Below are 46,613 nucleotides of genomic sequence, written 5' to 3' on the forward strand. Positions count from 1 at the left end.
ATTCAACATGCTGGACGATGTCATGTGCGCCAGTATCCATACCCATGTTGCCGTGAAAAAGGGTGACAGCCTGGCAGCCACCCGAGCCATCCCCCTGGTCATTGACCGGGAAAAACTCGACCAGGCCACGGCCTTTGCGAAATCAGCCTATCCCATTTTTTGCGTTTCAGTATTCAACCCGTTAAAAATTCGCCTGGCCATCATCGGCAATGAGGTGTATGACGGCCTGGTTCAGGACCGGTTCCAGGCGATTGTGGAGGAAAAAACCGCCCGGCTTGGGGCCCAGGTGCTTGAGGTGACGATCCTGCCCGATGACCGGGAGCGCATCAGCGCCCAAATCCGGGATTACATGGATAAGGAGACCGATCTGATCATCACCACCGGCGGCATGTCCGTGGACCCCGATGATGTCACCCGGGAATCTATTGAGGCGGCGGGTTTTGATGAAGTCCACTACTCAGCGGCGGTGCTGCCCGGGGCCATGTTCCTTCTGGGGTATAGCGATAGAACCACCATCATGGGGCTGCCGGCCTGCGGATTGTATCACCGCACCACCATATTTGACCTGATACTTCCCCGGGTCATGGCCGGAGAGCGTCCTGGAAAACGGGAACTGGCAAGCCTTTGTCACGGCGGCTTGTGCCGGAACTGCCCCACCTGCCGGTTTCCCCACTGCTCTTTTGGAAAAAGCATCTGATCCTGACCAGGGCTGCCAAAGGTCATACACTTACAAGGACAAGGATTCGTTATTAATCCAGGAATCCGGGCTGTCCAGCCCATGAAGGCTGGCTCCCGGGCGGTTGACAGGATCCAGCCCGGGAGGAGGTTTCATTTTCCGTTGAATGATGAACCAGGCAGAGCAAGGTTCGAATCAATGTTGGGGTAATTTTTTAATGTGCCTAAGGCCTTGCCGTAAATGATACAGTGGCCCCGTAGTAAACGGACTGACACTTTTGGGCCAGCTCTTTGAGTTCATTATTTTTTGTAACCACATTCTTTACAGTGACCGAGGCTGTCCAGGCACCGGGGGTGGGCACCCGGATCTGGGCCTTGCCGCCCATGATATATGCCGTGAGCATGTATTTATCCGGACCGCCAAAGGTATTGGAGGTCATGTGCAGGTAGTTCATGCCCTGCATATCGCAGGTCAAAGGTTTCCCCTTGAGTGTGACCGTAAATTTGACCAGGTCGCCTGCCTTGACATTACTCATGTCGGTGTCAGGCATGATTTCAAGATCATATCCCAGGGGTTTGGGCTGGGTCCATTTCTCAATGCCGAAATAGGACTTGGCCACGGCCTTGTACCGGGTGCTGAAATCAAAGGATTTTGCCCCTTTTATTTCATCCATGGGTTTGGTAGTCATCTTGTGTTTGCCGCTGGCATCCACATATCCTGTAAAATAGGTGGCTTTGGATTCGGCTGCCACCTGGTAGGTGCCGGGCATGGTTTTATCCGTCATTGAAATTTTGCGTAGGCCCAGATCGCCTTGTACAATGCCCATCCCGGTCTTGGATGCAGTGACTGCTTCGTGTTTAATAACAGGAAGGGGAATCGGTGAAATGGAATTATCCGGTCCGATAAGGCTGTATTTCTCAATCTCAATGTTACCGGATTCAGAGGAGAGCAAATCATCCAGGGGAATGGCATGTCCCCATCCAAGAATGGCGATGACATGTCCCGGGGGATGGGTAAAGGATTCGTTGATATTGACCCACAGTGAGTGCGCATAGGTGGTACCTGCGCAAAATGCGGTCAGGGCAAGGGCTAAACCAGTGGTTTTCAATTTTCGTAACATGTGATTTCTCCTTTTTGGGTTATTATTCTTTTTTTTCAGACCCCATGGGTCCGTCTTCACGTACGGTATGTCCCGGGCCGCCATCCAGAAATACGGTATAAGGCTGGTCCGGGATGGTAAATTCGGCTTCCCCGTTTTCATCCAGTTTGATTTTTAAAATCTGTTTTTCATTATTATCCAGCAGATACAGGGGCAGGTTTGCAGCGGTGGCCCCAGTGGAAAACATGCCTTCCACTGCCACGGTGCCGTCCCCGTTGTCTGTCAGATTCATGAAAAGGCTGTGGCCAAAGGACGGGCCTGTGACAAGCAGAAGAGCAATGAATCCTGCAAGCAGGGTGGATATGTGTTTCTTCATTGGGTTGCCTCCTTGTTTAAATGGTGTTGGATCTGTGTGCCATGACTGGGCATTGTTTCCGGACCAAAGGCCTTCAGGGCCCGGAGCAGAACCGGGGTGACAAAATAATCGGACAGCAGGGCTGTCATGAGGCCTGTCCCGGTTAAAATACCCATAAAAAACAACACTTTGGCAGGTGAGCTTAAGTAGACACTGAAGTTGGCAGCCAGTATCAGGGAGGTGAATAAAAGCGGAATACCGATGGAGCTGAACGTATGGCGGATGGCGTAAGCATACTCACGCTTCTGTTCAAAGGCCAGTTTGGCATGGTTGATAAAATGGATGGTGTCGTCCACGGCAAGCCCTAACAGCATGGGCATAATAGTGATGGTCATCATGTCCAGGGGCACCCGCAACCACCCCATGAGTCCGCCTACGGCCAGGGCCGGGGTGATGTTGGGAATCATGGCGATCAAGCCGATTTTAAGGCTGCCGAAAACCAGGACCATCAGTCCTGTAATCACGCAGATGGCAATGAGAAACGAAGTGAGCTGGCCCTTGGATACAATATCCTGCATCACCGTGAATTGAGCTACGGAGCCGGCCAGGGTCACGGTTGCCCCCGGGAAAAGCGCGTGGGCTTTATCGGTGATTTGATGAAGTTCCCGGTATGCCTCAACAGTGTTATAGTCCTTAATATCCACAGTCATGCGCAGGCGCCGGTATTCGTAATCAATCCATTTTTCCGCTTCCCGGCCCCCGGCATTTTCGTAAAGGAGCATGATCTGGGCCACCATTTCCCGGGTGTCGGGAATAGCGAAAAATTGAGGGTCACCATTGTGAAGCACCTGGTTCATATCCTTGATGATTTCGGTGATGGACGAGATCTTTTTAGTCAAAGGAAAGCCCAAGGCCTCCTGTTCCAGCAGATTCAGCTTTTTTAAATTCGAAGGTTCCCGGGCCATGTTTCCGTCGGGAAATTCCACCACCAGGTTGTAAGAATAAAGCCCGCCCAAAGGAGAACTGCCCACCTGATCCAGGCGGTTGACGTAGGGCACCTTAAGCCCCATATTCTTGCGGATATCAAAGTTGACCTCAAAATATCGCATCCCTGCCACAGCCGTCAGGATCGCCAGGAAAAATATAATCATGATGGGAACCGGCCGTGCCAGAACCAGGTTGGCAAGTTTTGCCATCAGGCTCTCCAGCAGGGCATTGGAGTGCAATCGGATCTGTTTTACCTCCTGATCCTTTCCAAAAGAGAGCAGGGCCGGGATCATGATGACCACCATGAGAAAAACGATGGAGACCAATAGAGAGGTTGATGACCCAATCCAACGCACGGGTTTGACATCCACAAAGTGAAAGGAGCAAAGTGCCCCCACCGTGGTCAGGGCCGTGAACAAAATGGGCCACCCCGTCTCTTTGACGGCCATGCAGACCGATTCTTTTCTTTTTCCGGTGTTAAGAAAATATCGTTGGAAAAATGAAAAAATATGGATGGAGTACCCTATGGACACAGCAATGCCAAGATACAGCGGCACCATGATCATGGCAACGTCAATGGGCTTGCCGATCCAGCCCAGGATGCCGAAGGTCAGGATCACGGATCCGGCAGTGACAATAACCGTCATGGTGATGCCCTTGATGGAACGCAGTGCCAGAGACAGAACAACCAGGGAAACGATCAGGGATAACCCCATGGTCCGGGACATCTCTTTTTTAAAGAATGCTGTTTTGTCATGGGCGATGATGGGCATACCCGATGATTTTGGACTTAAGGACCCATACTTGTCCTGGCGGATGATGGTGGCGGCCACTTTTCCCACCACCATCTCAGCGGATTTGTTGTCCTTGCTTCGCCAGCCTTCGGGGTAAGGGGTCAGTCTTAAAACAATCCATGAAAACCGGCTGTCTGCCGAGATCAATTTACCGTTGAGCAGTTGTTTAGCCAGGATCTGGTCCCGGATACCTGCAAGTGTTTCACTATCCCGGGGGATCGGATCGGGCACCGGCGTAATAATTTCAATGCCCCCTTCATGGCCCAATGAAAATTCGCAGTCAGTGATGGACATGATGTCATCGGCAAAGGGTACTTGGGTTTTCAGCTCATTGCCCAGGGCCCGGATCAGGGCCAGGGTGTCCGGATCAAACATATGGTCAGATTCAACTAACACACCCACATAGTCGTTGTTGCCGAAAATTTCCTTAAACTCATCTTCAGCCATTTTCAGCTTTGAGCTGTCCAAGAGCCATTTATCCCAGCCCGCATCGGTTTGAATTCTTTTTAAACCGGCAGCCCCGAACACCAGGGCCAGAATAAACACAGCCACCACCACATAGCGCAGACGGATGATCCAACTGCCGAATTGTTCAAACATCTGATTGATTCTATTTATGTTGATCATGATGTATCCCATTAAAAATGGTATTTTATCTTTGTCCAGACCTGGGTATTGTCTTTATACCGGCCATAGGAACCTGTCCGGTCCCCGGCAAAGATGTCGGTTCCCAGAAAAACTTCCAGGTTGTCGATGAACTGGTATTCCGCTGTCAGCCGGACCAGGCGGTCCTTTACGTCAATATCCATATATCCGAGAGCCGACAGGGTCAGTTTTTCCCTGAACAGATCTTTTGAGATATTGAATGTCACTGTCTTGGCACACCCGCTTTCGATAAGGCCGGAACCGGAATTCAGAATATGGTCCTGGGTATACTGGCAGGACAGGGTCCAGTCGTTTCCGGGATACCAGTCCAGGCCGGTGAGCCATTTGATCCGGTCTTTTTGTGCTGTAAAATAATCGCTGCCATATCCCTGGACCAGGCTGCCCGCAAAATAGGCTGCTTCAGCCCTATAAACAAATTCTCCCAAGGGTTTTGAAAACTCAGCGCCCAGAATATGAACCCGGTCGTACACCGGTTCCAGGGCCGTACCCAATTGCTTGTAACAGGGAAAGTCATTCCAGGTGTAAAAATAGGAAAAGGCCAGGTCCATGCCGGACAGGTACAGGGTATACCGCAATGCCAGTTCACTGTCCTTAAGGGGATCGTCGGGTTCATTGTCCGGCAGCACCGTGTTGTTCCCATAACCGCCCAGGTACCAGGGGCTGTCCTTGGAGGGCTGTTCCCCGGACTTATAAACCGGAATCCACAACAATTGAAGATCCCCCCACCCGGACCCATACTTGAGATTCAGGGCGTCCACGGCCATGCGCATTTCATCAAAATCCCGGGTGATGGTCTCGGCGTAATCCAGGGGCGATACATTGTCCACAATCCGGATGCCGTCTGCCTGGCCCCAAATGATGATCTGGCGGCCGGCCCGGATGGTTACGCTGCCCAGGGCATAATCCAGGTATCCTTCGTGCAGGCTGACCCCGGACTCATCTTCCAGAAGGTGGTTGGCAGACAGATTCACAGCCCCAAAGCCTGTAAAATTCCCCTGGCAGGCTGTCAGTTCCAGCCGGGCCAGGGTTTCGGAGGCAAGAATATCATTTGGCGATTTGACCTGGGCATTGTGCCGGGTTTCCAGAAAACCGGAAAACTCCGTGTCCATGGCCATCAGGGGAGCCGGTAAAACCTGCATAAGCAGCACGGCCAGGCTGAAAATAGCCGTAAAAATTAAGTTCACCGCAGATGTCCCCGGGATATGGTGTTGACGCTGAAAAATCCGTCATCCACACCGGTATTGTACTCAATATTAGACAGGGTCATCAGGGTGATATGTTTTTCCCGGTGATTCTCCATCTTTGTTTTGAACAGGGTCCAAAAGCCCTGGTGCTTTCGCAACTCTTCCACGGTATAGGTCTTGATCAGGCCCTGGGCATCGTAATATTCGCCCTTTACCGTTATATGGGCCTCTTTGGAGACCCAGATGATTTTCTCATCATAAAGGGAATCATCTTCCCTGGGTACGGATTTGATCTTCCAGCAGACACGGCCGTCCACCGTCTCTTCCCCGATAAGGGTGTGTTCATCCTCGTCCACATTCCGGTCCCCCATATCGTCATAGGTGAAATCCGATCCCATGAAGTAGTCATTGGTGGAGGCCCCTGAAATGCGCCTGACTTTTCTGAGTGCCGGCATGTAAAGCCACTTGTCATCATCCTTGGACGGATCATCATACTCCCAGGACAAAAAGGATGTGCCTTTAATATCCATGGGCTTTTTAAAGGCCATCAGCTTTTTGGTATCCTTGCCGTAGTCTTTGCTGAAGGAGGACATTTCCCGGACCCGTTTTTTGTTCCGGTGGTTAATTAACACCATCTCAATGGTGGATTTTTTGTCATCCCCGTCCGGGGTCTCATCCACCATGACCATGATATCCCGGCCTGTCAGTGGGGCAGCGCCAGCCTTGCCTTTAATAAGAGGACTTAAAAAAAGAATAAAAATAGAAAAAAAACAGATTAAAGAAATCAAATCATGTTTTTTTTTCGGGTGGCTTAACATGGCTCCTCCATAAATTGTTATAGTTAAAGTTAAAAAATCATAACATGTCAGGATTTTTAACATGACTTGGCATGAGCTTATACCCGGATCGAAAATCAATGCGAGTGCGTGGGATCGCTCTTTTTAGCAATGGTCATATCTTAAATAATTTTTATTTGCAACTAAATTTCTTTGCTATAGAGATTTAATTAACTTGGCATAACTTAATATAAAATTAAAGATTTTACTTGAGAGAATAAATAGTTTTCCATAGAAGTTTCTATTATTAAAAACAAACTATTACGTCTTAAGAGACTCCCCAAAGCCCCCCAAAGGAGCTTGAGTCGCAGTCATGAAACAGGAAGCATAGGTTCCTGGAAGCGAATAAAACCTTCCGGAAACGTTATTGTTCAAGGCCTTGATCATTAATAACCAACGCAACGAAACAAGAAAAAAAAATAAATTGAAAGAAAAGATTGACATAGCTAACTTTACTTTGTATTTCTAAGTCCCATATTTTGTAAGTTCCATAGAACAGGGCTGCCTAAAGAGCAGCTGATGTTTCAGAATGTTGATCAAGACCCTGGTTCCTGCACGTGTCGGGTCTTATCCCAAAGCTTTGCCCGGTTCAAGTTTTCTTTTTGAACCCGGGCAGCTTGATAATTTCCAATCATCCAAATATCACCATTATAAATTTTGATTATGAAAATAACAGAAAGGGCATGCCCCAGGCAATTTCCTGGAAAAGACGATCCCTCTTTCATTGATTACCAAAACTGGTATGCCATCCAGACCCTGTCCGGGTGTGAACAAAAACTGGTTGTAACCCTCCGGGTTCTTTTAAAAAAAATCCATCTTTATCTTCCGACCCGGAAGGTCATCCATCAACTCAAAGGGGTTCAACAGGTTATAGAATTGCCGCTGTTTCCTGGATATATCTTTGTTTATAGAAATATTTCAGAATCATTGGACGCGCTTGATAAGGCCAATTCCAGGATCGTTTTCAAACCGGTAATGGCCAACGGGAAATACCTGGAAGCCAACGAGAACGAAATGAAATTTCTCTTTGAGGTGACAGGCGGGGACGGTGTGATCGAATTATCCCAAGGGATTGTTATGGAAAATGAAAAAATTATGATCCTACAAGGGCCTTTGAAGCAGCTAAAAGGAAAAATTCTCTTTATTGATAAGCGAAAGAATAAGGCCAAGGTCAGAATTGAATTCATGAACCGGTTGCTCGACGTGTCCCTTGGTCTTGAAATCTTGTCTCGCCATCTTCCCAATATTTAATACAACGAGCGGTTAACCGCCCGTGGGCATACACCATCAACATCAACAGGAGAAGTCTAAACATGAAGCCTGTTCGTCAATACCTTGCTGAAGAGATTGCCTCAACGCTCGGGCGTCGTCCCGAAGAGATCGATACGGAAGTCCCTTTTTCACGCATGGGAATAAAATCAATGGATCTGGTGACCATCACGGCCCGCCTTGCAAACGAAATCCAAAGGAATCTGCCTGCGACGATAGGTTTTGATTATCCCAGTATATCTGCTATGGCGTCATTTCTGGAGAAAGGAACTAAGACAAACCAGGAAGATGACACCCAAATATACCGCAGTCCGGTTCAAACTTTATTCACTGAACATGAGGACGCATCGGCGGATTGGGCTGAAACTGTCGCCGTGGTGGGAATGGGATTGCGGTTTCCCGGAGGAAGTCGCACGCCCGAAGAGTTCTGGCGTTTTCTAAAGGAAGGGGGGGACGCGATCACCCAAGTGCCTGCGGAGAGATGGGATATTGATGATCTGTTGGATCCGGAACCGACGGCTCCCGGAAAGATGACCACTCCCTGGGGGGGGTTTTTAGCAGATATTGATCAATTTGATCCCGGATTTTTCGGTATTTCTCCCCGTGAGGCCCGGGCAATTGATCCGCAACAGCGCTTGATCCTTGAGGTGGGATGGGAAGCACTGGAGAATGCGGGTATTGATCCGTCAATGCTTCGTGGAGGCAATACCGGGGTTTTCGTGGGTATCAGCGGAAGCGATTATGGCCGGTTATTATTTAAAGATACCAAGCAGCTGGATCTGTATAGCGGAACCGGCGTGTCGACCTCCATTGCAGCCAGCCGGCTCTCCTATTTTCTAGGGCTTCGCGGACCTAGCTTAGCTGTGGATACAGCTTGTTCCTCTTCCCTGGTCACAGTGGATCTGGCCTGCAAAAATCTAAAGAGCGGCGCTTGCGATCTGGCATTGGCAGGCGGTGTAAACCTCATCTTGTCGCCGGAAATGACGATCATTTTTTCCAAAGCCGGGTTAATGTCGCCGGACGGTCGCTGTAAGACCTTTGACGCTTCGGCCAATGGCTATGTTCGGTCGGAAGGTTGCGGTTTGATTGTGCTCAAACGCTACGCTGACGCGGTGCGCGACGGCAACCGCGTATTGGCGCTGATACGCGGCAGTCATGTCAACCAGGACGGCCAAAGCAACGGACTGACTGTTCCCAACGGCCAAGCCCAAGTCTCCCTGATTCAAAATGCGCTTTTGCATGCAGGCGTCTCCCCCTCTGACGTCAGCTATATCGAAGCGCACGGAACAGGAACAGCCATTGGCGATCCCATAGAAATGAACGCCCTGGGAGCCCTGCTGGGCCAAGGGCGCTCCAGGAAGCACCCGTTGATCGTCGGTTCGGTGAAAAGCAATATCGGCCACCTGGAACAGGCCGCCGGCATTGCCGGCGTGATCAAAGTCATCCTGAGCCTGGCGCATGAAACGATCCCTCCCAACCTTCATTTTAAGAAGCCAAATCCGTTGATAGACCTTGATGCCATACCTGCGATCGTTCCCACAGAGCCCATACCGTGGCCATCATCCAACGGATCGCCGCGTATTGCCGGGGTAAGTGGGTTTAGTTTCGGAGGCGTCAACGCCCACGTTGTTCTGCAGGAAGCTCCCCGAACAAGAACGTCCCCAAAGATACCAAAACAGGAGCAAGGCCATGGGACGCCAGTACACCTGATGCCCCTTTCGGCGGCCAATGACGCCGCCTTGAAGGAAATAGCGGATATGTATGGGAAGTACCTGGAAAAAAACCCGGGCCTGGATATGGAAAGCGTATGCCGCACCGTCCAAAGCGGACGAGTTCACTTTCCCCATCGTCTTGCGATTACAGGACGTTCTGTACAGGAAATAATCAAACAACTTAAAGATTATGGGGGCAACCCTGTAGGGTCCGATATGATGCCCGTCCCTCGCCGCTCATCCTCCCAGCCGGAAATCGTTTTCCTTTTCACCGGACAGGGAGCCCAATATCCTGGCATGGGACGCGCACTTTACAAAAGCCAGCCGGTTTTCAAAAAAGCCCTGGACCAATGTTCCGACATTCTGGCCGGACACCTGGACCGTCCTTTGCTGCCGATAATTTTCGGGGAAGACGGTTCCTTGCTTAATGAAACCGCCTATACCCAACCCGCGCTATTTTCCCTGGAATACGCGCTGGCGTGCATGTGGCAAGCATGGGGCATTGGTCCGGCAGCTGTAATGGGCCATAGTGTAGGAGAGTATACGGCGGCCTGCTTGGCAGGCATTTTCAGCCTATCGGATGGATTAAAGCTGATCGCAGCCCGGGGGCGCTTGATCCAGGCACTACCCCGAAACGGTAAAATGGCTGCCGTGTTTGCAGGCGTTGAACGAGTTTCAAAAATTTTATCCATGGGTAATAACAGCATGGTTTCCATTGCTGCCGTAAACGGCCCTGAAAACGTTGTGATATCCGGTTTGACCGGCAGCATTGACCGGATAGTGGACAAGCTGGACCAGGAGGGGATTAAAGCGATGCCCCTGACTGTTTCCCACGCCTTTCATTCTCCGTTGATGGAGCCCATGCTCGACTCTTTTGAAAAGATTGCCGCCCAAATTTCCTTCTCAACTCCCGATATTCCCTTTGTATCCAACCTTACCGGAGAAATGGCCAGAGACGAAGTGTGCGACCCCGCTTATTGGCGCAAGCATGTCCGGCACCCCGTACGATTCGAGCAAAGCGTCCGCTTTCTTCATAAAAACAACTATCGTTTAACGCTGGAAATTGGTCCCCAGCCGGTTTTGAGCGGTATGGTGAAGAGTTTTCTATCCGATGATGAGATGACCTGCCTGCCCTCTTTAAGAAAAAATGAGCACGATTGGCGTACCCTGTCCGGCGCATTGGGAAACCTGTATACCAAAGGAGCACAAATTGATTGGCAGGCGTTTAATCATTATAACACAAGTCCTTTTGTCCAGTTGCCCACATATCCCTTTCAACGCCGGCGATACTGGTACAGTGAAATCAAGCATAAGACCACGTCTTCAATAGAGCCCGAGCGTTTGCCAGCAAAAGAACCGTTTCATCCACAATGGGGAAAAAAGATAGAATCACCGCTGGATTACACGATTTACGCCTATGAATGCGAAGCCAGTTCATTCTATGCAAGCGACCACAGGGTTTATGGCCATGCAGTCATGTCCGGTTCAACTCTGCTTAGCATGGTCCTGTCTGCCATGAAGGATATGTCCGACAAAGGATCGATCTGCGTCACAGATATGGTTGTTATGAATCCGCTTTTCATCCCGGAGTCCGGCATCGCCGTTATTCAAGTCATATTTCACCCCGAAGATGGCCAAAACTTTAATTTCAAAATTCATTCCACACTGAAAGAGGACCCGGCAGGGGACCGGGGACCGTGGAAAGAGAATGCATATGGCCGCATCTGCCTATATCCGGTCGGGCATGCCATTGAGGAACCAGCGATCTTAAACATTGATGAAATAAAGGAACAATGCCCGGAACAGATTGATTCGGAGGATTTTTACCAGGGCATATGGAATAGCGGGCTACAGCTTAAAGGCCATTTCAAATGGCTTTGCAAAATCCGCAAAGGTGATGACGGGGCGTTTGCACAGCTTCGGGAACCCGAAGACAATGAAAATTTCACACACGGTCTGGTTGCCCCAGGGCTCATTGATTCATGTGTGCAGCTTGGCTTTGCCTGTTTTGATAAAGATGAAGACAATGCATATATGTTTCTTGGCTATGATCGCTTCCGGTTTTACCAAAACGCTCCTGGCAAGCGCTATTGCCATATGAAAATACGGGAACAAAAATCCGGCGGGGAACTGGTTTTGGTGGATTATCGCCTGTTCACGGATCAGGGGCAGACCATTGCCCGGGCAGAGGGTGTCCACCTGAAACGGGCACCCAAACATGCATTGATCGGCGGAATTACAGAAATTCAAAGGGATCTGATGTATGAGCTCCATTGGCAACCGGCCACTGTGCCGGAAGCGCTTGAAAATTCATCGCTGGAAGGCAGATGGATCGTTCTTGGGAATCGCACAAATATCGCTGATCAGCTGGCAGCGGCCCTTGAAAAAAAAGGAATCCTGGGCGGTGTGGTAGTCCCGGGAGCCTCGTTCGAGCAAACAGGGCACAATGAATTCAGCGTCAACCCCGAACATCCGGAGGATTTTTCCCGGCTTCTTGATCAATTGACCGAAGAGCAGACGTTAACCCTTGGGGGATTCATCAATCTTTGGCCCCAGACAGCAACAGCACAGGACGCCTGGTCCGGGGAATCAATAATGGCGGATCAATGCCTTGGATGTGCAACCACGCTGCATTTAATCCAGGCCATGACCCGGTTGGGTTTTCATCAACTCCCGGCTCTGTGGACGGTTACCCGGGGAACCCAGGCTGTGCTTTCCGGGGATCAGCTCAATCCGGCCCAGTCTCCGGTATGGGGGCTGCACAAGACCATGGAACTTGAGCATCCGGACCTGCACGGAGGTGTCGTGGACCTGGATCCGGATCCAAATCAGGATAATATTTCACAGCTATTGAACCACATCCGGATCCCGGGGCCGGACAGGTATCTGTCCTTTCGCAACGGCAAATCCTATTCGGCACGGCTTTTGCGGATGAAACCCCAGGCCAAAGCCTTTGATCCGGCAACGGCCCTGCAACCCGGGACCTATCTGATCACCGGAGGAACAGGCGGCCTGGGTTTGAAATTGGCGGCCTGGCTGGCCAAGGGACAAAAAGCCCATGTGGTGCTTGTGGGAAAAAGGCCGTTTTCCATGGAAAAATTACCAGACGAATTGGTATCTAAAAGCAACCGCATAAAATTGATGCAGGCCGATGTTACCCGGTTGGATGAACTGGCCGGAATTTTTGATGAAATTAAGGAAAATCTGCCTGGGTTGCGGGGCGTTTTTCACTTGGCCGGCGTGCTTGATGACGGCGCACTGTACCAGCAAAAGTGGGATCGTTTTGAAAATGTCATGGCTGCTAAAATACTGGGCGCATGGCATTTGCATCAACTGACCGCCGGAATGGAGCTGGAATTTTTCGTCCTTTTTTCCTCGGTTGCATCCCTGATGGGATCACCCGGTCAGGGTAATTACTCCGCCGCAAATGCCTTCATGGACAGCCTGTCACACTATCGCAAATCAATGGGATTACCTGCAATAAGCATCAACTGGGGCCCGTTTTCACAGGCAGGCATGGCCCAAAAGCTTTCCAAGGCCGAAAAAGGCAGATGGACTGCAAGGGGGTTTGACATGCTGGATGCTGACATGGGGTTTTCCGTACTGGGAAGACTGTTGATCCACAAACCTGCCCAGGCCGGAGTGGCAAAAATCAACTGGCAGCACTATCTAAGGAACCATCCCCATGGCGAAGGGAACCCGTTTTACAAAAAGCTGCTTTCCCAATCCCAAGACGATATCTCCCAAAGCCAAACCGCCACGGAAGAGCCGGGCAGCATTCCGGCAAAGATCCGGCAGGCCGCTGCCGAAGACCGCCCAAAGATCATTGAAGATCATATCTGCAATCATGTGGCCCAGGTCCTCTGGCTTCATGGCGACGAACAGGTGGATATCCACAGTCCTTTCATATCACTGGGACTTGATTCACTGATGGTCTTGGAGCTAAGGAAGCAGGTCTGCCAGGATTTTGCCGTTGAACTGTCCATGACGCAGTTTTTAGGAGATACCTCTGTTTCCCGCCTGACTGCCATGGTTCTTGATCGTTTGAAATCATCCGAAAATCAAAAAACTGTTCCTGATGTGCCACAATTGCCCCGGATTGATCCGGCTTTTGAGCAACGAAACCTGCCGTTTGCACTAACCGATGTTCAGCACGCATACTGGATCGGCAGAAGCGGCAAGTTTGATTTGGGCGGGGTTTCCTGCCACGTTTATCCGGAGGTTGAGATAGCCGGCCTGGATATTGAAAAACTTGAACATGCGGTGAACCTTTTAGTCAAACGGCACGAAATGCTCAGGGCTGTGATCCTGCCCGATGGGCGCCAGAAAATTCTTCCAGCCGTATCGCCATACAAAATAGAGGTTCAAGATCTGAGGGAAAAGTCATCAGATGAAGTCAAACTCCGGATTGAAGACTATCGGAACCAGATGTCCCAGCAGATTCTTCCTTCTGAAACCGGCCCCCTGTTCGAGATCAGGGCGTCATTGCTCGACGGCGGCATGACGCGCCTTCATATCAGTTTTGATCTTCTCATCGGTGATGGCTGGAGTTTTAACATTTTGATCCGCGATCTTCATGAATATTATTTAAATCCCGAAGTAAAACTTCCTCCCTTGACGCTTTCATTCAGGGATTACGTAATAGCGCAGCAAAAAATAAACGGGACTGATCAATATCAGGCGTCTCTGAACTATTGGCAAAATCGGATCAACGATCTGCCGCCTGCGCCGGCCCTTCCAATTGCCAAGTCACCGAACCGGATCAAAAATCACCGTTTTATCCGACTTAAGTCCCGGCTGGATAAAGAGGTGTGGAACCGTTTAAAGAAACGGGCGGCCAATGCGGGATTGACCCCTTCAGGTGTATTGCTTGCGGCCTTTTCGGAGATCCTGGCGGTATGGAGTAAAGATTCCCGATTTACGATCAATCTGACTATGTTTAATCGCCTTCCTCTGCACCCGCAGGTAATGGATATCGTGGGAGATTTTACCACACTTACACTGTTGGAAGTGGACAATGAAAGGGGAATCAATTTCAGGGAACGTGCAGGATATATACAAAAACAACTTTGGCAGGATTTAGAACACCGATTTGTTTCCGGAATTGAAGTGATACGGCAGATGGCTAAAAAAAATGGAGACGCGGTCGGTTTTCCGGTGGTCTTTACCAGTGTGCTGCCCTACAGCTCGGGAAATGACGATAAAACAGCCATCGGCCTGCCCGCAGACCTTGACGCTGAACTGAAATACTGCATCTCACAGACCCCCCAGGTTTGGCTGGATCACCAGGTTTTCGACCAGGACGGAGCATTGGTATACAACTGGGATGCGGTTGAAGGCCTTTTTCCCGAAGGTGTACTGGAAGATATGTTTAACGCGTATACTTGCTGGTTGGCGCAACTGGCTGAAGACCAGGATGAATGGGAGAAAAAACGCCCGCATATGATGCCGGCTGCCCAGCAGAAAATGCGTGCTCTGTATAACGAAACCCATGTTCCAGTGTCATCGGAAATGCTCCATACCCTTTTCCTGTCAATGGCTGCCGAACAGCCGGATCATCCGGCTGTGATCACCTCCGGCAAGCGCCTCAGCTACAATTCCCTTAAGCGCCGGGCCAGCGGCATTGCCCATCTTCTCCTGGAAAGGGGAGCCAGACCCAATTGTTTAGTTGGCGTGGTCATGGAAAAGGGATGGGAGCAAGTGGTTGCCGTCACCGGAATACTCATGGCAGGCGCTGTCTACATGCCACTGGATTCGGACCTTCCACCGGAACGTCTCCATTACCTGCTCAAAGAGGGAGAGGTCGATCTGGTGCTCACCCAGTCACAAATTGCCGACCAGATTGACTGGCCTGGGGAAACCCAAATTATTACTGCGGATACGGTGCCTGAATGTTCGGATACGCCAGTATCGTCAGGATCTGCTGATGACCTGGCCTATGTGATCTACACCTCCGGCTCCACCGGGAAGCCCAAGGGGGTCATGATCACTCACCGGGGAGCGGTAAACACCCTGCTGGATGTGAACCGGCGTTTTGCTGTCGGTTCCAGGGACCTGGTGCTTGCCTTGTCTTCCCTGAGTTTCGACCTGTCAGTCTATGATGTTTTCGGCACCCTGGCTGCCGGAGGCACCATTGTGATTCCCGATGCCGCAGGTGTCCGGGACCCGCATCACTGGTCCGAACTCATGATGCGTGAAAAAGTAACCATATGGAATTCAGCCCCGGCCTTAATGCAAATGTTATGCGAATACGGCTCTGGTCGAACCGGCAAGGTCATCCCCCCTTCATTGCGTTTGGTGCTGATGAGCGGAGATAGGATACCGCCAGAGTTACCGGATCGAATTCGGAACCTGGCTCCTGATGCTGAAATAATCAGCCTTGGCGGCGCAACTGAGGCTTCAATATGGTCAATCCTGCATCCCATCAATAAGACAGATTCAAAACGATCACGCATTCCATATGGCAAGCCCATGGCCAATCAAAAATTTTATGTGCTGGACCGCTTTTGGAAGGATTGCCCTGACCATGTGGCCGCAGATCTGTATATCGGCGGAGTAGGACTTGCAGAAGGGTATTGGAAGGATAGTGAAAAAACGGCGGCTGCCTTTGTCACCCACCCGGTGACCGGTGAACGCCTCTACCGGACCGGGGACATCGGCTGCTTTCTGCCGGAAGGTAACATCCAGATTATTGGCCGCAATGATTTTCAGGTCAAAATTCGGGGGCACCGCGTTGAACTCGGAGAGATTGAGGTCGCCATGAAACAGCATCCCGGTGTAAACAATGCTGTTGTTTCAGTTAAAGAGCACCCGAACGGCGAACGGAAACTGGCTGGATATATCGTCCCCGAGGGATTGAAAGCGCGTGCTGAAACTTGGGATAGGAATTTGTCCGGAGATTCCGGACTGGTTGGTTCCGGTGGCGCCGTCCTGACGGATCCTGTTGAACGGCTTGAATTTAAAATGAAAAAATATCCCCTGCGCCGGGATATTGGCGGGCAGATTGTAAAATTTGTAAAACCAAACCGGGATACCATGGTAAAGTTGCTGTCCAGTCGGCTAAGTTACAGGAATTTTGAGAAATCAGCCATCTCCATGGATAATTTTTCAGGTTTCCTCAGTTCTCTTTTGGGGGGGGAATTCCCGGAGATTCCGTTTCCCAGATACCAGTTCGGTTCCGCAGGGGGAATATACCCCGTGCAGACCTATGTCTACGTCAAGGATGACCGTATTGATGGGCTTTCTGGGGGGGTGTATTACTATCATCCCCTGGAACACAGCCTGGAGTCGATTTGTAACACACCTGATATTCAAAAGGCAGTTTTTCCGCCGGGAAATGACACGATTTTTGAAGAGGCCGGATTTGCCATATTTTTTATTGCGGATATGGATACGGTTCGTCCCATGTACGGTAGCCGTTCCCGGGAATTCTGCCTGATCGAGTCCGGATTAATGACACAGCTTCTGGAATCGTCCTGCTTTGGTTACCAGATCGGACTATGCCAGATCGGTGAGATTGATTTTGAAAGTGTCAGGCATTTGTTCCGGCTCAAGGAGAGTCATGAATATTTTCATTGCCTGTTGGGCGGTAAAATATGCCAGACCTCCGGCTGGACCTTTCTCTCTGAGTCCGGGCAGGCCATGCCCGCACTTTCCCTGGAACCCGAGGTGACAAGTTCAGGCATCCGCAGGTTTCTAAAACAAAAGCTGCCGGGGTACATGATTCCGTCCAGCATTCTATTGCTTAAAACACTGCCGCTCAGTCCCAACGGCAAGGTGGACCGAAACGCCCTCCCTGCCCCTGGGATTTTGGAAACAGAGGATCAGGCAAAATTCGTCCCACCTGAAACCGCTTTGCAGAAAACCTTGGCCGATCTCTTTGCCCAGGTGCTTAAATCCGAACAGGTGAGCCTCCATGATAGCTTTATAGATTTAGGCGGGGATTCTCTGACAGCGGTGCGCTTGACCACGCGGGTACGCAAAAAACTGGGGGTGGAGTTCCCGCTGTCCGCTCTCTTTGAAGCCGCTGACCTGGAAGAGCTTGCCGACCATATTCAAACCCTCATGGATACCGATGCTGTTGCCGAGCAAGACATACGGCAAAAGGATTCCAGGATTAAGCTTGATCCCGATTGCCGCCATGATCCCTTTCCGCTGACCGATATCCAGCAGGCTTACTGGATTGGCAGGAGCAATGCCTTTGAGCTGGGAAATGTAGCAACTCATTTTTATATTGAACTTGAGAGCCGGAAAATGGATCTGGACAGGCTGAATAGCGCCTGGCGTCAACTCATTGAGCGGCATGATATGTTGCGGGCGGTGATTCTTCCCGATGGAACCCAGCGGGTCATGGAATCTGTTCGGGCATATGATTTTAAGATCCGGGACCTGAAAGAAGAGACAGAACCCGAAAAATACCTGCTGGCAGTTCGCCAAGAGATGTCGCACCAAGTGATCCCGGCCGGATCATGGCCACTGTTCGATATTCGGGCGACCCGTTTAACTAACGGGCACATTCGGCTTCATTTCAGCATGGACGCTTTAATTGCAGACGCCTGGAGCGTGTTTTCCATGTTCAACGAGTGGCATCGGCTTTTGGAAAATCCCGATTTGAAGCCCCGGCCATTGGAGATAACCTTCAGGGATTATGTAATGGCCGAAAAGGATGTTTTCAATTCATCCCAATACCACCGGGATAGGGAATACTGGCTCAAAAAATTGGCAACCCTGCCCCAGGCACCGGATCTGCCCCTGGCAGTCAATCCGGATGCTGTGACAAAACCCTGGTTTAAAAGGAGATCGGCTGATCTTTCCGCCCGGTTGTGGGGAAAACTAAAACAACGGGCGAAAACGAACCGGCTCACTCCTTCCAGCCTGCTTATTTCTGCCTATGCCGAGGTGCTGCGGGTCTGGAGCAAAACGCCCGGAATAACACTCAATGTCACCTTGTTTAACCGGTTACCCCTTCACCCCCAGGTAAATGAAATCGTGGGAGACTTCACCTCTTTGATACCGCTGGCGGTGTCGGATGCCCAGACACAAAGTTTTGTAAAAAGGGCTCGGGCAACACAGCAACAGTTGCTGCATGATCTCGACCACCGCCATTTCGGCGGGCTTGAGGTCATGCGTGAGTTCGCCCGCCAGCAAGGAAAACCGAATAAAGCCGTCTTTCCGGTCGTGTTTACCAGCGCACTGAGCATGGATAATGCCATGGACGCCTCGGCCATAAACCGCTTTGGGGATATCGTCTTTGGCGTCTCCCAAACGCCCCAAGTCTGGCTGGATCACCAGGTTATGGAACAGGATGGCGCACTTGTGTTCAACTGGGACGCTGTGGAAGAACTTTTCCCTGAATATTTATTAGACGATATGTTTTTGGCTTATTGCAGCTTTTTAGAAAAACTGGCCACAGATGATGAGGTCTGGCACAAAAAGATTATTCGCTTTATACCCCCGGCCCAGCTTGAAAAAAGAGCAGCAGCCAATGCCACCGATGCGCATGTCTCCTCTGAGATGCTTCATACCCTGTTTTATCATCAGGCTTCCCGTTCCCCCAACCATCCTGCCGTGCAGTGCTCAAACCGAACCTTAAGCTATGCTGAATTGTCCGGCTATGCCAATTTCATCGGTTCTCTGTTACGGAAAAAAGGCGCTGAACCCAACCGGCTGGTTGCGGTATCCATGAAAAAGGGCTGGGAGCAGATAGCAGCGGTGTTGGGTGTTCTCAATTCCGGCGCGGCATACCTTCCGATTGATCCTGATTTACCCAAAGAGCGTATTTGGCACCTGCTGGCAGACGGAGAGGTTGGCCTGGTCCTGACCCATTCATGGCTGGATGAAAACCTGCAATGGCCCAAGGATGTCACTCGTATTTGTGTGGATACCCTATCGTTAATCAATCAGGAAATGCCTTTTTCAAAACCTGTCCAAGGACCCGATGATCTGGCCTACGTTATCTATACGTCCGGATCCACAGGTTTTCCCAAAGGCGTAATGATATCCCATAGAGGCGCAGTTAATACGATCCTGGACATTAACCAGCGCTTTGAATTGGGTCCCGGGGATAAAACCCTTGCCGTTTCCAACCTGAATTTTGATCTTTCGGTATATGACATTTTTGGAACACTGGCTGCTGGGGGGACCATTGTATTGCCGGATACTGATAAAACCCGGGAGCCTGGTCACCTGCTGAATTTGATACGAAACAAAGAGATTACGGTCTGGAATTCAGTGCCAACATTAATGCAGATGCTTATGGAATATCTAACGGATGATCCATGCGCTGTTCAGCAATCTTTAAGGTTAATTCTCCTAAGCGGCGACTGGATACCCGTGGATCTGCCCGACAAAATTAAACGTTGTTTCAATGGGGTTCGGGTAATCGGCCTGGGTGGCGCCACAGAAGCATCCATATGGTCCAATTTATATCAAATTGAGCAAGTTGATCCGGATTGGAAGAGCATTCCCTATGGCTATCCCATGATTAACCAACGCTATCACGTGCTCAATGAATATATGGAAGACTGCCCGGATTGGGTTCCAGGCCAGCTTTTTATTACAGGGCTTGGACTGGCAAAGGGATACTGGAGAGATGATGAAAAGACCTTAAATAAATTTATTGTTTGCCCCCAAAAAGGTGAACGGTTATATGAAACCGGTGATATAGGCCGATATCTGCCGGACGGCAGCATAGAATTTCTGGGCAGAAAAGACTTTCAGGTAAAGATAAATGGATATCGAATTGAATGCGGCGAAATTGAAACTGCCATAAAGCAACTTCCCGGCATAGGTGAAACTGTAGTTATCCCGACCAATGGAACCGGAAAAGAAAAACAACTGGTATGCTATGTAACTGCCAATGGTGATAAAAACAGCGTTTTATTTGAATTCAATCAGGCGGATCCGGAAAGATGTGCTGCGCTCTGGCACTCTGTACAAAAAGTCGGGCTGGAACAGGCACCCCAAATTCCTGATTCCATAAAAATAGAGACTGTCCCCGCCTTTTTTAATGCCTTGGAAGATATAAGCGTTGGCGTAATGTGCCAAATCCTGCAAAAAATGGGGATATTTTCAAGCCAAGGGGAAGAATATACCATTGGTGAACTGGTGAATGGATTTGGAATTGAGCCCCGTTTTCAAATCCTGCTCTGCCACTGGCTTGATCTCATGCAAGAGAAAGACGTTTTGAAAAAGACCGAAGCCGGACGTTATTTGAACAGCCGGCCCCTGGATGAAATAAACTATCCCAACCCGTCAACGCTGCCAGAAAAGTTGATAACGCTGAACGCCTCTTTCAAACAACATATCTCCACATACACAGATCTGCTAAAGGGCAATATTGACCCTTTTGAAGTACTGCTGAACCAGGATTCGTTCCTGGCAGCCGAACAATTGGCAGCCATTGCTCCGGGCCGGGAATATTACCACAATTTGGCCGGCCTCATATTCAGGGCCATTATTGATTCTTTTTCATCGGATAAGCCGGTGCGCGTATTGGAAATGGGTACAAGGGCCGGCTCCCTCACCAAAACGTTCTTATCTTTGTTGCCGGCACAGCAAGGCTCTTACCTATATACGGACGAATCCACTGTTTTCACAGACAAGGTAAAACAAATGGTGGGAGAAACACCTTTGTTCGAATCAGGTGTCCTGGATATGAACAAAGCGCCAGAGGCCCAGGGATATCAGCTCCATGCATTTGATGTGATTATTGCGGACAAAACGCTGCACAGGGCAAGGCATCTGGGAAAAACCCTGAAATATGTGAAAAATTTGCTGGCTCCAGGAGGCGTTCTGCTGCTGATAGAACCGACCCGGAACAATCCCCTGATGCAGATAACAGTCGGTTTTTTTGAGGACGGATTCTCCAATTTTGAAGATGAAAGAAGAAAAAGAAAGCTTCCGCTTATTTCGGCAGAAAAGTGGCATACGCTTCTTGAAGAAACAGGTTTTTCAAAAATAATGGTGCTCCCCGAAGCGGGTCAAGCCGCAGAAATTTTTGGGCAACACCTGATAATGGCCCAGGCACCGGAAAAGGTTAGAATATTTGATCCTTCCCAAATAGGCTCGGCTTTACGGCAAACGCTTCCCGGTTACATGGTGCCGGCAAGATTTATGCTGCTGGACAAATTACCGCTTTCAGCAAATATGAAAATAGACAGAAACGCCCTTGCAAAATTAGGGGAAAAAATTGGACCCATTTGCGAAAAAACCTATGTCGCACCTTCCACTGAAGTACAGATAAACATTGTTCGTGTTCTAAAAAAGATTCTTGGTAATATAAAGATCGGCATCCATGATAATTTTTTCGAATTGGGAGGGGATTCCCTAAAGGCAATCCAGTGTATGAATCTTCTTAAAAAATCATACCCCGTGGAATTGTCATTGCAGGAATTTTTCGAAGAATCCAATGTAGAGCGGCTTGCTCAAAAAATAGAAGAAAAATTAGAGTTGGAAAAAAATCTTGACGTTGAGGAAGGCGAAATATGATCGGCATTATCGGTGGTTACGGAAAGGCCGGACTGCAAGCGGCCCGGGTTCTAAAGGCGTGGGGAAACAGGCCGCTGAGGATTGGAGGCAGGAATCCTGAAAAACATCGGCAGACATTGATAAACCAATTCCCGGAAGCTGAATGGATTGAAGTTGATATTGAGAATGATGACAGCCTGAAAAAATTTATAACCGGCTGTGAACTGATTATTAACTGTGTGGGGCCATCTCATAAAACTACGGCAAGAGTGATGAAAATATGTCTTTCCAATAATTGCCACCTTGTTGATGCCGGAGAAGAGAAAGGCATTGAGGAGATATCCCTTCCTTTTCATGGTTCAGCAGTACTCCACAGTGCAGGTGCCCTACCAGGTTTATCAGGCATACTGCCGCGCTGGCTTGCCGGTTCTTTTGATAATGTAACCGATTTGACTGCCTATTCAGGCGGCCTGGACCAGTTTACCCTGTCCGGTGCTGAAGATTATCTTTTCGGTGTTTTTGATAAGCCAAAGCCGCCCCTATCTGCATGGAAGGACGGTGCGTGCCGTCCTTTTGCCTTAAAGAGGGAAACTTGCGTTGCGTTACCTTTTTTCCGGGATGAGGTAACGCTGCACCCTTATTTTGACACTGAAACCGAATTTGTGGCAAGGCAATTATCACTCATTAACGGCCAGTGGTATATGGGAACTGCCGGAGAGCGGATGTCAGCCGCTCTGGAAGGCATTTCAGGCCAATTTTATGCAGATACAAAGGGTGCGATAAAGCGTTTATGCTCCGCAAGCCAATTGGATGCCGCAGGACGTCAAACATATTTTAATTATCTTATACAGCTTGAAGGGATTAAACAGGGTAACCCATTGACGCGAACTCTGGTGTTACAGGCAACGGGGGCCTGCGAATTAACCGGTGCTGTGGCTGCCGTGGCAGGCATAGCCCTGCTGAGCAAAGAACTTTCGTTCGATATATGCCCTGTTTCAGCAATTTCAAATCCAGGTGCGCTGATTCCCCGCTTATCGGAAACTGAAATTATAAGTCAGTTAGATGTTTTTGATTGTTCAATCAGTGAGCTATCACAGGAAATCGAAGGTGAAATATGACTTGGGACAAGGAAAAATTCGACAGGATAGTAGAAGGTATCGACGCATCCGCAGACAGTATCGCAGATCACCTCAGCAGAGAAGAAATTGAATCTGCAATGACAAATCTTGATAGTGCCGTTTTACACTCAATGCTCCATGCGTTACTCAAATTCGGGCTGTTCGATAAAGACGAAAAACACGCTTTTGAGGCTGTTTTGGAAAAGGGCAAAATCTCCCCCAAATTTAACTGGTTAGTTCAACGCTGGATCATCAAATTAACGGAAGCCGGGCTGTTATTGGAATCGCCCGAAGGCCACCTTAGCTGTCCTAAGAAAACAAATGGGGAAATAATCGCTCAATTTTGGGCTGGGGCAGATGATATATGGACAAATAAAATCTCCCCCGAATTTACAGCTTACGTACGAAGTAATACCGAAAAACTGCCAGAGCTGCTGGGCGAGCAAATACACCCTTTATCACTGCTTTTCCCCGATGGAAGATACAATTTTATCCGGTCTTTGTACTTTGATAATTTAATGGCAAACTATCTTAATCGTTGTATTTGCAAACTCTTACAACGCATTGCCGGAGATCACAAAGGCAAAGTTTTAAGAATTTTGGAGATCGGTGCAGGCACGGGAGCCACTACGGAAAAGGTTTTAAAGGCACTTGAAAGCTTTGAAATACAATATTTATTTACTGATGTCGCTTCTGCTTTTGTTACAAGGGCAAAATCACGTTTTGATACATTTCATGGGATACATTTCAGTGTTTTTAACATTGATGAAGATCTTCGAACCCAAGGCTTGACGCCTAACAGTTTTGACATTGTACTTGCGGCAGGCGTGTTGGAAAACGCCCGGGATATTCCTGAATCCATGAACAGGGTCGCGGAGCTTATTTGTCCGGGAGGGTGGTTTGTGTTTACTGAACCCACAAAGGAACACTCATGGATACTGGCATCGCAGGCATTTATGATGACTGAACCCACTGACAGTTTGAGGACTGAAACCTCTTATTTGGACAGGGAGGCATGGATTAACCTGTTAAAGGAATATGGCGATGAATCAATTCTTTTTTTACCTGATTTGAAACATAAACTATCTCCCATGGGAGTTCATTTATTTGCAAAACGCTTTCACTGAAGTTGGGATTGTAAACCATCTGATATGCAAGAAAGGAAAAGGATTATGTTGGAAAATAAATCTATGCAGGCCGAAAGTATTACAGAATTAATCACCCGACTTCGAAGCCAAGGGATCTCCTTATCAAAAAAGGATGATACCCTGCGATATAAAGCCCCCCAGGGAACGCTGAAAGACAGTGATTTACAATCTCTGAAATTACACAAAACTGATATTTTAGAGTTTTTACGAGCAGAGTCCGAGCCTGTAAGCGTTGTCCCGGATCCCGATTCACGTTTTGCACCATTTTCTCTCACAGATGTTCAGGTCGCATATTTACTGGGAAGAAGCGATGCCTTTGAATACGGCGGCGTAGCATGTCACATTTATCTGGAAATTAATTACAGGGAACTGGCGCATAAAAGCGTAGAGGCGGTTTGGAACCAACTCATTGACCGCCATGATATGCTCAGGGCAACAATTCACCGCGATGGCCAGCAACAAATCATGGAAAAGGCACCTTGGCTGACTGTTGATTATGTTGATGTTTCGGGTTTTGACGAACAAAATCTGGCAGATAGGCTTCAAGAAATTCGCGAAGAGATGAGCCACAAGGTATATGATACTGAAACATGGCCCTTGTTTGATATCCGCCTCATTAAAACACCACAACAGCATGTACTCCATTTTTCAATGGAATTTCTCATCGCAGACGGAGCCAGCGTAAGGTTGCTGTTAAGTGAGTTTGAATCGCTTTATTTCAATAAAGTCCCTCAATTACCTGATTTGCAACTTACCTTCCGGGATTACGTTATCACGGAAAAAAATATTAAGAACAGTCCAGCCTACCTTAAGGATAAACAGTATTGGCTTGACAGGATTGACCAGTTACCGCCTGCACCGGATTTACCTTTAAAAAATATTAAAATTTCTGAAGAGCTGATCCGTTTCCGTCGCCTTTTGTTCAAATTGGAAGGCCAAACCTGGGATAATTTAAAAAAACAGGCCAGAAAACAGGGAATTACACCCACGGCATTAGTTATGACAGCTTATGCAGCGGTATTGGAGCGATGGAGCAAAAATAAGTTTTTTAGCCTGAATCTGACCGTATTAAATAGACAGGCCCTGCATGAACAGGTTTATGACATTGTGGGCGACTTTACCTCGGTCACTATATTAGCTGTGGATTTCCGTGACGATAAATCTTTCAAGGAACAGGCCAGAGCATTAAATGCACAGCTTTTTTCCGACCTTGACCACCGTCTTTTTTCAGGCGTCGAGGTATTACGGGAGATAACCCGCAGAAAAGGGAGGGAGGCTGCCTTGATGCCGATTGTATTAACCAGCGCCATCGGCCTGATTGACGATCGTGAAAGCCATAAATTGCAAGGAGATATTAACAGGCACTCAATTACCCAGACACCTCAGGTTTTTATTGATTGTCAGGCTTCGGATACCAACGACGGGATCCAGATCAATTGGGATGTCAGGAAAGGCGTTTTTCCCGGGCAAATGGTCGATGACATGTTTCAAGCCTTTGAAACCTTGATTCAGTCGTTAATTAATGATCATCAGATATGGGAGTCCGGCGCAACGTGTCCTCTTCCCAGGCATCAATTGGAAGAACGCCCGCAAGCAGAAAATATCAAAGCGCCGTTGTCTGACAAACTTTTACACTATCAGATAACAGAACGGATGAAACACAATGGCTCTGCGCCCGCGATTATTGATAATCAAGGGGAAACAACTTATGAAGAGATGGCGAAAAGGGCTTCGGCCATAGCCCGGGAGCTTAAAAGGTCAGGATGTAAGCCCCAGGAACGGGTTGCCATTGTTATGGATAAATGCGCAGCCCAGGTATCTGCAGTCTTGGGGATACTCTTTGCAGAAGGCGTTTATGTCCCCATTGATATTAGCCAACCGGAAATCAGACGGGCTTCGATTATGGAACAGGCGAATATCCGTTTTGTATTAACACGTTCTGACCTCAAGCTACAATGGCCCGAACATATCCATGCGATTGAGGTTGACAAGTTAGCGCCTTCAGATAAAACTACGCTTCACGCAACCGGCGATCCGGACTTGCCGGCCTATATCATCTACACTTCCGGTTCCACAGGGGCCCCAAAAGGGGTAGTTATAAGCCACAGGGCCGTTCTGAACACTATAGAGGATATTAATAAACGATTTCAGGTTACTGAAAATGATAAAATATTAGGCTTGGCTCAACTTGGATTTGATCTTTCCATTTATGATATTTTCGGACTTTTATCTGTGGGAGGGGTTCTTGTTCTCCCTGACAGCGACCGTATGACAGATCCCTCCCATTGGGCTCAGCTGATGGCGGACCACGGGATTACGCTTTGGAATTCAGTCCCTGCCCTGATGCAAATGCTCGTCTCATATCTGAATTCAGAAAAAAATTGTCAACTGCCTAACTTCAGAAAAGCGCTGTTGTCGGGGGACTGGATACCGATTAACCTGCCGGACCAGTTACGCAACCGGGTTCCGTCTGTACAAATTGTCAGTTTAGGCGGGGCAACCGAAGCCTCTATATGGTCCATCTTTCATGAATACAAGGGGCTTAAGCCTGAATGGAAAAGCATTCCCTATGGCCGCCCCCTGGCCAACCAAGGCGTGAGAGTGCTGGACTCTGGCATGCGAGACTGTCCTGTGTGGGTTGCCGGTGAACTATATATTACCGGCAAAGGACTGGCCCTGGGTTACTTTGGAAATCAGGAATTCACGGATACAAGTTTTTTCGACCACCCCAAAGACGGGCAACGCCTTTATCGAACCGGGGACCTGGGGCGATATATTCCCGGGGGTGAAATTGAATTTCTTGGCAGGAAAGACAATCAGGTAAAAATTAAAGGGCATAGAATTGAGCTGGGTGAAATTGAAGCGGCCCTGCAGAAACATCCTGCCGTGGCCGTTGCCGGCGTGGTTGTGGATGGTTGCGGTGATGACCGGGCACTATTGGGGGTTGTTGAGACAGTTCAGCAAAAGGAAAATGTAAGTGTGTCGGAACTGGTTAACTTTATAGCCCAACGCCTGCCGGCTTATATGATCCCCACCCACATTCAGATCGCGGACGCCTTGCCGTTAACCGATAATGGCAAGCTTGACAGAAAGACTTTATCAACATGGCGCCTAAAGATGATACAGGAGCGCACCGCCGGCGGGGACAGGGCCCAAGAAATGGATGAACTGGAAACGCAACTTTCGCAGTTATGGATCTCAGCATTGGGAATTACAAATCTGGGCAGGTCACAGAACGTATATGACCTGGGGGCAGATTCACTGGTTATCGCCCATGTGGCAAGTAAAGTTAAAGAGTTGTTAAACGAATCTCCTTCATTTACAGCGGATATTTCTTTTGACAATTTAATCAGGCATATGCTCAATTATCCGACCATTGAGGCTTTGGCCCAGGTAATCAGATCACATCAGTCCGATAAGGGTGCCGCCACTAGGGTTGTTGACAAGAAATCGTCTGAAGGCCCCCGGAGTATCGGTGTTTTTACCAATTTTGGCGGCGGAGACACCGGGCCTCTCAGGGTTATATTTCATGCAGGGCTTGGAACGTTAAACTCCTATATGCTGCTGCTGGATCACCTTGATAGACAACAGTTAGGCCCTGTAATCGGGGTTTCGATCAAGGATACGGACAAATATTGCGAACTTGATCCCGGCGAAGCTGTCGAACATATCGCCGAGGACTACGCCCAATATCTGGCTGAAACAGGTCATAGACAGGTACAGCTCATCGGACATTGTTTGGGGGGATTTACAGCCATTGAGGTCGCTCGGCGCCTCCTGGAAAAAGGCATTGATGTCCTGGACCTGGCCCTGATTGACAGCTTACCTGTCCCTGTCCGCGTGGACGACGACTGGATTTTGGAAATTATTTTTGTTTTTGCCCTGGGGATATCCTTGCAAGAGTGTGGATTTGGAGACCTAAATCCTGTGGATCTGAAAACGGCCATTACAACTATAATAAACAGCAATCCCGAAAAAATCCCCCAAGGATCTGTTTTTTCCATTGGAGGGAACCCGGTTCTGGACAGGGTGCGCCGTATGTTTCAAAAACTTAACACCATCGAGTTAAGGCAGCGGTTTACCGCTTACGGGAAGGCCATGCAAAATGTTCATGGCGAAGATATGCCCGTGGAAATGCTGGAAGGGCTGTACAAAGCCTATAATCAGGCCTTTAAAGCAGCTCAATTCACGCCTGAACCATATATGGGAGATGCCCGGTTTTTTCTGGCCGAGGTTACTTTCGGGTTTTTACCAAGCACCCATGGCGCAGCGATTGATTTTTGGAGGGATATTGTTCTGGGTGATCTCAAGGTTACCGAAATTACAGGAGATCACAATACAAGTGTAGAAAAAGAACCTCATATAACCGATCTTTCCAAATTGATCGCGCAACCTCTGATATAACAGCCACGGGCCGGCCTGACATATCTTCTGCCAGGAACAGTCCACAACGACGTTTGAAAGTATTTCAGTAACTTATTTGAACTTTCTTACAAAGAAAACATAAGGCCTGAATTATCCTCGGATTCCCGCGGCTATGCCAGCAAGACTCACTATCTTTTAACATCTATCTGGATTTAAGACCTAATTAAATACAGGAGTTAAAAAACTATGGTATATGAAATAGATTGTTTACTTTTAGGGTACTCAGGTCTGCATAAAGCATCATGCAAGGAATATCAGATTTTAGCTAACAATCATCCTGAAATAAAAAAAGTACAAACATCCTTAAATTCGGCCATCACCTATTTAGGGACCGCATTGGACAAAAAAGGATTAACCTTTGATTTTGTAAATTCCATTGAAAATGATTTAGAACTTATAATAGAAAAAGTAAAATCACAAAAATATTTCACAATAGGAATTTCTACGACAATATGCCAGAGTATTCCCCATTTGAAAAATTTCGTTAAGCTTTTAAAAAGGATAAATAAAGATATTAAAATCATAATAGGCGGGGCTCTGATTGTATCTACCATCCGGGATTTGTTAAAGGATGGCCAGGATGTATTTAACGAAACTTTAAGGGATTTGTACGCAGATTATATCGTAGATAGCATATATGGTGAAGATAGACTAGCATCCTTAGTATATAACCTTAAAAACAATATCCCGGAAGCATCTATACCTAATTTATACATTCGGGAAAAGGACCAGTTCAGATGTGATTTAAAAGTAGCAGATGATTATAAACTGGAAGAGAATAAAGTAAATTGGAAATTATTTAAAGGAAGAACAGGAGGAACTGTTGTTATTCGCACTTCTCTATCCTGTTGTTTCAGATGTTCATTTTGTAGTTTTCCGGTTATGGCGGGAAAGTTTCAAGCTGGGGATTTGGAACATATCGAACGTGAACTTAACGAGATTGAAAGTCTTGGAGAAGTTAACTTGGTGCACTTTATAGATGATACTTTGAATGTTCCTATTTCACGATTTAAAAAAATGCTGAGAATGTTTATTAAAAACCGATATACTTTCAAATGGCATTGTTTTCTAAGATGCCAAAATCTGGATGAAGAAGCAGTTCAGTTGATGTCAAAAAGCGGTTGCATAGGGGTCTTATTAGGTCTTGAGTCAGGGAGTGATCATGTTCTTAAAGTAATGAATAAGGGCACAAAGATCAAAAATTTAACAAGGGGAATACTTTTATTAAAAAAATACAATATCACAATTATTGCCTCTTTTTTCGTGGGATTTCCAGGAGAAACCGTTAGGTCCGTAAACGACACGTATAGATTTATTAAAGAGATCGACGTTGATTTTTATTATATTGGCCTATGGTTCTATGATCCCTATACCCCTATTGCTAAAAGAAAAAATGAATTTGATTTAAAAGGCATATTTTTTGATTGGAGCCATTCAAGCATGGATTCTGAAATCGCTAACAAATTGCTTATTCAGATAAAAACATTGATAAAAAGCTCTACCTTGCTCGAAAGCATAAATAACGCTTTTTTATTTCAAATGTTAAACAGTTATATCGATGTGCCTGCTCTTAGATATTGCCTTGACAGCGACAGAAATATTGAAGTCTCAATTCCCCGAGAGCGAATACAGGAATTCGGGCCTAAAATAAGATAAACGCCAACCTTGCATAAAATTTTTTATAACGGCCCATGGGCTGACTGACATATCAGCTGCCAGGCACAGCCCACAACGAAACAAGAAAGTAATTCAGCAACTTATTGGAATTTTTATATAAAAATATCAAAAGACCTTAAAACGAAATAATTGAAAAGGGTCAAGTTTTAAAGAATATGTTACTTGATTAACAGGTGAATTTTCCCCAATGAACAAAGCAAAAAAAAAATTAAAAATAATTGTTTGCGGTACGCGTTTTGGGCAATTTTATACAGAGGCTATTAAACAGTCCGGCGAATTTGAGTTCGCTGGAATTCTCTCCCAGGGCAGTGCTAAATCCCAAAAGTTAGCCCAGGCTCATGGTGTGAAAATATACACCGACCCGGCGCAACTTCCCCCGGATATTGATTTAGCTTGCGTGGTGATCCGCACAGGCGTTTTGGGCGGTGATGGTACCCAGATAGCAATAAGGCTAATGGAAAAAGGAATCCACGTGCTTCTAGAGCAGCCTGTCCATCAGAAAGATTTGGCCCTTTGCTATAAAACTGCCAGGCAGAATAAAGTCTTTTTTGTTCTGGGTGATCTTTATGTGGAACTTCCCTCGGTTAAAACGTTTATCACGCTGTCACAGGGAGTGATTAAACACCAATTCCCCCTTTATATGAACATAGATTTATCAACCCTGGTGTCGTTTCCACTAGTCCATATTCTGGCAAAAGCGCTCCCCACTCTTAGGCCTTGGAAGGTTGAGCAGACCATAAAAGGGGACATCCCCTTTCAAGTCATCAGTATGACCATTGGAAAAATTCCTGTGGTTATCAGAGCCCACAACCAGGTAGACACCCGGATATCTGACAGCTATCTGCACCTGATGCACCGTATTTCCTTAGGGGTGGGCGGAGGCTGTCTCTCTTTGGTCGATACCCACGGTCCGGTTATCTGGCAGCCACGGATGATTTTTCCTGATCATGACGACTTTATTCTCGAAGAATTAAGTGAACGTCCGTCCGTTGAAATGCTTGATGAAAGCACACGAATTATCGGTCCGCCCCAATACCCCACGTATCAGGAGGTGCTTACCCGCATTTGGCCCGGGGCTATTGTAAAGGATATCAAAAGATTGGCGGGTCTTGCTTGTGGAATTACACCTGAAAGCCAGATGGCTCAATTCGGGCAACAAGAGATGCTTTGTTCCCAGCTCTGGAGAGAAATCAGCAACGCGTTAGGATATCCGAACAGTTATGAAAACCCTGACAGAGAGTATTTGCCCGCAGCAGCCGTGGTTGGCTTCTACTTTCAGCAGATAGGCATGGCTGAAACATACAATCAACTTTCAAAAGAGGAGATTGACGCCTGTATCAGCCAACTGGATCAGGCCTGCCTTTGGGCAATGCTTTTTCAGTTCCAGAAAAACGGTGTTTTGGGGGACCCCGAAAAATGTTATGCCGAAGAGGCGTTGATTTCAGCGCTCCCTGTGATCTCCAGGCATTATTACGTTATTCGCCGTTGGCTCAAGGTCCTTACGGATCGGGGGTATCTTGTATCGGAAAAGAATGGATTCAGGTCTGCCGGAAAAACGATTACCCAGGAGAAGCTCGACCGGCAATGGCAGAAAGTCAGGGCCTTGTGGGACCACAGGTTGGGCTCTCCGCTGGTATCGCTTTATTTTCAACAAAATGTTCAGGCGCTTCCAGCCTTGATGTCCGGTGAGCAACAGGCTGTTTTAATCTTGTTCCCTGAAGGGAGCACTGATGTGGCCAATGCACTATACCGAGAGACTTTAATTGCCTGGTATCTAAACCGGCAAGTGGCCGCAGAAGTGGAAAAAATTGTACTAAACACAAGCGGGAAACTGCGTATTCTGGAAGTCGGTGCGGGAACCGGGGCTACATCAGATGTGGTGATTGATAGAATAAAAAGTGCACAACTTTCCGGCAGAATCGACAATTACCTGTATACGGACATATCCCCCAATTTTTTGGGTGCGGCCAAAGTACGTTACCAAGATGAGCCGTGGGTGACGCTGCAGGTGATTGACTTGGAAAAAGACTTTCAGGCGCAAGGACAAGAAAAAGAAACCAAGGACATCATTATTGCCGCCGGGGTCTTAAACAATGTTAACGATATTGTTCGGGTCCTAGAAAACTTGAAAGCGCTGCTGGCCCCTGGGGGAATAATGCTCCTTACCGAAGTGGACGGCGAATCCGTTGAGATATTGATTTCCCAGATTTTCATGATGGACGCGGCCAACGATGCCCGTAAAGAAAGCGACACAACCTTTATGAATCACGGACAGTGGCAAAAGGCCTTTGCCCAGGTAAATCTCAAACTGCTGAAAATGATTCCAGGCAATGATCATAAATTATCTCATTTAGGGCAAAAGCTGTTTATGCTCACTAAAGGATAATTCACCGGAGACAGAAATGTTTAAATGCTGCCAAATTATCTGCAGGGTTAAAAATATAAAAGAAGTTGTTGGAGATCTAGAAAAAGCCGGTTTTTCTGTGCAATGGGGAAGTGTACCACAAAAAGCTAAAAATGCCTTTTTGTGGTTTGAACATGGACCATTCATTGAATTTTTCAGTATATCTCCACGCTGGGCATATCTTAGTGTGCCAATTGGCCTGTTTTACGGAAAGGCGGCAGGAAAGCGCTTGGCCTACTGGGCCCGTCATCCAGAAGGTTGGTGTGATATCGCTTTGGAACCAAAAAAAGAAAAGAGAGGGGATAATCCAGATCAATGTGTTGCCATTCAAAATGATTTAGAATCGATAAAAGCAGCTGTTACCCGGGCAGGCATTCCAACATCTCGCATCATCCAAGGCCAAAGAACTCGTCCTGACGGGTTAAAAGTTAAATTTAGCTTTATGGCCACTGAACCCATTGGTTTGCCGTTCCTTGCTTCACCATATGACCCGCCACAACATCCCGAAAAAATAGAGCATCCCAACGGGGCCACAGGGATTGAATGGGTTAAAGTGGCTGTTGAGGAAACTCACTACGATCAATTTATTACCCTTACCCAAAAAGATAAATGGATCAAACCCGAGTTGGCGTCACAAACCAGGGTGCTGGAAGTCGGCTTGTCCGGTATAAAAAGCGAACTTGATGCCAAATACCTACATGGCGCAGTCTTTGCCGTGGGATCTGATAATAAGTAGGTTGTGTCCTGCATAATCTGCGTGAAGGCTGCAGATTTTATAACGGCCATGGGCCGACCTGGTCCATCCCTTCGATTCAGATTTTAAATATATTATAATTTCAGGTTGTTACGTCTACGAAAATTTCGTTGTGGCCCTACGTTGGTTAATCAAGAGATACAATCCGGCGACACGTTTGTTTTATAAGCAAAAAATTTCTGCGCCCCCCAAATAAAACCCAAAACAGGTGTTTGTTCCAAGTTTTCAAAAAGGTGGGATAGTCTATCCCCAGGCTTGCCACACAACGAATAGTGAAAGGTCTGAATGACTTAACCCGTCTTTCATATAAAAACAGATAGGGCTGACTTGACATATCTTCTGACCGGCATAATCAGCAATAAATTAATAAAGTATTTCAATCATTTAGTTTAACTTTTTTGAGGAGAAAAATTTATGGAGAAAGGTTACAAATTTGTTTTTCTGTTTGTATGGATCGCATCGCTGTTTTTTATCGATCAGCTCACGTTTCCCTCAGGGGTTGTTGCTGAGGAACAGGCGGCCGGAAGCGTTTCATCCAGGAGTTCCGTTAATCTGGGAGAGATTACCGTTACTGCAGAAAAACAGGAGAAAAATGCCCAGGATGTCTCAACAAGCATGACTGTAATAGACTCCCTTGGTATCGAAGATAAAAAACTTGAGTCTGTATCTGATTTTATCGATTTTATCCCTAATATGATTAGTTTTGAAGATCATTATGGCTTGTCGAACAGTATCTCGGCCCGCGGTATTTCCGCCCCTCTGTCCACAAGAGGCGCTTCATCAGTGGGAATGTATATCGACGGCGTTCCGGTATTGAGTAGCTTCGGAATGGAAGAAGGACTTATAAATGTCGAACGTATAGAGGTATTGCGGGGTCCCCAGGGGACGTTATACGGCAAAAATACGGAAGTCGGTGCCATCAATATCATTTCCCGGCAACCTGACAACCAGTTTGCAGCAAGGGTGTCGACAGAAGTCGGCCAATGGCTGTCTTCTGATTCGGGAGACAAGATCGTAGGGGGCGCGTCATTGGGTGCCAGCGGTCCTATTCTCAACGATAAGTTGTTTTTTGAGATGGCAGGATCGTACAAACATAAAGATGGTTATCTACATAACACTTATAGTGATGACTCTGAATTTGAGCGCGAGAACTATTTCGGCAGGCTGAAGCTGCGGTGGATGCCAACCGAGCGGCTTGATATGTCGCTTATATTATCATCTATTAGATATGAATTAGACGGCGATATCAATTGGTATCTGTCGGATATCGGTGCTGGCTATTTCGGGAGTGCCTCGCCCTCCCGAGGCCAGGTAGAATCGGAGTTCGAAGGCTGGCAAGAGACCAAAAGCCAGACCCAGTCATTGAAACTTTCTTATGCCCTTACCGATACGATAGATTTTACCTCGATTACTTCTAGAAAAGAAACTACCCTTGAAAATGCATTTGACTATGATTTGACATCTGCTCATATAATGAATGGATACTGGGACCCTTTTTCATCTGAAAAGATTTCTCAGGAAATTCGGTTGGACTCGACATCGAATCGACTCAATTGGGTTGCCGGTGTATATTACGATACGGATGACACAGAAATAAGATACAGGCAGGATTCGATGTATCCTTCAATGTTTTATGATCTTAACGCTGACCAGACCGGTGAAGCATATGCGATTTTCGGACAGGTTGGATATTTTCTAACTGAAAAGTTTAAACTCATCGGCGGCTTGCGATATGATCACCAGGACGCCGAAATGGACAGGTATCTACCAATTCAAGGGACAATCGAAGACTCATGGGAACGCCTGACGCCTAAAATAACTGCAGAATATCATGCTACGCCTGATATGCTGTTATATGCCGATGTGTCCGAAGGGTTCCGCACCGGCGGATTTAACGGTCTGGCCACTGATCCGGAATATTACAGCTTTGATGAGGAGTCGTTGTGGGCATACGAACTTGGCATGAAAAGCCTTTTCATGAATAAACGCATCATGCTCAACGCAGCCTTTTTCTACATGGAAATCAGTGACATGCAAGTTGATGAATGGGTTGATCTTAACACCGCTTTGATTACCAATGCTGCAGAAGCCACATCATGGGGCCTGGAGCTTGATGTTACCGCGCGTATTACAGACACCCTGACCCTCATGGGCGGATTCGGGTACACCAATGTTGAGTTTGACGAATTCAGTGATGCCGGAGGCGATTATTCCGGGAATAAAAATCCTTTTGCGCCGGATTATACGTTTAATGTCGGTTTGCAGTACCGGAACACCAAAGGGTATTTTGCCAGGATAGATCTGATTGGTTATGGAAAAACCTATTACGACAAGGCTAACGAGTATTCAAGGGATCCATACGAAGTCGTCAATGTCAAAATCGGTTACGAAACTGATCGTTTTGACATCTACCTCTATGGCAAAAATATTTTTGACCAAGAGTACGATATTCCTTACACGAGCGGTATGTACATGCTCCAAAGTGAACCTGGCGAAGTTGGTCTGCAGATTGTAAGCCGGTTTTAAGAAAACGGTGAGGGCTGGTGCTCATAGGGAGTTTTGAATTTTGTTCAATGAAGAAAATAACACATCAACGCATAAATCAGCCCCCAATACACAACCCTAATTAACCCCAACGTTGCATAAACTTTTTTTACCCTTCGGCGTTATCAAGCTTTTGCGGTAGTTGACTGCAGCGGCAAGCGTGATGCCTTGAAGCTAAAACCCCCCATGACTTCTGCAACGATGGGGTTAATGACGGGTTTCAAAACTTTTTTAACCAATTTTCAGGAGAGAATTATGATTCCCTTAACCTGGCTTAGGGCTTGGGAGGTGGGTGTGGTTCAAGATATCTCAGGAAAGCCCGGATTTGTCAGCAGAATATCTGCAACCGGCTTTTCTTTAAATACAGAAGTTAAGATGATACGGAACTGGAAATGGGGTCCTTTGATCATTTTTTTACGTGATACACAAATCGCCTTGGGCCGCACTGAAGCTGGAAATATTATGGTGAGGAAAAAATCAGAATCAAAATGAAAGCAAACAACGTCATCGTCTTGGCAGGACAGCCGAATACCGGAAAATCTTCTATTTTCAACAGACTTACCGGTTCAAACCAGCATGTTGGTAACTGGCCGGGTAAAACAGTAGAAAAAAAAGAAGGGGCTTTTAAATTCAAAGGCCACCTCTATCAATTGGTTGATTTGCCCGGGACTTACAGCCTGACCGCAAACTCGGCCGAAGAGATAATCACCAGGGATTATATCATAAAAAAGCATCCTGACGTTTTGGTGGTTGTGGTTGATGCATCACAATTAGAGCGAACACTTTATCTTGCCGCAGAAACATCCATGCTGCCGGTTAAGACAATTGTTGCCTTGAACATGACCGACATTGCCGAAAGGGAGGGTCGTAAAATTTGCCATGAAGCAATGGGAAAACAAATGGGTGTGACGGTTATCCCGATGGTTGCATCAAAAAACATAGGATTTTCAGAACTTCTCGAAGCGATAAAAAAGAGTGTTGAAAACCATGATCCAGATGAAAGACCAATACAGCAGGAATTTGAAGGAGAAGTGCTTGCACGGTTAAATGAAGTCAAAGGCCTCATCAAAGGACTTGTTCCTTCGCCCTTCACCGAAGATTGGATGGCGCTTAAACTGATGGAAGATGACAGGGAAGTACGGGAAATAATGAGAAAACGGTTGGGTCCTGACCAATGTTTACATCTGGATAAAATTATAAACAATGGTCTTGCGTTGCTTGTAGCAGACTCAAGATATAAATGGATCCAAAAAATTATAGACGCATCAGAGACAAAGTCCCATGACACAAAAAGCCTTTTGGATAAGCGTAACAAATTTGACAAAGTTGCCACCCATCCGGTATGGGGGATATTTGTGGCCCTGGGTATACTATTTTTCGCAATTGTTGCAGCAATGAGCATCGGCAGTTTAGGATTACCTTTTCTAAAAATAGTTTCTCTTGCCTCGGATGGGGCTCGGATTTTACTGGGACCTGGGCCTGAATGGCTTAGTTCCATGATGGCAGACGGACTTATTGTTGGCGTCGGGATAGCGACGGCCCTGTCATTTTTTTTAATGGGCGTATTTATTGTAGTCGGCTTTTTGGAAGATGTGGGGTATTTGCCTCGCCTGGCCTATGTTTTTGATTTGTTCATGCATGGCATAGGTTTGCATGGAAAATCTTTCATGCCTTTTTTAATGGGATTTTGCTGCAATATCAGCGGTGTATTGGGCACCCGTGTTGTTGATTCATGGCGGCAGCGTCTTATAACCGTGCTCCTGATCCCTATTATTCCCTGCTATGGGATCTGGGCAGTGGTCAGTTTTATCGGCACAATTTTTTTGGGCGTAAAAACCCCCATGGTTGTTTTGGCCCTTTTGATAACAGCAGCGCTTCATTTAGCCCTGACCTCTTTTCTGCTGCGGCGTTTTATTGTGAAAGGAGAAAGCACAGGGCTGATTATGGAGCTGCCCCCTTATCACAAGCCAAACTTTAAAACGATCTGGACTTATGCCTGGACAAATGAGAAGGGATATTTAAAACGTGGTTTTTCCATCATTGCCATGGCGTCTTTTATCGTCTGGTTTTTTTCTTATTTCCCTGAGGGCAAAATCGAAACCAGTTTTTTAGCATCCACAGGCAGCTTCTTAAATCCAATTGGAAATCTGATGGGGTGCGACTGGAAACTTATGGCAGCTTTGATTGTATCCGTGATGGCAAAAGAGTCCGCCCTTCCGGCCATTGCTATTTTATATGGCACAGGACAGGGTCTGTCATCAATAACAGGACTGGCGTCGATTACATCAGGTGGAGAACATACGCATAACGAACTGGCTTCAATCCTGATGCAATCCATCAGCCCAGAATCTGCACTGGCGTTTTTATTTGCCTTGACATTCTCAATACCTTGCTCGGCCACGATCTCGGTATTATATACCGAAACAAGGTCATTAAAATGGACCGCAGGTGCATCAGCTTATTACACACTGTCAAGCCTTGTGGCCGGAATTCTTGCTTACCAAGCAGCTCTGCTGATTTTTTAAAAGCCTGCACTTGCCTGTTACGCAGCTGTTTTTCAACTATAAAATCACTACTTTTTCAAAGAGGTTAAATGTTAATCAATCTTATTAGTTTGCTCTCTAAAAATAAGGTTTACCTGGAGGCTACTCTGGCGGATAACCTTGGCGTAGGCCAAACAATGCTTGGGCAATTGATCCATGAACTTATCTACCGCGGATATGTGGAAAAAATTTATGTGCCCTTGGATGCCGGCAGGTGTAATCATTGCACGTCACAATGTATTTCCAAGAATGCTGCTGAAAATCAGTGTATCGCATGGTCATTAACAGAAAAAGGCAAGGCTTTGTTTAAAAAAAATAACCAGATTTTTTCCAATAACACATAAACATAATCAGGATGATCCAAACCAATATAGACCCAATGTCATAAGGTTAAGAAACTTTGCTGGACCCCCACGGATAAACTCGGTGTTTCATTCATTGCCTCATGTATTGACTACGATAACGACGGCCCGAATATGGGAATGAGCGAGCAAGGCGCAGCGGCAGATTACGTGCCATATTCCGGGTACCACATGGAAGCTTCAAACATAGAGGCATACAACGATTCAGAGAAGAGTTCCCAAGCCCTTAAAGTCGAATATGATCTCACCGAAAAAATAAAGTTGACATCTGTTACGGCCAGAACTGAGTTTGATGATGTAAAGTTAACGGATTTTGATTTCAGCCAGGCAAATGTCTTCCATTCACAAACGGATTATACGTTGGAAAACATTTCCCAGGAGGTAAGGCTCAATTATACCAGGAACCGGTTAAAGTGGTTAATTAATCGCATTAAACCACCAGCTCTGCTGGTGTGATCCTGATAGGCTCCGCCGACCAGACGAGGTAAACTTTCTTCCCGAGGGCCCTCAAAAGGGCAGGTCGGGAAGGAAGTTTGTATGAAAGAATACGAGAGTTTATCGCATGTTAGATGGGAATGTAAATATCATATTGTATGGGTACCAAAATATAGGCGGAAAACATTGTATGGCCAGGTGAGACGGAGATTTGGTGAGATAACGCGAGACTTATGCCGTCAAAAGGGTATTGAATTGGTTGAGGGGCATGCAATGCCGGATCATGTTCATTTATGCCTTTCAATACCGCCGAAATACAGTATTTCATATGTGGTTGGTTACTTGAAAAGAAAAAGTGCAATCCGGTTGCACCAAGATTTTTCGAATAAGATGAGAGGTTCAAAGAGTTTTTGGGCGAGAGGTTATTTTGTGAATACGGTAGGGTTAGACGAAAACCAAGTACGTCAATATATCCGACACCAAGAAAGTACAGAAAATCGACAAATGGAATTTGATTTCGAAAATAAATAAGAAGTAACAATCTGCGACAGGCCCCTTTCATGGGCCCTCTTCAAGCTACCGGCTATGCCGGTAGTTTGTGACTTTTAAATTGAAAGAACAGGTATTTTGCCATGCACAAAGACAAACAAAAAACGATGATTTTAAATGAAAATCTGTGGCAGGTTATGTTTAAACTGTCATGGCCGGCAGTGATCGCCATGGTCCTGCACGGTCTCAACTCCCTTTTTGACGCTGTTTTTGTTGGACGTTTTGTGGGAGAAACGGCCTTTGCCGGATTATCACTTGCCTATCCGTTAAGCATGTTATTCCTTGGCATAGGTTCGCTGATAGGTGTCGGCGCAGGTTCCGCATTGAGTATTGCCCTAGGCGCAAATGACTATGGCACCCAAAGAAAGATCCTTGGAAATGTGAATTACATGAATCTGGCATACGGTTTTTTTGTAACCGTTTTAGGCCTGCTGTTTTCCACAATGTTGATTAAAATGATGGGGGGCAGGGGCAATGAACTGCAGTTTGGCGTTGATTATTTCAGGGTAACCTTATACGGGTCTGTTTTCTGGATCGCAGGGCTTTCGGGCAACATGATTGTGCGGGCAGAGGGGAAGATGGGCTATGCAGCCGTGATGATGGCCCTGGGGCTCGTTGTAAACATCCTGGCCAATTATATTCTGATCGTTGTATTTAATTTTGGGGTCAAGGGCGCGGCATGGGGTACTAATCTGGCTATGCTGGTATATACGCTGGTATTTTTTATCTATGCAGGAAAAATGAAAACATCGTTTGACGCAAGGCCCTTTTCCATACGCCGGGACAAATTAATCATCAAGTCCATTCTGTCCATGGGTATGCCGTCGCTTATCATGTCTGTCATGGGCCTTATCCAGGGAATTGTTGTTCTTAACGCCCTGAGCCGATTCGGTACAACAGGTGATGTGGCATTTTACGGCATCGTTTTCAGAATTCATCTACTCATGCTGACGCCGATAATCGGTCTGATGCGTGCCCTTCAGCCGGCCATCGGAATTAATTTCGGGGCTGAAAAATACGACAGGGTCATAAACAGTTTCAATATCTTTGCAGTCGCAGCCACCGTAATCATGGTGCCGTTCTGGTTGGCAATGATGATTTCCCCCCAATTTGTGCTGAATATAATTCTGCCGGCAAAAGAATTTCTTTCTTCTGATTTGGCCAATTTCAGAATTTTCATGTTCTTGCTTCCGGTACTTCCGCTGATTTTTATGGCCATGACTTTTTTCCCCGCAATCAACAACGCAAACCCCGCTTCTATCATAGGGATAGCGCGTCAACTGGTATTCTATGTCCCCGTAATGCTTACGTTGCCTCGATTTTTTGGTGTTAAGTGGGTCTACATCGGCTCGTTTCTTATCGACCTGGTAATAACGATATGGACTTTTGCACTGGTAACAGCAGAATTTAAAAAACTGCGGCAAGGGAACGTAAAACAGCCGTTAACTGAGGTGTCATCCGGCAAAGAAGCATAATTGGTGTCCTATTCAAATTTCCTGGTAATGGACATTATTCAAAAATATAACCATCTGTAAATAAAATATTTTTTAAAATCAAAAATGAATTTTACCATGGTTTTCGAAGGCGTTTATTTATTATGACAAGGAGTAAAAATTTAATCATGTTGAATATCGAAAATATCAATGCCCGTTTTCGAACTGCTGCTGAAGTTATTTTGAGGCTGAGGTGGCTTAATATTTTTCTATTCCTACTGCTTCTTGGCACATCAGTTGCCGGCCTCAAAATGATCCAAACCGATATGGACCAGGATAACTGGCTGCTTGAGGACGATGCGTTGTTAGCGGCCAAAGAGCATTTTGAAAAAATTTTTGGCAATGATGATTTTTGCGCGGTTCTGGTGGAGGCTGACAATATTTTTACCCCTGAAGTCCTTACTGGCATCCAGAAGTTGGGAGCGGAACTGGTTGAAAAGGTTCCTTTTGCCGATGACGTGGTTTCCTTGACCGATTTTGAATTCACTTTTGGCACACAAGAGGGAATAGAGATCATTGATCTGGTCCCGGAGCCGGTTCCGACATCGCCTGAAGAGCTTGCTAAGATTAAGACCATGGCCATGTCCAAGCCCGCCCTTAAAAATAAGATCGTTTCAGAAGACGGGCGCTATGCGTGGATTGCACTGCGCATGAGGCTGATTCCGGATAAATGGGCAGAAAATAATAGTGAAGAAAATCCTGAAATGGCCGTCGGAAGGATATTTAAAGAGGTTGTCGGTCAGGAAAAATACAGGTTCCTGAATCCTAAAACCACGGGTCTGCCGGTCATCAATATTGATAAGAGGGCTTTTCTCGCCAGGGAAACACCGAAGTTATTCGGCATATCCATAATTCTGACCATACTGATTCTGGCCGTTTCGTTACGAAGCGCTACCGGCGTTGTGTTCCCGCTGCTGACCGCCGTCAGTGCCATTGTCATCGTCTTTGGTTTCCAGGGATTTTTGGGGATTGTTTTCGATCCTTCTATGACCTTCATCCCGGTGTTTTTAAGCCTGGCAGTATCAATCGGATACTCAATACACATCTTTAACTTCTTTGAACGTGAATTCCCTAAAAACGGCCAGCGCCGTAACACCCTTTTACATGCCATTGAAGAGACCGGCTGGCCGCTTTTATTCAGTGCCTTGACTACCATTGTTGCGCTGCTCTCTTTTTTGTTGGTTCCAATACGCCCCATTCGCTGGATAGGCGTATCAGCTGCATGTCTGGTGGGGGTAACATACATTTTAGTGATCGTATTACTGCCCTCGCTGCTGAGTTTCGGCAAAGACCGCAAGCCCCATGCGGTCTATACCCCAAAAAGCGGTCGGCTGATTGAACGCTGGATGGACAAACTGGGCAACAAGGTTCTCTTGCGGCCCAAAACTACAATTACCCTCTTCATCCTGATCGTGGCCATTTGTCTGATCGGTATTACAAAGTTTGAAGTGTCGTTTGATTATGTGCGGACAATGGGGCTCAGGATTCCTTATATCGCCCGCCTAAACTACATCGGTAATACTCCCGTGGGCTCAATTTATGCCTATGATGTGGCCATTGAGTTCCCAGACCCCGAGGCTGCCAGGGACCCGGAAAATCTCAAAAAATTTGATCGACTCGTAGCAGAGGTCAAAGCCTTCCCAATGACCAAAAAGGTCAGTTCATTGCTGGATATTGTCAAAGATTTGAATCAGGTGGTAAATGATGGAGATCCGTCTTTTTACCGCATCCCTGATAACCGTGAGATGATCGCCCAGCTTCTGCTGCTGTACGAAAACACAGGCGGGGTGGAGGTTGAGAAATGGGTGGACTACGATTATCAGCGCTTGCGGCTTATGGTGGAAATCGCCAACCCCGATTCAAAAGAAATAAATCGGGAACTGCGCCTGATACGGGAGCGAAGTAAAGAATGCTTCCCCGATGCAAAAGTATTGTTTATCGGCTCGATTTCCCAGTTTGCCGTTATGATGGATTACGTCACCTGGGGGCAGGTTCGCTCTTTTCTGACATCCCTTGTGTTGATCGGTATCCTGATGTCTATCGTGTTCGGCAGTATAAAAACCGGCCTGATAGCGATGATCCCCAATATAGCCCCGGCCCTTGTGGTGGGGGGCATCATGGGCTTTGCCAATATTCCGCTGGACATCATGACAGTAACCATCATGCCCATGTTGCTGGGCCTGGCAGTGGATGATACGATTCATTTCATCAACCATAGCCAGCTTGAATACAGCCGCACCGGAAGTTACGCCGAAAGTACGCGCCGGGTTTTTTCTACCGTCGGTGTCGCGCTGTTTTTGACATCCATGGTCTTGACCCTTAATTTTTCGGCTTACCTGGCTTCTTTGGCCAAGGTGTATGTCAGTATGGGAATTTTGATACCAGCTGGTATTCTGGCGGCCCTGGCAGCGGATTATTTTGTCACCCCCGTACTCCTTAACTACTTTCGGCCTTTTCCCAGGAAAGCACAGGAGGGTGCCGGCAAGCCGGAACGACAAGTTGTGACTGCACCCGAATTTCCCGACGATACCACAACTTAAAATGATCAAGACCATTATATCAAACGTTCAGTGGTTTTTCATTATTTGCCGCTAACTCAATCAAGGGAGAACAGAAGGAATGTCTGAACAAGAAGCTGAAGGCTACGGAGTCCTGTGGCGAATTATCAAACCAGTTAAAAGATACATTTATGGCGCGATGGGACTCGCTGCACTGGGATCAACAGCTACCATCGCCACACTGCTGATGCTGTCTTTATTTGTAGCCGTACTGTTGAAAGGCGGAGATGCGTTGTTCTTCTGGGGCATATCATGGACAACAACTAAATCGTTGATCGGGGTAGGTGTTTTGGGCATTCTGGCTTTCTGCCTTAGCATGATCAGCTTTGGAATTTCGCATCTGGGTGCTTTTTACCTTGAAGAAGATCTTAGGACGCGTCTTTCAGAACATCTGGCCAGGTTGCCGCTGGGATTTATCATTACCACGGGAAGTGGAGCCCTCAAGAAGGTCATGCTGGAAGATGTCAGGAGTCTTCATGTCTTTGTTGGGGACAGCACCCCGACCTTCGGGCGCGGATATGCAGCCCCTTTGGTGACGGTGGTGCTTTTGTTTATCGTTGACTGGCGTCTGGCCTGTATTGCACTGGGCGTAACACTTATCGGCATGCTGGTTATGCGTATTGCCATGCGCGATGCCAAAGCCATACAAAAAAAATATGAAAACAGTCAGAGCCGAATCAATGCGGCTGTGATTGAGTTCATTCAGGCGATGCCGGTGGTGCGCACCTTTGATGATGGCACAAGTTCCTTCAACCGATATCAGAACGCCCTCAACCGATTCAGGGAAGTGTACATTGAATGGATGAAGGCCAGCGGTACGCCCGCACGAATCGCCCTTGTGTTGCTGGCCCCCTTGCCGACGGTACTGGCGGTGACGGCCGGAGGAATCTTTTTTATTAACACGGGGACGCTGTCGTTACCGTCATTTATTGCCGCCCTTTTTATGTCGACAGGGATGGTGGATGCGTTCATGCCCCTGATGTGGCTGAATAATTTCCTGCGCCACGCCAAATCTGCTGCCAATCGTATCGAAGAAGTATTGGCGGCACCGGCGATGCCGACTGTTGAAAAGGGGCTCGTGCCCACAGAGATGACAGTTCGATTTAACGATGTTACCTTCAGGTATGAAAATCGTGATGAGAATGCGCTGACAGATGTCAGTTTCACAGTTAAACCTGGATCGACAACGGCATTGGTGGGCCCAAGCGGTGCAGGGAAAAGTACGGTGGCAAAGCTGCTCCCGCGTTTTTGGGATGTGACAGGGGGCGATATTTCCATCGGCGGCATTGATATCCGTGAAATGGACAATGAAAATCTGATGAATATCGTCACATTTGTATTCCAGGACACCTTTCTTTTTCATGACACCCTGGGAACCAATATCAGAATGGCGAAACCCGGTGCCACCGATGAAATGGTGACAGCGGCGGCTAAAGCAGCCCAGATCCACGACTTCATCATGACCCTGCCCAAAGGGTATGACACCCATGCCGGCGACAGGGGAGGGCGCCTCTCCGGAGGCCAGAAGCAGCGTATCACGATTGCACGCGCAATTCTTCGGGACGCACCGATTGTTGTTCTGGATGAAGCGACCGCATTTGCAGATCCGGAAAGTGAAGCCGAGATCATCCAGGCCATTTCTTGTCTGACCAAAAATAAAACCGTGATCACGATTGCACACCGTCTGTCTACCATCACCCATGTGGACCAGATATTAGTCTTTGACCATGGCCGGATTGTCGAGAAGGGCAGGCATGATGCCCTTCTCTTAAACGAGGGGCTTTATGCCCGGCTGTGGGAGAATTATAAAGCAGCACAAACATGGGATCTTCTCTCAAAAGGAGTCGTAAATGTCTGATACAACAAAGTATGCCACCTTTAAGGAGACCTACGAAGCCGGTAAAATGATTGCCGGTGACCATGCAGCGGATTTTAAACGCAGCCTTTCCCTTTTTGCCCTGGCTTACACGATGCAGGGGGGCGCCTACCTGAGTATTTATGGCGTCATGGCAGCACTTTTCTCCTCGCCGGTTAATGCATGGCAGGCCTGGATATGGTTCGGTGTAATGGCCTTTTTTGTTCTGATTAATGTGTGTGCGCGCTGGTTTGCCCATGATTTTGAGTATACAGACACCATGGCAAACATCACCCATGACATGCGGTCAAAATTGGGGAAAAAACTTCGGGCCATGCCCCTTGAAGTATTGAGCAGCTACAAAACCGGTGATCTTAACCCATCTTTTCGACTAAAGGTTAAAATCATCTATGATTACAGTCTATTCCATTTTTGAAATCTCTGTTATGGCACTACTTTTGTTTATAACTCTCTTGGTCGTCGTACCAGGAAGAGAACATATCCCCAAAGCAGAATAAATTTCCTGTTGTCTTGGCTCCGGCCGAGTGCTTTTTCTTACATGCACCATGTCACCATTTTTGCAGTGCATTGAAATAGTGATTCGATGTTGCCCACTCAATTGCTCCCTCAAACCTGACCAGCTCGTGACAATGCCAGCTTTTTTTAATCGGTGTCGAATACTATGAACCAAATGATACGCCA

24 protein-coding genes and 1 pseudogene (1 of these 25 running past the window's edge) are annotated in these 46,613 nt (G+C 47.2%); 19 read left to right on the top strand and 6 right to left on the bottom strand.

Annotated features, from left to right (window positions below):
• Positions 1-697, top strand: the 3' portion of a protein-coding gene (locus Q366_RS19795; protein ID WP_035242719.1) for a molybdopterin-binding protein. It extends 359 nt beyond the left edge of the window; 697 of the gene's 1,056 nt are visible here — the last part of the coding sequence; its start codon lies off the left edge, out of view; its stop codon occupies positions 695-697.
• 202 nt (positions 698-899) lie between these two features.
• Here Q366_RS19795 and Q366_RS19800 read toward each other — a convergent pair whose 3' ends face one another.
• From Q366_RS19800 to Q366_RS19820, 5 genes are read right to left on the bottom strand one after another with little or no spacing between them, the layout of a single operon-like run.
• Complete coding sequence (locus tag Q366_RS19800; RefSeq protein WP_035242652.1) at positions 900-1,796, bottom strand: DUF4198 domain-containing protein; 897 nt, start codon at positions 1,794-1,796, stop codon at positions 900-902.
• Between the two features lie 22 nt (positions 1,797-1,818).
• Positions 1,819-2,151: a hypothetical protein gene (locus Q366_RS19805; RefSeq protein WP_035242654.1), complete on the bottom strand. Its 333-nt coding sequence runs from the start codon at positions 2,149-2,151 to the stop codon at positions 1,819-1,821.
• Positions 2,148-4,538, bottom strand: a complete 2,391-nt coding sequence (locus tag Q366_RS19810) for an efflux RND transporter permease subunit (RefSeq protein WP_051958189.1) — start codon at positions 4,536-4,538, stop codon at positions 2,148-2,150. The genes Q366_RS19805 and Q366_RS19810 overlap by 4 nt, the downstream gene beginning before the upstream one ends.
• 11 nt (positions 4,539-4,549) lie before the next feature.
• The gene (locus Q366_RS19815) at positions 4,550-5,761 is read right to left on the bottom strand and encodes a DUF1302 family protein (RefSeq protein ID WP_035242655.1); all 1,212 of its coding nucleotides are present in this window, start codon (positions 5,759-5,761) and stop codon (positions 4,550-4,552) included.
• A complete protein-coding gene (locus Q366_RS19820) occupies positions 5,758-6,579 on the bottom strand; it encodes an outer membrane lipoprotein-sorting protein (protein WP_035242657.1) in 822 nt (273 codons plus the stop codon). Before Q366_RS19820 ends, Q366_RS19815 begins: the two co-directional genes overlap by 4 nt.
• A gap of 681 nt (positions 6,580-7,260) precedes the next feature.
• On the opposite strand from Q366_RS19820, the gene Q366_RS19825 reads away from it, so the two are divergent.
• The 18 genes from Q366_RS19825 to Q366_RS19920 all read left to right on the top strand — a co-directional run bounded on the left by Q366_RS19825 (position 7,261) and on the right by Q366_RS19920 (position 46,347).
• Positions 7,261-7,848, top strand: coding sequence for a transcription termination/antitermination NusG family protein (locus Q366_RS19825; RefSeq protein WP_035242659.1), 588 nt, complete (start codon positions 7,261-7,263; stop codon positions 7,846-7,848).
• A gap of 62 nt (positions 7,849-7,910) precedes the next feature.
• Complete coding sequence (locus Q366_RS20615) at positions 7,911-22,067, top strand: hybrid non-ribosomal peptide synthetase/type I polyketide synthase (protein ID WP_051958184.1); 14,157 nt, start codon at positions 7,911-7,913, stop codon at positions 22,065-22,067.
• The gene (locus tag Q366_RS19845) at positions 22,064-23,164 is read left to right on the top strand and encodes a saccharopine dehydrogenase NADP-binding domain-containing protein (protein ID WP_035242661.1); all 1,101 of its coding nucleotides are present in this window, start codon (positions 22,064-22,066) and stop codon (positions 23,162-23,164) included. Before Q366_RS20615 ends, Q366_RS19845 begins: the two co-directional genes overlap by 4 nt.
• Positions 23,161-24,291, top strand: a complete 1,131-nt coding sequence (locus Q366_RS19850) for a class I SAM-dependent methyltransferase (RefSeq protein WP_035242663.1) — start codon at positions 23,161-23,163, stop codon at positions 24,289-24,291. Before Q366_RS19845 ends, Q366_RS19850 begins: the two co-directional genes overlap by 4 nt.
• Positions 24,292-24,336: 45 nt before the next feature.
• The gene (locus tag Q366_RS19855; RefSeq protein ID WP_035242665.1) at positions 24,337-28,716 is read left to right on the top strand and encodes a non-ribosomal peptide synthetase; all 4,380 of its coding nucleotides are present in this window, start codon (positions 24,337-24,339) and stop codon (positions 28,714-28,716) included.
• 207 nt (positions 28,717-28,923) lie between these two features.
• On the top strand, positions 28,924-30,393 hold the full coding sequence (locus Q366_RS19860; protein ID WP_035242667.1) for a B12-binding domain-containing radical SAM protein: 1,470 nt from the start codon (positions 28,924-28,926) through the stop codon (positions 30,391-30,393).
• Positions 30,394-30,601: 208 nt separating this feature from the next.
• On the top strand, positions 30,602-32,800 hold the full coding sequence (locus Q366_RS19865) for a bifunctional Gfo/Idh/MocA family oxidoreductase/class I SAM-dependent methyltransferase (protein ID WP_035242669.1): 2,199 nt from the start codon (positions 30,602-30,604) through the stop codon (positions 32,798-32,800).
• Between the two features lie 16 nt (positions 32,801-32,816).
• Positions 32,817-33,554 (top strand): VOC family protein, encoded by a 738-nt coding sequence (locus tag Q366_RS19870; protein ID WP_035242671.1) that lies wholly within the window; start codon positions 32,817-32,819, stop codon positions 33,552-33,554.
• Between the two features lie 432 nt (positions 33,555-33,986).
• A complete protein-coding gene (locus Q366_RS19875; protein ID WP_035242672.1) occupies positions 33,987-36,098 on the top strand; it encodes a TonB-dependent receptor in 2,112 nt (703 codons plus the stop codon).
• 273 nt (positions 36,099-36,371) lie between these two features.
• Complete coding sequence (locus Q366_RS19880; RefSeq protein WP_035242674.1) at positions 36,372-36,608, top strand: FeoA family protein; 237 nt, start codon at positions 36,372-36,374, stop codon at positions 36,606-36,608.
• Positions 36,605-38,641, top strand: coding sequence for a ferrous iron transport protein B (feoB, locus tag Q366_RS19885; protein WP_035242676.1), 2,037 nt, complete (start codon positions 36,605-36,607; stop codon positions 38,639-38,641). The genes Q366_RS19880 and feoB overlap by 4 nt, the downstream gene beginning before the upstream one ends.
• 68 nt (positions 38,642-38,709) lie before the next feature.
• Positions 38,710-39,003 carry a hypothetical protein gene (locus Q366_RS19890; RefSeq protein ID WP_035242678.1) on the top strand — a complete coding sequence of 98 codons (294 nt, stop codon included), beginning with the start codon at positions 38,710-38,712 and terminating at the stop codon, positions 39,001-39,003.
• Positions 39,004-39,141: 138 nt separating this feature from the next.
• Positions 39,142-39,477, top strand: coding sequence for a hypothetical protein (locus Q366_RS19895; RefSeq protein ID WP_156968257.1), 336 nt, complete (start codon positions 39,142-39,144; stop codon positions 39,475-39,477).
• A gap of 81 nt (positions 39,478-39,558) precedes the next feature.
• On the top strand, positions 39,559-39,987 hold the full coding sequence (gene tnpA / locus Q366_RS19900) for an IS200/IS605 family transposase (RefSeq protein ID WP_035242683.1): 429 nt from the start codon (positions 39,559-39,561) through the stop codon (positions 39,985-39,987).
• 101 nt (positions 39,988-40,088) lie between these two features.
• Complete coding sequence (locus tag Q366_RS19905; protein ID WP_051958185.1) at positions 40,089-41,480, top strand: MATE family efflux transporter; 1,392 nt, start codon at positions 40,089-40,091, stop codon at positions 41,478-41,480.
• A 269-nt stretch (positions 41,481-41,749) separates the two neighbouring features.
• Entirely contained in the window at positions 41,750-44,038 is a 2,289-nt protein-coding gene (locus Q366_RS19910; RefSeq protein WP_169743005.1) for an efflux RND transporter permease subunit, read from the top strand.
• A gap of 79 nt (positions 44,039-44,117) precedes the next feature.
• Positions 44,118-45,914, top strand: coding sequence for an ABC transporter ATP-binding protein (locus Q366_RS19915; RefSeq protein ID WP_035242684.1), 1,797 nt, complete (start codon positions 44,118-44,120; stop codon positions 45,912-45,914).
• Positions 45,907-46,347: an ABC transporter ATP-binding protein/permease gene (locus Q366_RS19920; protein ID WP_035242686.1), complete on the top strand. Its 441-nt coding sequence runs from the start codon at positions 45,907-45,909 to the stop codon at positions 46,345-46,347. Before Q366_RS19915 ends, Q366_RS19920 begins: the two co-directional genes overlap by 8 nt.
• Here the strand turns inward: Q366_RS19920 and Q366_RS21860 are convergent.
• Positions 46,333-46,613: pseudogene (locus Q366_RS21860) on the bottom strand (hypothetical protein); the annotation flags it as partial. The gene Q366_RS19920 and the pseudogene Q366_RS21860 sit on opposite strands and share 15 nt — an antisense overlap.

Origin of the sequence: Desulfobacter vibrioformis DSM 8776 (assembly GCF_000745975.1) — a bacterium.
GTDB lineage: Bacteria > Desulfobacterota > Desulfobacteria > Desulfobacterales > Desulfobacteraceae > Desulfobacter > Desulfobacter vibrioformis.

Bases quoted from the DNA above. Each gene is read 5' to 3' on its own strand.
- Q366_RS19800 (WP_035242652.1), bottom strand. From the start codon at position 1,796: ATGTTACGAAAATTGAAAACCACTGGTTTAGCCCTTGCCCTGACCGCA.
- Q366_RS19805 (WP_035242654.1), bottom strand. From the start codon at position 2,151: ATGAAGAAACACATATCCACCCTGCTTGCAGGATTCATTGCTCTTCTG.
- Q366_RS19810 (WP_051958189.1), bottom strand. From the start codon at position 4,538: ATGATCAACATAAATAGAATCAATCAGATGTTTGAACAATTCGGCAGT.
- Q366_RS19820 (WP_035242657.1), bottom strand. From the start codon at position 6,579: ATGTTAAGCCACCCGAAAAAAAAACATGATTTGATTTCTTTAATCTGT.
- Q366_RS19825 (WP_035242659.1), top strand. From the start codon at position 7,261: ATGAAAATAACAGAAAGGGCATGCCCCAGGCAATTTCCTGGAAAAGAC.
- Q366_RS20615 (WP_051958184.1), top strand. From the start codon at position 7,911: ATGAAGCCTGTTCGTCAATACCTTGCTGAAGAGATTGCCTCAACGCTC.
- Q366_RS19845 (WP_035242661.1), top strand. From the start codon at position 22,064: ATGATCGGCATTATCGGTGGTTACGGAAAGGCCGGACTGCAAGCGGCC.
- Q366_RS19850 (WP_035242663.1), top strand. From the start codon at position 23,161: ATGACTTGGGACAAGGAAAAATTCGACAGGATAGTAGAAGGTATCGAC.
- Q366_RS19855 (WP_035242665.1), top strand. From the start codon at position 24,337: ATGTTGGAAAATAAATCTATGCAGGCCGAAAGTATTACAGAATTAATC.
- Q366_RS19860 (WP_035242667.1), top strand. From the start codon at position 28,924: ATGGTATATGAAATAGATTGTTTACTTTTAGGGTACTCAGGTCTGCAT.
- Q366_RS19865 (WP_035242669.1), top strand. From the start codon at position 30,602: ATGAACAAAGCAAAAAAAAAATTAAAAATAATTGTTTGCGGTACGCGT.
- Q366_RS19870 (WP_035242671.1), top strand. From the start codon at position 32,817: ATGTTTAAATGCTGCCAAATTATCTGCAGGGTTAAAAATATAAAAGAA.
- Q366_RS19875 (WP_035242672.1), top strand. From the start codon at position 33,987: ATGGAGAAAGGTTACAAATTTGTTTTTCTGTTTGTATGGATCGCATCG.
- Q366_RS19880 (WP_035242674.1), top strand. From the start codon at position 36,372: ATGATTCCCTTAACCTGGCTTAGGGCTTGGGAGGTGGGTGTGGTTCAA.
- feoB (WP_035242676.1), top strand. From the start codon at position 36,605: ATGAAAGCAAACAACGTCATCGTCTTGGCAGGACAGCCGAATACCGGA.
- Q366_RS19890 (WP_035242678.1), top strand. From the start codon at position 38,710: ATGTTAATCAATCTTATTAGTTTGCTCTCTAAAAATAAGGTTTACCTG.
- Q366_RS19895 (WP_156968257.1), top strand. From the start codon at position 39,142: ATGAGCGAGCAAGGCGCAGCGGCAGATTACGTGCCATATTCCGGGTAC.
- tnpA (WP_035242683.1), top strand. From the start codon at position 39,559: ATGAAAGAATACGAGAGTTTATCGCATGTTAGATGGGAATGTAAATAT.
- Q366_RS19905 (WP_051958185.1), top strand. From the start codon at position 40,089: ATGCACAAAGACAAACAAAAAACGATGATTTTAAATGAAAATCTGTGG.
- Q366_RS19910 (WP_169743005.1), top strand. From the start codon at position 41,750: ATGATCCAAACCGATATGGACCAGGATAACTGGCTGCTTGAGGACGAT.
- Q366_RS19915 (WP_035242684.1), top strand. From the start codon at position 44,118: ATGTCTGAACAAGAAGCTGAAGGCTACGGAGTCCTGTGGCGAATTATC.
- Q366_RS19920 (WP_035242686.1), top strand. From the start codon at position 45,907: ATGTCTGATACAACAAAGTATGCCACCTTTAAGGAGACCTACGAAGCC.